Genomic DNA, 55,423 nt, shown 5'->3' with positions numbered 1-55,423 from the left:
CGGACCTGCGCCGCCTCGGTGTTGAGGACACGCCCGCCACAGGTGCCGACGAGTTCGACGCCGACGCCGTACGCGCCGACCTCCTGGACGATGCCTTGCTCGATCAGGCCGTCGAGGACCTGTGGCCCCGGCTCACGCCCGGCGACGTGGTCTGCGCCCTGCTGACGGATGCTGACGCGCTGGCGGCGTACCTGCGGCAGTTCACCGACGACCAGCGGGCTCTGCTGTGGCGAACGCCCGGTGCGCCCTGGACGGACGCTGACGTGCCGCTTCTCGACGAGGCGGCGAGCCTGGTCGACGGCCCGCCTGAGCAGGCCTTCGGGCACGTCGTCGTCGACGAGGCACAAGAGCTGACCGTCATGCAGTGGCGGATGATCGTGCGCCGTTGCCCGGGCAGGTCGATGACGCTGGTAGGAGATTTCGCCCAGGCAGGCCCGGCGACGGTGGCCCGGGACTGGAGGGAGGCTCTCGGCCCGGACCTCGGAAGGCGCTTCGACCTGCGAACGCTGACCGTCAGCTACCGGACCACCCAGGAGATCCTCGCCGCCACAGGGGACTTGCTCACCCGGATCGCCCCGGGCCGGCCGGCAATCCGGTCGATCCGACGCGGCGAGGTGCCTCGAACCCTCGCCGCGGCCCCGGAGTCGCTCGTCGCCGCCCTTGTGCGGGAGCTGCGGGAGCAGGGCGCCGCGTACCCGGGCGAGTTGATCGGGGTGATCTGCGCCGATGGCAGGACGGAGCAGCTCACGGCTGCGGGAATCGAGCAGCATGCCCGACTGGTGCCGGCCTCACAGGCGCGCGGCTTGGAGTTCGATGCCGCCGTCGTGGTCGACCCTGAGGGGATCACCGCCGCCCGCCCTGGAGGTGAGCGCGATCTGTACGTCGCCCTGACCCGGGCCACCAAGCGACTGTGCACCTTCTCCGTCCAGCCGACCTTGAAGACCACGAGGTGAGGATTTCGACCCAGGTGGGGCAGGCACCCCGGGAGTTCCCGGGGTGCCTGCCCGTCGGCGGCCGCGTACCGCGGTGCAGCAGCCTGACACCCCGGAGGGGAACATCCGAACGTGTCACGAGGAGCGCGGCAGTGCGAGCCAGTCCTGCCAGGTAATGTCGCGGCCCAGACAACGGGGCTGCTGGAAGGGCCAGTCGGCGGCGATCCACTGCGGCACCAGCGCGTCGAGCGCGCGCTCCGCCTCGCCGTCGACAAGGTCGTCCACCACCCACCAGGAGACCTCTGCGTCGGAGCCGATGCGCTCGGGCGGATCGATGTAGACGCAGCCGAGGATCGCCGTCTCCTCCTCGTCCAGCAGCGCGTAGTTGAACGACTGGTGCGCGGCTATCTCCTTCTCGTGCCGCAGCAAGTCGATGCGGTCCTCTTCATACGTCATCGTCTCCTTGGGCCAGCCCCAGGCCGGGCCGAAGATCTCCCACAAGCGCTCTCGGGAGCCCATCACGGCGGGGTAGTCGATCGCGGTGTCCGCCTCCCGGATCGGCCGCAGGTGAAGCGCAGTGTTGGGCACGGGCACGTACACGGGGTGGACGAAGTCGTCAGGCAGCCAACTCATAAGGGCTGAGGTTATAAGACCGAAGAGACGTGTCACGGCGCTGACCGCAGCACCGGGATCCACCCGGAGAGCGACCGCCGAACAGCCAATCAGCGGCCCGGAGTTGAGGTTCACTGGTACAAGGGGGGGCGCGGGGGCGCCCCGGGACGGAGCCCCGGGATGTCGGACGGCACGGCCGAGCAGGAACGCGTGGACGGGGACCTCGGCGGTGTATCCGACGAGGAACTGCGGGAGTGGATCACCGAGACCCGTGCCGAACTGGCACGGCAGCCGCTGGACGGAGATCTCGACGCGTCGGCGACGCGGGTCGCCCTGGGCCTGTCGCTCGCGGAGCTGGGCCAACGGCAGGGCGACCCGCGCGATCTCGACGCCGCGATCGCCGCCGTCGATCAGGCGCTCGCCGACGACCCCGGCCACCACGACGCGCCGGAATGGCAAGGAATCCTCGGCCAGCTGCACTGGGCCCGGTACGAGGCGACCTACGAATCCAGCACGCCCCCGGACCAACTCGCCGCTCTCCTGGTGGAGCCCATCCGGCAGCTGGAGGCCGCCGCGGCCGTCCTCGCCCCGGGCGAGGAGATCACCCGGCAGGTCCGAGCCCGGCTGGGGATCGCCTACGGGACTCGCTTCCCCAGCACCGACGACCCGGCCGACGTCGAAGCGGCGATCACGCAGCTCGGCGAGGCACTCGACGGCGCGCCCGAACCCATGGAGCAGCCGGCCTTCTTCCGCTTCCACTACGGACAGCAGTACGCCCGTCGCTTCGATCTGACCGGCGCCGACGCCGACTTCGACCGGGCCCTCGCCGAAACTCGGCGTGCCGTCGAGGACGGCGAGAACTCCGCCGAGTGCGAGGGCGGCTGGTTCCCGATCGCCCGCGCCCAGCTCGCACGGATTCTGCTCCTGCGGCTGCCGGAGGCCCGGCAGCACCGCAACGCGCGCGATGCCGCCCTCGCCCTGGTGCAACTGGACCACCTGCCGCTCGACAGTCCCCTCCTGGCGGAGCTTCCGCTGCCGGTGCTGAGGAGCTACGGCCGACTGCTGCGTGAGCGGGCCGGCGAAGAGACTCGGGCGGCGGACGCGGAACGGGCCCTCGCCGTGCTGCGCCAGGTGGCCGACCAATGGCCCGCGGACGCTCCCGACCGCTGGAGCGGGCTCATGGACCTGGCCGCCGCATGGCAGTTGGTCGCGCTCGGGACGCTCGACGCGGAGGCGCTGCGCGCCACGGAGGACGCGTACGCCGAGGCCCTCTCCGTGCCCACGTGCCCGCCCGGCGTCCGGAACTTCCTGGTAGTCACCCGCGGATACATCAGGGGGGTCCGGGTCCGTGCCGGGCACCTGCCGGACGTGGCCGACGATCCCGTCATCGGCGCGGGCCAGCAGGCGGCGACCGCACTCCAGCAGGCCATGGCCGTGCCGGGCGCGAGCGGGGCACAGGCCGGCGGTGACGCGGCCGGCGATCTCCAGTGGCTGGGCCTGACGACTTCCGGGCCCCTGGGCGAGGACCTGCAGAGGGTGATCGAGCGCTGCCAGAACGCCGATCCGGCCACCGGACTGCGCCGACTGTCCATGTCGCTGATGGCCTTCTTCTCGCCCGCCCTCAGCGGGCTGGGGATCAGCCCCACCGCCGAGGAGGTCACGGAACAGCTCCGTGCTGCCATGGCGGCCCTGCCGCAGGAGGACCCCATGCGGACGAGCCTTCACACGGTGGCCGGCCAGACAGCCTTGACCGCCGGCGGGCAGTCCTACGACCCGGAGCAGCTCCGGGTCGCGCTGGAACACTTCGACATCGCCCTCTCCAGGCCGGACGCCGCGGTGGAGGGCGATGCGCTGCGCGGCAGCCGGGAGGTCTGGCGCATGGCCGCCCTCTGCTTCCGGGCGCAGGTGCTCGGCACGCAGGACGCCCTCGCGCAGGCCGCCGCCGAGTTGGCCGTCCTGCGTGCCGAGCCGTCGGTGACGGCCTACACGCGCGTGTGCGCGGCGGTGCAGCATGCCCTGATCCAGGCCCGTCAGGCGTTCGCCGTGAACGACGGCGCCGGGCTGGCCGCGGCGGCGGCAGACCTGCGCGACGCCCGGGACCGACTCCCCGCGGACGACGCCATGCGGCCCAAAGTGGTCATGGTGCTCGACGCGCTGACCTCCGCTCAGCAGTTCCTCGCCCCCGGCGCCACGTCCCAGGCCGCATCGCGGCCCGAGGACATCGACCCCGACCGGCTGCGACAGGAGTCGGCGCCGCTGCCGCCGCGCGATCGCGCCGAGGCCCTGGGCACGGCCGGGCTCGCACTCGGCTTGCGGGTCATGCGGGACCCGGACTCCCGCCGACTCGACGACGCCATCGCGCTGCTGCGGGAGGCTCTCGCGTCGGATTCCGCAGGCGCCAGCGGGAACCGGTTCCGGTTCGCCCTCACCCTGGCAACGCTCCAGCTGCGCAAATACCATGCGGGCCACGACGGGTGCGACCTGGACGAGGCCGTCCACCGGGCCGAGGAGGCGGTGCGCCTCGCGGCACACCCCGGGCACTTCGGATGGGCGCCGGCAGCGATGCAGCTCGCCGACGCATACCGCAGCGCCGGCACGGCCAGGCACGGCGCCCGAGCCGAACACCTGGCCCGCAGCCGTGAGGTCGGGCTCCGCGCCTTGCGCGGCCACGCCTGGCAGGTCCTGCTGCAGTCCCGCGCGGAGTACACGGCCGAGGCCCTCGCCCTCTCCGCCGAACACGCCCTGAGAGTGGCCCGCTGGTGCATAGACGACGGATGCCCGGACGAAGCGGTGCAGGCGCTGGACGCCGGGCGCGGGCTGGTGCTGCACGCGGCCTCGGCCGCCGGTACGGTACCGGAACGGCTCGTGGCCGCCGGCCGCGCCGACCTCGCGGCCGAGTGGCGTGCGGCGGCTGCCGCAGACGACCCCGGAACGGCCGAGGGCATCCCCGGGGACCTCCGTCACCGAGTGCTCCAGGTCCTGGCCGGCACCGACGATCTCATGACCGGCGCGGCGGCCGACGGCGCCGGCACGACGGCGCCACTAACCCACCACGGCCACCTGCTCACCCCGCCTCCCCTCCCCGACATCGCCGCCGCGCTGTGCCATGCCGGGGCGGACGCCTTGGTGTACCTGGTGCCCGGCGAGGGCGCGGGATCCTGGCGCAGCGGCGGCGCCGTCGCCGTTCACGCCGACGGCCGTACGAGCCTGGTGCGCCTGTCGGGACTGGCAGCGGACGCCCCTGCGCTCGCCGCTTACCTCAGTCCGCGGACGGGGCCCGGCAACCGGGACATGGGGCCGGTCGACGGTGCGCCGGCTGCGTCCGCCGACGGCCGGGAGATCGAGCGCCGCGCGCTGGACGATGTCTGCGACTGGGCCTCGGAAGCCGTGACGGAGCCGCTGCTCGCCCATCTCCGCGCGCAGGGCGCCACCCGGCCCCCCAAGGTGGTGCTGGTCCCCATGGGACACCTCGCCGCCGTACCCTGGCACGCGGCCCGCAGCCGTGAGCGGGACGGCCGGTACCGGTACGCCGTCCAGGACGCCGTCGTCTCGTACGCCGCCTCGGCTCGCCTGTTCTGTGAGGTCATGGCCCGCGAGCCGGTTCCGTACGACGCTCCCGGCCTGGTCGTCGGGAACCCGACCGGAGACCTGCCCCACGCGGGCCGGGAGGCCAGCGCCCTGCATGCCGCCTTCTACCGCACCACCCCCTACCTGGGGCGACACGCGCCCGGCAGGGCCACCGGCGTCGGCACCCCGGCGGAAGTCCTCGGCTGGCTGAGGCTGCGCAGCCTGTCTCCCGGCGGAGTGCTGCATCTGGCCTGCCACGCCGAGGTGCTCCAGCACTCGGCCGCCCGCACGTCGCACCTCCGCCTCGCGGGCGGCGCGCTCGCCGCCGAGCAGCTCACCGAGGACGCCCAGCGCCGCGACCGGCCCGGCCGACTGGGCCTGGTGTCCCTGGCCGCCTGCACCACCCACGTCTCCGGGCGCGGCTACGACGAGGCGTTCACGCTGTCCACGGCGTTCCTCGTGGACGGAGCCAGGTCGGTGCTGGGCTCGCTGTGGCCGGTGCCGGACGAGGCGACCTCGTATCTGATGTTCATGGTTCACCACTACCTGAACGCCGAGCGTGCGCGCCCCGCCACGGCGTTGCGCCTGGCCCAGTTGTGGATGCTCGACCCCGAGCGGCGGCCGCCCGCGACCATGCCGCCCGAACTGGCGGCCCAGGTCGGCTCCGTGGACCCGAACGACCTGCGCGGCTGGGCGGGCTTCACCCACCTCGGCCAGTGACGCGGCAACCGGAAGTCGCCCCGCAAATAGCCTGGTTGTGCACGAAGGAGCGGGCCGCGCCCTGCAAGACTTCCTCCATGGGGACTGTGTACGCGCTGTTCGCGGGGATCGACGACTACCCGGTTCCACAGCGGAAGTTGAGGGGCGCCGTCAACGATGTCGAAGCGGCCGCGCGGCTGCTCGCCGGTCTGGGGGGCGGCGCCTTCGAGCCCCTTTTCCTGAGGAACGACGAGGCGACGACCGATGCCCTCGTGGCCGCCATCCGCGACCATCTCGGGGCCGCCGGGCGCGGCGACACGGCGCTCTTCTGGTTCTCCGGGCACGGCACCGACTACGAGGCCGTCCTGCCCCTGCACCGGCGGACCGAGGCCACCGGCCGCTACCAGGCGCTGGTCTGCGTCGACAGTCCACGGGAGGGCGGCCGCCCGCTCGTCGACAAGGAGCTGGGCTCGCTGCTGGACACGGTCGCCGCGCAGGGCGCGCATGTCGCCGCCGTCCTCGACTGCTGCTTCTCGGGCGGAGCCACCCGCAGGCCCGCTGCGGCGGACCTGACCACCCGCTATGCGCCGCCCGCCGCTTGGTGGGGCGAGGCCCGTGGGGAACGGCGGCTGGCTGAGGCCTCGGGCGTGCCGCCCGGCCGCCACGTGCTGCTCGCCGCCAGCCGGCTCAACCAGTTGTCCCACGAGAGGGACTTCGACGGAGTGCCGTACGGGGTGTTCACCCACGCCCTGCTGGAGGCACTGCGGGCGGCGGGACCGGGCGCGACCTACCGTGATCTGCTGGCCGCCGCGCACTGCCGGGTCCAGACCGAGCGCGCCGATCAGCACCCGGTCCTGTTCCCGCCGGAGCCCGGAGGCATCGCCGACCAGCCCTTCCTCGGCGGGGTGGTGACCCGTAGCCTCGCCCCCCACCTGCTGCGGAACGGCCCGCACGGCTGGGAGATCGACTGCGGCCGCGTCCACGGGCTGCACGGTGACGGCCCGGGTGTCACCGAGTTCACCGTCACCGCGCCCGGTGCCGCATCCCGCGTCGTACGAGCCCGGACCGTACACGCCGACCGCACCGAGGTCGAACCCAGAGGGTGGGAGCCGGATCGCCGGCGGGTCTATCCAGTGGCGCTGTCGGCGCTCGCACTGCCGCCCACCTGTGTCCGCGTCGAGACACCGGACGGTTCCACCGCAGCCCGCCGAGCTGCCGAGCTGGCACGGGAGGCCATCGCCTCGGCGGGCCCCGACGGCGGACCCACGCCGCTGCTGCGGCTGGTCGACGGCCAGGGCTCCGCCCCCGGCCACCTGCTGCGCGTCGTCGTGTCCCCGGAGCACTGCACCGGCGGCCTCGGGGCCGACGTCCTGCGGCGCGACGGCTCGGCCGCCGTGCCGCCGCTGCGGCTCGACCGGCCGGAGGACGCCCGGCGGGTCGCCGACTGCCTGCACCATCTGACGCGCTGGCACCAGCTGCTCACCCTGGACAACCCGTCCTCACCGCTGAGGGATCTGGTCCGCGTCGAGATCCTCACCTGGACGTACGACGGGCCCTGGAGCTCCGACGGCCCGAGCCCCATCCTCCCGGACGGCAGCGGCGAGATCGTCTGCCGCTACCGTCACTCGCCGTCCGGCCGTCCGCAGGAGCCCTGGCTGTCCATCCGCCTCCACAACCGCTCGGCGACCCAGACGCTGTGGTGCGTTCTGCTGAATCTCACCGACAGCTACGCCGGCCACACGGACCTGTACCCGGGCCACTTCATCGGGCCCGGCCATTCGGGCTTCGCGCTCGACGACCGGCCGGTGGCGATGTCCGTCCCGGCGCGGCGCGCACGCCCCGGGGCGGAGGTGCGGGACTGGCTGAAACTCATCGTGACCGAGGGCGAGTTGAACACCGTCCCCTTCCATCTGCCGGCCTGGGACCCCGACAGCCCCGACGACCGCGGCGCCCGGCGGGCCGGCGCGGACGGGATGCTGCGTCTCACTCCGCCCGGCCACGGCGACCGCGACTTGGGGGTGCCCCGTTCGCAGGGGCCGGGCCAGTGGACGACACGGACGATCCCGGTGCGCACGGTCATCCCGGCCGACCGCCCCGCCCGCGGCTGACCGGCGCGCCGGGCGAGTCGGTCGCGGACGCCGCTCAGGGCGCCACGCGCGCGTGATACGGCGCGAGCACGGAGTTCAGCCAGTCCTCGCCCTCCGGGGTGCCGAAGTCGACGGCCGGCTCCGCGGACTCGGCCACCGTGTCCGTCGCGCACCGGTCGGCGAAGAGGATCACGGCCCGGTCGGCGGGTTCCCGCTTGGACGGCCAGACGAAGCCCTGCGCCCACGGCTCGGTCCGGTCGCGGATCCAGTGCCCCCAGTTCCGCGTCCAGGGATACTCGGCGGCCTCGGCCTGCACCAGCCAGGAGTCCTGTCCCACCGCCGCGAGGTCGGCGCCGGACATCAGCGACACCACCGTGACGTCGGCTGCCAGCCGCAGGAACGTGAACCGTTTGCGGACGACGCCCGCGCGCGGCAGTACACGGGGCCCGCCGTCCGGAGCGAACGGCACCGATCGCAGCAGCGACTCGCACACCGCCGCCGTGGGCTCCAGCCCCGCGTACAGGTAGGCGTAGGGCCGGTTCTCCGTCGCGTCGAAGCGCCCGCCGCCGTAGAGGCGGTCGGCCGGGGCCGGGTTGAACGCGGTTCCGGCACGGGACGAGAGGTGCACCCGGAACAGTGCGGTGCCCGCGGAGAGCGTCACCTTCGTGGGCGTGCCGGGAAGTGCGGCCGGCGGAGGCACGTTCGGCACCGTTACTCCCCCTCCAGCAGCGACTGGGCCGCGCCGACCAGTTCCTCGTCCCGGGCCGTACCCAGCAGCGACGCGGGCGCGGTGCGCAGCCAGGCGTTGTCCGACAGCCACCAGTCGGCCGCCCCCCACGGGTCCCGGCCCGCGTCGAGGATCGCGTTCACCTCCAGCACCACCCGCCACGGCAGCGCGTCCTCGCGGAACTGGAAGCCCGGCAGCAACCCGCGCCCCCCGGCGCCGGGCAGCCGGATCAGGCCCGGGGCCAGCGGATCGCCGCCCCGGCTCCGTACGTCCGCGTCGTCCAGCGCCGGCTGCGCGAGCAGGCGCGTGCGGACGGGCCCGAGCACGGGACCCACCATGGGGCTGCCGTCGATCAGGAGCACGGCGAGGTCGTCGGCGCGGAACCCGTGGACGGTGGTCTCCCCGGCGGTTGCGGTGTAACGGGCGTCGTCCCCGGCATCCAGCCGCCGGGCCTCCTCCGGCGGAAGGCAGTCGAGGACAAGCCGTGCGGCGGCCTCGGCGTGGCCGCGCCGCTCGCCTCCAGCGTCCGCCGCGCGCAGCGCCTCCAGAGCCGATGCCAACCGCTCCCGGGACTCTCCCGACAGGCGGGTCAGATACGGCCCCAGCCGTTCCCACGCGGCCGCCACCGCGGCCAGCACCTGTAACGGATTCACCTGCTGCCCCTCCCCCGGCTTCACGGGCGCGGCCACGGGCATGCGGCGCGCCGTGGTCGACCGTACCGCCGTCCGAGCCGTCGCACAGGTCAATGCCCGGGTGATGCAGGGGCGTTGTCCGGAGCAGGAGGTCTACGCCCGCCGTCTCCCGACGAAGGACCGAGCCAGGTCCGTCGCCGTCTCAGGTTGTTTCCCTGATGCGCCCTTGTTCAAGGGTGACTCCGCCGCCTGCTCTGACGGCCGCGACCACGGCCTGGTGCAGATTCCGGCTCTCCTGCTCCGAATGGCAGGGCACCGGGCTTCCCGTCAGGGTGAACCATTCGGAGGTGCCGGTGTACTGGACGGTCACGTCGGCTTCGTTGCCGTCCCAGGTGGTGTGGACGGTGAGGTCGCCGTTCACGACCCCCGCCTCGTCGGTACATGCGCCGCCCCGGCCGGTGAACACCCCGGGGGTGGTCCATGATGCCCAGACCATGACGTCAGCCTTCCTCTCTGGTTCCAGCGACCGGGCCGCTCGTCCCTCCTACGGAATGACGATCCCGTGCTCCCTCACTGCGCGGCGAGGTGGCAGCCCGGGCAGGGTCGCCCGTGCGGGGCCCTCGCTGACAGGCTTGGCCCGGCCGTGCAGACCTGCGGCCGAGGCCACGTAGTCCCGAGCCGTGAGCAGCCCGGTCAGTCGTCCGTGCGCGTCGGTGACCGGTAGCGCGTCCATGTCCTCCTCCGCCATCACAGCCGCCGCGTGGAGCGTCGATTCCTCCGGATGGACCGTGACCGTGCGGCGCCCGTGCACAAGGTCGCGGACCTTCCTGCGGGACAGTGTCACCGCGGGGTCCGCGCACGCGACGGCCAGCTCGGCGCGGTCCAGCACACCGGCGCAGCTGCCGTCCTGGCGAACCACCGGCAGGTGGCGCTGCCCGGACCGCTCGACCACCTCCCAGGCCATCAGAAGGGTCTCGTCCTCACTGATCGAGTATGGCGCCTCGCCCATCAGGGCGCCCACGGAGAGCCTCTCGTCCACGGCTGCCTCCTCCCAGGGCGGTCAGGCGACGGTGGTACGAAGTGTGTGTTCCTCACGCTCGCCCGGCCCGCGGAGCACGTCTTGGGCCGGTGAGGCCAATGCGAGGGGCCGATGGACCCTCGTCGACCGGAGGGCGACACCTGAGGGCGACGACAGAGGCGCACGGGCGCGAACAGCGTCCGTACGGCCCTGGCGGAAGAGCCGTTCGTCCCCTGCCACGGGCCCAGCGCGCCGAGGTGTGATGGACGGGGACCGGATCACGGGCAACGACGCCGAACGGACGGAGGTGGCCATGAACCGCTCCGCCTTCGCCACCCGGCTGCGCTCTCTGACCAGGGCGGTCGCCTCGCCACGGCTGGAGCCGACCCTCCTGGTCATCACGGCGGCGGCCCTGACCGCAGGGGGTGCCGCCTGGCTCGCCGGTGACGAGGCGCTCGCCGACCTCCTGTGGGGTCTGGGCACCGTGTCCGCGGTGGCACCGGCGGTGGGCTGGGTGCTCGCCGCTCTCCGCCACGGCCGCGCGGGGGTCGACCTGATCGCGGTTCTCGCGCTCGGTGGCACCCTTGCCGTCCACGAGTACCTGGCCGGTGCGCTCATCGCGCTGATGCTCGCGACCGGCCGCACGCTGGAGGCGGCAGCCCGGCGGCGGGCCTCGCACGATCTGCGTGCGCTGCTGGAGCGTGCGCCCCGCTCGGCGCGTCGCCGGACGGCCGACGGAGTCGCCACGGTTCCGCTGGCCGCAGTCGCCGTAGGTGACCTGCTTGTCGTGGGTCCGGGCGAGGTCGTCCCGGTGGACGGGCGGGTGGAGGGTGCCCTGGCCAACCTCGACGAGTCCGTGCTGAGCGGCGAGTCCCTCACCGTCGAACGGGCGGCGGGCGACTCCGTCCGCAGCGGGGTGGTCAACGCCGGCGGCGCCTTCGAGCTGCGGGCCACGGCGACCGAGCAGGACAGCACGTACGCCGGAATCGTGCGACTGGCCAGGCAGGCCGGGGCCGAGTCCGCACCCGTGGTGCGGCTGGCCGACCGATACGCGGCCTGGTTCCTTCCGCTCACCCTGGCGGTTGCGGGGCTGGCCTGGCTGCTCAGTGGTTCGGCGGTACGAGCGGTCGCGGTGCTGGTGGTCGCCACCCCCTGTCCGCTGCTGCTGGCCGCGCCGGTGGCCATCGTCTCCGGGATCTCCCGCGCCTCACGCCTGGGAGTCGTCATGCGTGACGGTGGCGCCCTGGAGAACCTGGGCCGGGCCCGCACCCTGCTGCTCGACAAGACCGGCACCCTCACCCGCGGCCGCCCTCACGTCCTCGACGTGGTCGCCGCACCGGGGTGGCAGCCGGCGGAGGTGCTGAGGCTGGCCGCGTCACTGGACCAGTACTCGCCCCACGTCCTGGCCGAGGCGATCGTCGACACCGCACACGAACGGAAGCTGGCCCTGTCGGTCCCGTCCGATGTCGCCGAGAAGCCCGGCCGGGGTGCTGCGGGCATCGTGGACGGGCACCGGGTGTCCGTCGGCCGCATCGACGCGTCCGGCGCCCGGCCGTCCTGGGCGAGGGCGGTGGACAACCGGGCGCTGCTCGACGGTGCTGCCGTGGCCTGGCTGGCCGTCGACGGGTGTCCGGCGGGTGCGGTGCTCCTGAGGGATCCCCTGCGCCACGACGCCCCGCGCACCCTGCGCCACCTGCGGGCAGCGGGCATCGAGCGGCTGCTGATGCTGACGGGCGACCGCGCGGAGCCGGCCCGTGAGGTGGGCGCCGTCCTCGGTCTGGACGACGTCCGCTCCGGGCTCGACCCGGCCGGCAAGGTCGCCGTCGTACGGGCGGAACGGGAACGCGCGATCACCGTCATGGTGGGCGACGGCGTGAACGACGCCCCCGCCCTGGCCGCCGCGGACATCGGTGTGGCGATGGGTGCCCGCGGCTCGACCGCCTCCTCGGAGGCCGCCGACATCGTGCTGACCACCGATCGTGTGGACCGGCTCGCCGACGCCGTGTTCATCGCCGTACGGGCGCGGCGGATCGCCGTGCAGAGTGCTCTGGGCGGGATGGCGCTGTCCCTGGCCGCGATGGCCGCGGCCGCGTTCGGCCTGCTGGCGCCCGCCGCCGGTGCCCTGCTGCAGGAGGCCATCGATGTCGCCGTCATCCTCAACGCCCTGCGGGCCCTGCGCGTCGGCCAGGCCACGCGACCGGCGCTGACGCCCGCAGCCGAGGCACTCATCCACCGGTTCGCGTCGGAACACGACGACCTCCAGGACGTGCTCGAAGCGGTGCGCGGTGCCGCCGATCACCTCTCCGACGGTCCCGGGCCGCAGGCGCTGGCCGCCGTCGAGGAGGCGCACCGGCTGCTCACCGAACGGCTGCTGCCCCACGAGTACGCCGAGGAGCACGAGCTGTACCCCGCCCTCGCCCCCGCTCTCGGCGGCCCGGAGGCCACGGTCACCATGAGCCGGGCCCACACCGAGATCGAACGCCTCTCCCGGCGCATCGCCACCCACCTGCGGCTGGCCCGCGCCGAGGGTGGCCTGTCCTCCGGCCAGCTCGACGACCTGCGCTCCTGCCTGTACGGACTGCACACCGTCCTCCGCCTGCACTTCACGCAGGAGGAGGAGAGCTACTTCTCACTGGCTCAGTGAGATCCGTCGTCCGGAGGTTGAGTTCGTGATGACCGGCATCCAGGAAGTCCCGGTGCATGCCCCTGCTGACCGACGGAACCACCGTTCGCATACGGCAGGCGGGGCCGGCTGATCGTGCGGCGGTCCAGGGGCTGTACGAGGAGATGTCACCGCAGAACCTGCGGTTGCGGTTCTTCTCCGCCAACCCGGTCTCCGCCCGGCGGGCCGCCGAGCGGGTGGCCAGAGGCGAACGCCCCGGTTAGCGCGCGCTGGCCGCCGAACACGACGGGCGAATCGTGGGGCTGGCCGAGTACGAGCTTCTGCCGGGCGGCAGCACGGCCGAGATCGCGGTGACGGTGGCGCGTCACCCGCCACTTCGAGGGACCCGAAGTGCACTGCACCGTCGAACTCGCCGAGGACGAGACCTATTTGAGCGCCGTGGAGTCCCGCGGCCGGCTGGCCGACGTCGCCAGTCTGCGGCCGTTGCTGCGCCCCGGCACCGTCACGGTGAACGGCGCGGGCCGCAAGCCGGGGTCGGTCGGGCGCGCGATCCTGCGGAACATCCACGACGGTTCCTACACCGGGCGGTTGTACGCCGTGCATCCCGAGGCCGCCGCGATCGCCGGGGTGCACGCCTGCCGGTCCGTCGCCGACCTGCCGCACGTGCCTGACCTGGCCGTGATCGCCGTACCGGCCGCGGCAGTTGCCGAGGTCGCCGAGGAGTGCGGGAGGGCCGACGTGCACGACCTGCTCACCTCGCCCCGGTGCTCCCCGCTGCTGTTCGGCCACGCTGGCAGCCCCGCACCGACCTCGGCGCCCTGGAACAGCTGCTGCACCGGCTCTCCCGTATGGCCTCCGACCTGCCCGAACTCGCGGAAGCCGACCTCAACCCGGTCCTGGCCGGGCAGCGCGGCGTCACGACGCTCGACGTCCGCGTCCGGCTCGTACCGCGCCACCCCCACGACCCCTGTCTGCGCAGGCTGCGCTGACGGGGCCTGAGAGGTAACTGAGAGGTTGCTGTGCCAGGCTGACGCGCCCCACCCCTCAGGAGCGCCTCGATGAATCTGCTCAACGGTCTGCCCACCCACGTCCTGCTGGTCCACGTGGTCGTCGTGTTGATACCCCTGACCGCGCTGGCCCTGGTCACAGCCGCGCTGTGGCCGCGCGCCGCCCGGCGGTTGGGTCCGCTGCTGCCGCTGCTGGCTCTGATCGCTCTGATCAGTGTGCCGCTGACCACCCACGCCGGCGAGTGGCTCGAACAGCACGTGGACGACGACGCGCTGGTACGCCGGCACACCGAGCTGGGCGACGGGCTGCTGCCCTGGGCCTTGGGCCTGTTCGCGCTGGCAGCGGTCGTCTGGTGGGCGGGGCGGCGCGCTCCTGCGGAGCCCGGGCAGGGCGACGGCAGGCGCTGGTCCGCCCTCCCGGTACGCATCGTCGTGGGCGTGCTCTCGCTCGCCGTTGCTGCGGGGGCGGTCGTGGACGTCTACCGGATCGGCGACTCCGGCGCGAAGGCCGCCTGGCACGACGCCTACTCGAAGACGGCGACGGGCGAGAAGGGCGGCTCCTGATTCTGCGCGGGCCGCTCGTCCCGGCCCGCCCCGCGTTCGGCAGGGCCTTTGCGGCCGTGTTCATGCGTCTTCGTTCAGCGGACGAGCACATGCTCCCCGGAGCGCGGTACCACGGCCGTCCAGCCCAGTTGGCGGTCGATGCGGTCGCGCAGCGCTGCGGCCGCGTCGGGCTCTCCGTGCACGAGGTACGTCGTGTGCGGGGCGGGTGCCGCGCGGAGCCACTCGACGATCTGGCCGGCGTCGGCGTGTGCCGAGAAGAGCGGCAGGTCGGCGACGGTGGCCCGGACGGGGACGTACTCGCCGAACATCTTCAGCACGCGGGCTCCGTCGACGAGGTCGCGGGCACGGGAGCCCTGCGCGGCGAAGCCGACCACGACAACCGCGTTGCGTGGATCGGGCAGCAGTCGGCGCAGGTGGTGCAGGACGCGTCCGCCGGTGGCCATTCCGGACGCGGAGACGATGATCGCCGGGCCGCCGGACCGGCTGAGTTCGACAGACTCCTGGACGGACCGTACGGCGAGAAACGGCTCGGGGCTGAGCGCGGCCATGCCTTCCGCGGTGATCTCGGGGCGGAGTTGCGGGGCCCGGCTGAGGACTGCGTCCCGGTAGACGTCCAGGGCAGCCAGTGCCATCGGGCTGTCGACGTAGACGGGAACATCGGCCGGGAGTCGGCCCGCGCGGCGCAGCTCGGCGAGTTCGTGCAAGACGACCTCGGTGCGGTCGAGGGCGAAGGCGGGGATGACGACGGTGCCGCCCCGGGCCAACGTCCGGTTCAGTACGCCGACGAAGCGGGCTCGCCCGGCCTCCTGCTCGTGTTCCCGGTTGCCGTACGTGGACTCCATGAGCAGCACGTCCGCGCCGGAGAACGGTTCCGGCGGCAGGAGCAGCGGGTGACCGGGACGGCCGAGGTCGCCGCTGACGGCGAGGGTGTGGCCGTCCTCCAGGGTGAGGCGTGCCCAGGCCGAACCGAGGATGTGGCCGGCGGAGTGCAGCGTGAGCCGGGTGCCGGCGGCGAGATCGGTCTCCGTCCCGGTGGGGACCGGAGCGAGGAGCTTGAGGGTGCTGTCTACGTCGGAGTCGTCGTACAGGGGCAGCGCGGGCCGGTGCCTGGACCAGCCGTGCTCGTTCGCGTGCTGAGCGGCCTCGATCTGCAGCTTCGCGCTGTCGCGGAGCACGATCTCCATGAGGCGGGCGGTGAAGTAGGTGGTCACCACCGGGCCCCGGAAGCCCTGGCGGACCAGACGCGGAAGGTAGCCGCAGTGGTCCAGGTGGGCGTGGGTGATCACGACGGCCTCGATGTCCTCGGCGTCGCAGGGCAGGCCACGCCAGTTGCGCCGACGCAGGTCGGCGAGGCCCTGGAAGAGGCCGCAGTCGACGAGGACGCGGGCGTGGTCGCTTTCGACCAGGAACTTGCTGCCGGTGACCGTGCCCACGGCGCCGAGGAACGTGAGCAGCGCGGGCCGTTGCCCGCCCAGTGGCCGGGCCGCGGGCCCGGGAGTCGCGGTGGTCATAAGTCTCGACTCCTCGCGTATGTCGCCGGTTTGGGGCCGAACGGCCCTGGTGGAACGGTGGTTCCCGTGGTGCGCTGGTAGTGACGGGAAGGACCCTTTGGAGACGCGGGGAAGCGGCCGGCAGCCGCGCACCGCGCAATCCGGATCCGCGAGAAGTGGGTGGCCCTTCCCGTCCAGTCATGCCGCGGCCTGGTCGGTGGATCCGCGAGCAGCGGCGATCCATCCCCCACAGCGGATGCTTCCAGCCTGCGTGGCGACGGATACCGGGGCCCATGGGCCGAAGGGCCCTGGTCGGATCCGAGCGGCCCGTGGCGGCGGGGCACGGATGCGCCCACGCTGGAAGCAGAGACCATGAAGGGAGCCGGTGCGATGACCTCCGCCACGACCATGACCACGGCCCTTGAGCCCAAGCACCGCGAACGGCTGATGAGCCTCGCCCGCGAGGTCTCCTTCGAGCCCGGGACCCACCTGTTCGAGGAGGGCCGGCACGCCGACCGCTTCTGGATCGTCCGTACCGGGACCGTCGCCCTGGACCTGCGGGTGCCCGGCCGCCGTCCCGCCGTCATCGAGTCGCTCGGGCACGGCGAACTGGTCGGCTGGTCCTGGCACTTCCCGCCGTACATCTGGCACCTGGGCGCGGAAGCGACGAGCCCGGTGCGGGCCTGGGAGTTCGACGCCGAGACGGTCCGGGAGATGTGCGCCGCCGATCCCGAGTTCGGGCGGGCGGTCGCGGTCTGGATCGGACGGGTGGTGGCCCAGCGGCTGCACGCCTCCCGGGTCCGGCTGCTCGACCTCTACGCCCCCTACGGCAGCGGTGGCCTGACGTGACCGCCCGGTCCCGCGAGGAGGACAGCATGCACAGCAGCCCGCATCGAGTGAGTGACGTGATGACGCATGCCGTCGTCGCCGTGGGCCGCGAGGCTCTGTTCAAGGAGATCGTCGAGCGCATGGATCAGTGGAAGGTCAGTGCCCTTCCCGTGCTGGAGGGCGACGGCCGGGTGATCGGGGTCGTGTCCGAGGCCGACCTGCTGCCCAAGGAGGAGTTCCGGGACAGCGATCCGGACCGCTTCACCCAGCTGCGTCGGCTGTCCGACATGGCCAAGGCCGGCGGGGTCCGGGCCGAGGAGCTGATGAGCGCCCCGGCCGTCACCGTCCACGCCGACGCCACGCTCGCCGAAGCAGCCCGCATCATGGCCCTGCGCAACGTCAAGCGGCTTCCCGTGGTGAACGCGGAAGGCCTGCTCGAAGGCGTTGTCAGCCGCAGCGACCTGCTCAAGGTGTTCCTGCGCCCCGACAACGACCTCGCCGACGACATCCGGCGCGACGTGGTCGACGTCCTGTTCCCGGATCCGGTCGAGCCCGTGCACATCATGGTCACCGAGGGCGTCGCCACGCTGACCGGACGAGTGCCGGACGCCAGCCGGATTCCTCTCGCCGTGCGTCTGGTGCGAGGCGTCGAGGGCGTGGTGGGCGTGGACTGCCGGCTCACCGCGTCCGACGAGTAGTGGTCTGCGTGGCGGTTTCTCTGTCAGTGGCGGGGGCCATGCCGGGCAGTCCTGCGGGTGAGGGGGCCGATCGGCCCACCCCAGGGGTCTGAGAGCACCTCCCTCAGCAGCCCGGTCCCGTCCGACCCTGGAGACGTACGAGACCGCAGAGCCGAGGAGAGGCGTCATGGTCCGCTACGTCTACGACTTCCAGGACGGCGGCCGCGACCTGGCCGGCCTGCTCGGCGGCAAGGGCGCGAACCTCGCCGAGATGGCCCTGCTGGGTCTGCCGGTGCCGCCGGGGTTCATCGTCACCACGGAGGCCTGCCGCGCCTTCCTGGCCACCGGCGAGGAGCCGGAGGGCATGTCGGCTGAGGTCTCCCGACACCTTTCGGCGCTGGAGACGGCCACCGGGCGGCTGCTCGGGCAGGCGGACGACCCCCTGCTGGTGTCCGTCCGCTCCGGGGCGCGTTTCTCCATGCCCGGCATGATGGAGACGGTCCTCGACATCGGCCTGAACGACGCCTCCGTGCTCGGCCTGGCCAAGGTGTCCGGCAGCGAGCGCTTCGCCTGGGACTCCTACCGCCGGCTCGTCCAGATGTACGGCAGCACGGTGATGGGGGTCGATCCGGCCCTGTTCGACGAGGCCATGACCCTGCTGAAGGAGGCGCGCGAAGCCCCCGACGATCTCCATCTCGACGCGAGCGACCTCGCCTGGCTGGTGGGGACGTACAAGAGCCTGATCCGGGACGAGACGGGCCACGACTTCCCGCAGTCCCCCACCCAGCAGCTCCGACAGGCGGTCCTCGCCGTGTTCCGGTCCTGGAACGCCGAGCGCGCCCGTCTGTACCGGCGGCGCGAGCACATCCCGGACGACCTGGGGACCGCGGTCACCGTGCAGCGCATGGTGTTCGGCAACCTCGGCCCCGACTCCGGCAGCGGCGTCGCCTTCACCCGCGATCCGGCGACCGGTCGCCCCGGCCTGTACGGCGACTACCTGCCGAATGCGCAGGGTGAGGATGTCGTGTCGGGCGTACGGGACGCCGTACCGCTTGCCGAGCTGGAACGGCTGGACCCGCGCTCGTACCGGCAACTGCGTGATCACGCCCAGACCTTGGAGCGCCACTACCGGGACCTGTGCGACATCGAGTTCACCATCGAGCGCGGCACCCTGTGGATGCTGCAGACCCGGGTGGGCAAGCGCACCGCCGAGGCCGCCTTCGCCATCGCCGCCGAGCTGGCCGAGGAGGGGTTGATCACCGCCGACGAGGCCCTGGCCCGGGTCGGCGGCGACGGACTCGCGAGGCTGATGTTCCCCCGCTTCGACACCGCCGCGACCGGTGACGCGCTGGCCCATGGTGTACCGGCCTCGCCGGGTGCCGCGGTGGGCGCGGCCGTGTTCGACTCCGCGGAGGCCGTACGCAGGGCCGCGGCCGGAGAACAGGTTGTGCTCGTGCGCGAGGAGACCACCCCCGACGACCTGCCCGGCATGGTCGCCGCGCAGGCGGTACTGACCGGGCGGGGCGGCAAGACCAGCCATGCGGCGGTGGTCGCCCGTGGCATGGGCAAGGTCTGTGTGTGTGGTGCGCAGGACATCACCGTCAACGCGGAGGCGCGCCGCTTCACCGCCCAGGCCGGCGCAGTCGTCGAGGAGGGCACTGTCATCTCGGTCGACGGCTCGACGGGGGACGTGTACGCGGGTGCGATTCCGCTGGTCGCCTCCGCGACGATGCGCTATCTGGAGACCGGCGAGCACCTGGACACCACGGTGGCCGCCGTCGCCCGCGCCCTGGACCACGCCGACTCGGTGCGGCGCTTGGAGGTGCGGGCCAACGCCGACACCCCCGAAGACGCCGCCCGCGCCCGGCGGTTCGGGGCACAGGGCATCGGACTGTGCCGTACCGAGCACATGTTCCTCGGCGAGCGGCGCAAGTTGGTCGAACGGATGATCCTGGCCCGCACGGACGCCGCGCGCGATCATGCTCTAGCGGCTCTTCTCCCGCTCCAGCGGCGGGACTTCACGGCCATCCTGGAGGCGATGGACGGCCTGCCGGTCACCATCCGGCTCCTGGATCCGCCGCTGCACGAGTTCCTGCCCGACCGCACGGACCTCGCCGTGCGGATCGCCGCCACCAAGGCCGGTGGCGGACAACCGGACGCACACGACGTGGAGTTGCTCGACGCCGTGAACCGGATGCACGAGGAGAACCCGATGCTCGGCCTGCGCGGCGTGCGGCTCGGGCTGGTGGTACCGGGACTGGTGACGATGCAGGTGCGTGCGATCGCCGAGGCGGTCGTCGAGCGCACTCGCGCCGGCGGATCCCCGCGGGCGGAGATCATGGTGCCGCTCGTCGGCGCGGCAGAGGAACTCCGGCTCACCCGTGAGGACGTGAGGCGGGTACTGGCCGAGGTCAGCGAGGAGACCGGCATGCCCGTCCACTGCCCCGTCGGCACGATGATCGAGCTGCCCAGGGCCGCGCTCACGGCCGGCCGGATCGCCGAGGAGGCCGAGTTCTTCTCCTTCGGCACCAACGACCTCACCCAGACCACCTGGGGCTTCTCCCGCGACGACGTGGAAGCCGCGTTCTTCTCGGCCTACCTCGACAAGGGCGTGTTCACCGCCTCGCCGTTCGAGACGCTCGACCGTGAGGGTGTGGGCCGGCTGGTCCGGATCGCCGTCGAGGAGGGCCGTGCCGCCCGCCCGGACCTGCAGACCGGCGTCTGCGGAGAACACGGCGGCGACCCCGAGTCCATCCACTTCTTCCACACAGCCGGACTGGACTACGTCTCCTGCTCGCCGTTCCGGGTCCCGGTCGCCCGTCTGGAGGCGGGCCGGGCCGCCCTGCGGAGCACGGACTCGAGCGACACCAGGTGACGACGGCATCCAGGCCGACACACCCGCGAAGAAGCCAGCCATGAAACGTCATGACCGCCCGGCACAGCGCATCGACCTCGATCGCGCCGAGGCACTGCGACTACTCGGCACCGTGTCCATGGGCAGGATCGTCTTCACCCGGCAGGCCCTGCCCACGGCCCGTCCGGTCAACCACGTCCTGGACGGCGGCGACATCGTCATCCGCACCCATGAGGGATCGGCCCTCACCTCCCAGGCCCAACCGGCCGACGACAACGGCGTCGTCGTCGCCTACGAGGCCGACGCCATCGACCCGGACACACGTCTTGGCTGGAGTGTGGTGGTCACGGGCTATGCCCGGCTGGTGACAGACCCCGGCGAACTGGTGCGCATTCGGGCGCTGTTGGAGCCCTGGGCAGCCGAGCCGGGCATGGACCATACGGTACGCATCCATCCCGACCTGATCACGGGGATCCTCCTCATCGCGCGGGGCGAGGCGCCGGAGGACGGCTGATTCAGGGTCAGCAGCGTGCGGCACTCGCCGGGACGCAGCCAGGTGAACTGCGGTGCGTGCCCGGCCCGCGCCGCCACCTGCCGCCATGTACGGCCGAGTTGCACCCGCCGGGCGGCGAGCCGACCCTCTTCTCGTCAGGCCGCGGGCACGACCACTTCCGCGTGCTGCTCCCCGCCGAGCACCACCTTGAGCGCGCCGGTCTCGCCGGCCCTGGAGAAGACCTCGTACGCCTCCTCCATCTGCTCCAGCGGGAAGGTGTGGGTGACCAGCTGCCCGGTCGGCAGCCGGCCGGCGGCGGCCATCCGAAGCAGCGTGGGGGTGGAGTAGGTGTCCACCAACCCGGTCGTGATCGTCACGTTCTTGATCCACAGGTCTTCGAGGTGCAGCGTGGCCGGCCTGCCGTGTACACCCACGTTGGCCACGTGCCCGCCGGGGCGGACCATGCGGGTGCACAGCTCGAAGCTCTCCGGTACGCCGACCGCCTCGATGACCACGTCCGCGCCGAGTCCGTCGGTCAGGTCGGCGACCAGCTGGGCGGGAGCCTCGTGGACGTCGGCCACGGCGTCGGCGCCCAGCCGGTGGGCGGCCTCCAGCCGGGCCGGGGTCAGGTCCACGGCGATGATCCGCTGGGGCGAGAACAGCCGGGCCGTGGCGATCGCCGCGAGCCCGATGGGGCCGGCGCCGACGATGGCGACGGTGTCACCGGGGCGTACGTGCCCGTTCAGGACGCCGACCTCGTAGGAGGTCGGGAAGATGTCCGCGAGCAGTACGGCGTCCTCGCTGCGCAGCCCGCCGGGCAGCGGGTGGACGGACAGGTCGGCGAAGGGCACGCGTACGTACTCGGCCTGGGTGCCGTCGATCAGATGGCCGAGGATCCAGCCTCCGCCGCCCCGGCACTGGCCGTAGCTGCCGTCACGGCAGAAGCGGCACCGGCCGCAGGAGGTGATGCAGGACATGAGCACCCGGTCTCCGGGCCGGACGGTGCGTACGTCGCTGCCGACCTCGACGATCTCACCGACGGCTTCGTGCCCGAGCACCGTACCGGGACGCACCTCGGGCACGTCGCCCTTGAGGATGTGCAGGTCCGTCCCGCAGATGGTCACGACACCGACCTTCACGATGGCGTCGGTGGGTTCCTTGACGGCCGGGTCCGGGACGTCCTGCCAGGAAGCCTGGCCGGGACCGTGGAAGACGAAGCCTTTCATGACGCTCCTCACCCTCGTCGGTCTGCCGCGGGACACTGGTTCCGGCGCCTACGGCGAACGGCACAAACCGTTTCCGGCGCGGTGCCGGACTGCCCCGCACCTTCCAGCCTGGCAGCGCGCATGGGGCGGCGCTTGGGCCGTCCGGCCCTCACCGTCGGCCGAACAGTGCCGATCCCGGCCGGAGACGGTGCGGCAGCGCCCGGGCCGGTCGTCCCTCCTGCGAGCCGATCGGCCCCTCCCCGCTGCGCGACCGCCGCCGGACGATGAAGGTGCCGCGGACCTGCTCCCGGCGGGGAGATCGGCGCCGTCCGCCCGAACGACGCACGAGGCACCAGCCGGAGGGTGAGGAGAGATGTCATGAACGAGACGCTGTCCCTCGGCCGGATCGCCGGCGTGCGGGTCGGCCTGCACTGGAGTGTCCTGGTCATCGTCGCCCTGGTGGGGGTCGCGCTGGCGCGCGGCCGGTTTCCCGCCGCGCACCCGGGCCACTCCGCCGTCGTGTACTGGGGACTCGCCCTGGTGACCGCCGTCGTCTTCCTCGGTTCCCTGCTGGTGCACGAACTGGCGCATGCCGTGGTCGCCCGCCGCAACGGCGTCCAGGTGGACGGGATCACTCTGTGGATGCTGGGCGGCGCCGCCCGGCTGCACGACGAGGCGCCGACGCCGGCCGCGGAGCTGCGCATCGCCGGCGTGGGTCCGCTCACGAGCCTGCTGGCCGGGGGCCTGCTCGCGGGCGTCGCCGCAGGGCTTGAGGCACTCCACACGTCCGGACTGGTGGTCGAGGCGTTCGCATGGCTGGCCGCGATCAACATTCTGCTGGCCGTCTTCAACGCGCTGCCCGCCGCGCCGCTCGACGGAGGACGGCTGCTGCGCGCGTACTTGTGGCACCGCACCGGCGACCGGCTGCGAGCCACGCGAGGTGCCTCGTCGGCGGGCCGGGCACTGGGCTGGTTCATGGTGGTGACCAGTTTTCTGGCCGTGCTGTACGGACGTGACCTGTCCGCTCTGTGGCCCGCGCTGATCGGCTGGTTCCTCATAGCCGCGGCCACCGCCGAGGCCCGCCAGGCCGAGATGCGCAGCCTTCTGCGCGGTGTCCCGGTCAGCCGGGCCATGACGCCGGACCCGGTCACCGTGCCGGCCACGGCGACCCTCACCGACTTCCTTGCCGAGGGACCCTTCGGCCACTACCGCCACTCCGCGTTTCCGGTGCTGGCAGCCGACGGCTCGGTGGCTGGTGTGCTGACGCTTCGGCGCGTCGACGCGACGCCGCCCCAGGCCCGCGCGCGCACGACGGTCCACGAAGTGATGCGCCCCCTCGACGAGGTCATCACGGCCGCCCCCGAGGAACCCGTGCTCGACCTGCTCCCCCGTCTGGAGGCGAGCCCCGTGCGCCGTGCGCTGATCCTCGACGAGGGCCGCCTCGTCGGCATCCTCACCATCGCCGACATCACCCGTGCCCTGGCCTGGCCGGCCACAGCCACCGCTCGTGGCTCCGCAGGGCCGCGCCACGAGCGCCCCGAACATCCGAAGGAGACGTGATGACCATCCCCCCGCCCGCCACCTCGGTGCCTGCGCACCAGGTGCAGGTGAGTCACCTCAAGAGTCACGCTTTCGCGGTCACGGTACGCGGGCACACCCTCGTCACGGATCAGCCCGTCGAGGCGGGCGGTGACGACCGTGGCCCGACGCCCGTCGAAGTGCTCGTCGTGTCGCTCGCCTCATGCGTCGCCTACTACGCGGGACGCTTCTTCGAACGCCACCACCTCGACCGCGAACAGCTCAGCGTGCTGGCGGACTTCACCATGGCCGACGACCGGCCTGCCCGTATCGCCTCCGTGCGCCTGCGGGTCCTGGTGCCACACGAGCTGAGCGGGGCCAGGCTCGAGGCGCTGCGTGCGGTGGTCGATCACTGCACGGTGCACAACACGTTGCGGCAACCGCCCGAGATACAGATCGAGTTCGGCTGATCCGTGGCCGTGCGCGTGGCCACGTGGCCGTGGAACCTGGTTCGACGTCAGTCACGCTCCGGCACGACGGCCACCGGGCATGCGGCGTGATGCAGCACCCCGTGGGCGACGCGGCCGAGCTGGAGGCCGAAGTGGCCGTGGCGGCGCCGGGCACCGACGACCAACAGGTCGGCCTCGCGGGAGGCGGCCAGCAGGGCGTCGCGGGCGCGAGCCTCGACCGTACGGCGTTGTACCTGTAGGTCGGCCGGCACATCGCGCAGCGCCTCCGCCAGCGCTTCCACGGCTTCCTGCTCGTGCTGGTGCGCCGGTTCGCCGACGATCAGCGGATGTTCCGTGGTCGCGTGCGCGGGCCGGCGCCAGGCCCGTACCGCCTCCAGCGGCACACGGCGCAGCAGAGCCTCCTCGGCGGCGAACCGCACAGCGGCCGAGCCCGTCGGCTCCTCACCGACGCCCAGGACGATGCGACCGCGCGCCCCCGAGCGGGCCTGGTTGTCGTGGCTGCCGCGCAGCACGATCACCGGGCAGTGGGCGTGACCCGCGACCATGACGCCGACGGAGCCCAGGAGTGCTTCGGCCATGCTGCTGCGGCCACGGCAGCCCATGACCACCGCCAGGGCGCTTCGGCTCTCGCGCACGAGCACGTACTCCGGCTCCTCGGGGAGCACGTCGGTGGTCACCTTGATGCCCGGCTGCCGGTGGCGGGCGCGCCGCTCGGCGGCGTCGACGATCTCTTCCGCCATCACCTCCTCCGACGGCTTGCCGAGGTCATGCGCGAGAGAGGCGCCCTCGTAGTGCTCCCACAGCGATGCGTACACCAGTCTGAGAGCCGTGCCGCGCAGGGCGGCTTCGTCCGCCGCCCAGTCCACGGCCCGCAGGCTCGACTCGGAACCGTCGACGCCGACGACGATCGGAAGGTCCATCCTGTTCACCGTCCTGGTGCCTTCATGGGTGCTCGTCCCTTCATGGGTTGTGGTCCGTGAAGTGCCGGATCAGCTGTGCGCCACGACGGCGACGGGGGCGGTGATGTGGTGCAGGGCGGCATGGGTGACGTGCCCGATGTGTGCGCCGAGGTGGCTGGTGCGGATGCGTCGGCCGACGACAGCCAGCGACGCGTCGCGCGAGGAGTTGACGAGGATCTGCGCGGCGTTGCCGCACCGGCTCGCCTCGATCACCTCGACACCCGGGAACTTCTGCCGCCAGGGACGCAGGGCCTCGGTGAGAGCGGCCGCATGCCGGCGTTCGAGAGTGTCGTAGAGTTCGGCGTCGCCGGGGAAGCGGTAGAAGGAAGTGGGCGGCTCGGGCCAGCCGTGGACGACTCGCAGGGACGCTTCCCGGCGTGCGGCGGCGTCGAAGGCGAACTCCAGCAGCGTGTCGTCCGGTTCGTCGGTGTCGAGGCCGAGCACCACGGGTCGGAAGGGTGCCTCGGCGGAGGGCACGCCCGCCTGGTCCGTCTTGTGTTCGTCCGCGGCCTGCTCACCCGCCCGCACAAGAACCACCGGTCGTTCGGCGCGTGCGACGACGGACAGACTCACCGAGCCGACCACGAACCCTCCGATCGCGCCGAAGCCCCGCGAGCCGAGCACCAACAGGTCGGCGGAGCCCGCCGCCTCGCACAGCAAGTCGACCACGCTCCCCCTCAACTGCTCGCTGGTCACCTCGAGACCGGGGTGGCTCTGCCGGATGCCCTCGGCGGCCTCGTGCGGAATCCGCTCGATCCAGTGCTGGTCGGTCTCCGGGCCGAGCAGCTGCGCCTCAGCCCCGTGCGCGGGCACCTGCTCCCAGACGTGGACGATCTTCAACGGCAGGGCACGGAGCGTCGCTTCACGTGCCGCCCACTCGGCGGCGGCCCGGCTCTCGGGTGATCCGTCGAGGCCTATGGTGACGGTTCGGAGCATGGTCTCCACCTCCCGCGTGAGGGTCCGATTCCAGCGTGGTGGCACGGTCGGGCTGAGGTCAAAGGCCAGAGGTCCCTGAGCGGGGCCGACCGACCCACCGGAGCCGCGGTGGCGGGGACGGGAGGCCGAACGGCCCGTCCGGGGGCCTACGGGCCCATTTCCCAATCCTTCCGTACCGACACACCCTGGAAGCAGCAGGACCACCCGCCGAGGACCTTAGGGGGTCACCATGTACGGCACCCCGCACATCGTCAGCGATGTCATGACCCAGACGGTCGCCTCCGTCGGCCGGTGGGCCTCGTTCAAGGTGATCGTGGGGATGATGCAGGAATGGGGGGTCAGCGCCCTGCCCGTGCTGGAGGGCGAGGGCCGGGTCGTCGGCGTGGTCTCGGAAGCCGACCTGCTGCCCACGGAGGAACTCCGGGACAGCCCCGAGGAGGGCTACGCACTGCTGCGCCGGCCCGCCGACGTGGCGAAGGCCGGTGCGGTCACCGCGGGAGACCTGATGTCCTCGCCCGCGATCACCGTCCGCGCGAACGCGACCCTGTCCGAGGCCGCGCGGATCATGGCTCGCGAGAAGGTCAAGCGGCTGCCTGTGGTCGACGAAGCCGGTCTGCTGGCGGGCATAGTCAGCCGCGCCGACCTGCTCAAGGTCTTCCTGCGCGACGACCAGGACATCGCCGAGGAGATCCGGCACGAGATCATGTCGTACCTCTTCCCGCTGACGACCTCGGCCATCCAGGTGGATGTGCACGACGGAGTCGCCACACTGACGGGCCAGGTCCAGGACACCGCCCTGGTCCCCGTGGCCGCGCGTCTGGTGCGCGCCGTCGAGGGAGTGGTGGACGTCGAGTTCGACCTCACCCGAGGGGCGAATGTGCGCTAGCCGGTGCGCGCCGGCTCGCGATCGGCGCGCCCCGGGTCAGACGGCGGTGAGAAGGTTCTTCACCTCGACGACATCGGCGATGGCTTCCACCTCCGCCACCAGCCGGGCCGTAGTGGCCGGCGGCATCCGTCCCGTCAGCTCCACGATGCCGTCCTGGACGGCCACTTCCACCGTGGTGCGGTCTTCCGGCGGGCAGCAGGCCTCGATCCTGGCCTCGACCTCTGCCCGTATCCCTGCGTCGTCCCTGATGAGGGCCTGGAGCAGCGCGTTGCGGCGCACGACGCCGACCAGGCGGCCCACGCCGTCGGCGACCGGGAGCCGCTTGAGCCGGGAGAGTGTGGCCAGCCAGGCGGCCTCGGCGACGGTCGCGCCCGGGAGCACCGTGATCGCGGGGCTCGTCATCAGGTCGGCGGCCGTCTCACCGCGGGTCTTGCTGTGCATCCGACGCTCGCGCAGCCTTCCGACGCGTCCGGGCCGGTGACCGGAGGCCTCGAAGGCCACTTTCGCCAGCAGGTCGGACTCCGACACGACACCGATCACGTGGTCGTCGGCGTCGACGACCGGGACGGCGCCGACCTGCTCGCGCGCGAGCAGACGGGCGATGTCGCGGTACGGCAGGTCGTCGCGCAGGGAGACGGCGGGTACGTCCATGACGTCCCGCACGAGCGGGACCCAGGCTTCGGGCGGCGAAGGTCGTTGCTCGGCCGGGGCGGCCGCCGGCGCCGGGCCGGTGGTGTCGCGTACGGGGGCCTGCTCTGCGAAACGTGCGCGTTCGGCCGCAGCCGTGGCCACGGCTCCCAGGTAGCGAATCAGCCTGTCCTGCCGGTCCGTCTCGCCGGGGCTCCAGGGTCGGGAGGGCAGGCCCTGCCGAGCCTGGGCCTCCGCGGAGTAGTTCTCGTGCTCATTCACGGCGGCCTCCGGACTTCGTCGGGTTGCCTACCGTCCCAGTCTCGCGCTCCGTCCGCCGTCGCCAAGAGCCGAACGGCCCTGGTCGAACGACGTGACGGCCCTATCCGGTGCGGGGCGGGAGGGGAACGGTGAGACTGAAAGGGCAGCCGACCCGGCAGGAGGCCGCCGATGAGCCTGCGGGACTTCCTGGAGCGGTTCCGTCCGGTGGGGACGCCGGGAGCGTCCGCCACCGGGGTGCCCGCCGATCGTACGGCGGAACGCGCCGCGGAACTGGAGCCCACGCTCGCGCAGTTGACGGGCGTGCAGCAGGAGGCGGCGGGCATCCGGGCCGCCGCGGACGAGGCGGCCGAAGCCGTCCGGCGCGACGCCGCGCGGGAGGCGGAACGCCTCGTGGCGGCCGCCCGGGAGCGGGGCCCCGAGATGCGCCGGCAGGCTGCGGAGCCCCTCCTGCGGGAGGCGCGGCAGGAGGCTGAGGCCGTTCGGGCGGCCGGAGACCGCGCCGCCTCGGCGGTCCGGGAGCGGGCCGCGGAGCGCATGCCGGATCTGGTGGAGCGTGCGGTGGCCGACGCGCTGCGCCTGGCAGTCAGGGTGGGCGGAGCGCCATGAGCGCCGGCTGGGTGGCCGGGGCGGTGCGGGCCAAGGCCCTCGTGACCCGGTACCCGGGCGCCGACGGTGCGCGGGAGATCGCGGCCTGTGCCTCGCTCGACGACGCCCTGCAGCGTCTGGCGGCGACACCGTACTCACGCTACGTGCGGACGGCGGTCGGCCTGCCCGAGGCGCAGCGGGCGGTGACCGCCGCGCTGCTGTGGCATCTGCGGGTGCTGGCCGGCTGGCTGCCCCGGGGCGGTGCCCGTCTGCTCGTTCCGCTCGCCGCGGGGTTCGAGATCGCCAACGTGGCCTCCCGGCTGCTCGCGCAGGACGGTCGTCCTGCGGAGGCCCCGGCGCCGTACCGGCTCGGGGCGCTCGAGACGGCCTGGCGGAGCCTGGAGCATGCCGGGACACCCACGGAGCTGCGGGCGGCGCTCACCACCTCGCCCTGGGGCGATCCCGGCGGCGACACGCCCTGGGCGCTGATCACCGGCATGAGGATGGCCGCCGCTCGGCGCACCGCCGTCGCCGTGCCGCCCGCGCGCCGCTGGGCCGAGGGGCGCGCCGCCCTGCTGATCGCCCGTGAACTGTTCGTCCACCAGCGCGCTCTGCCGAGGCCCGTAGGGCGGGACGCGGCCCGGCTGCTCGGGGCGCGGGCGCCGTCCGCCGCCTCGTACCAGGAGTTCCGCGAGGGCCTCCCCTCGACGGCACGCTGGGTCGTGGCGGACGTGGCGGAGCCGGGAGGGCTGTGGCGGGCCGAGGCGGGCTGGTGGCGGAAGGTGCAGTACGACGGCGCGATGCTGTTGCGGGACGGCCGGTACGGCCCGCGCGTGGTCGTGGGCGCGGTCGCGGTGCTGTCCGTGGACGCGTGGCGGGTGCGGGCAGCGCTGGAGTCGGCGGCGCGCGGCGGGCGGCCCGGGGAGGTGTTCGATGCCCTGGCCTGAGGCGATGACGCCGGTCCGGATGCGCCGTGTGGCGGTGATCGTGCCGCAGGCGGCTCTGCGGGACGCGCTGGTGCGGATCGCCGAGCAAGGATGCGTGGAGCTGGACCGCGCCGAGGAAGCGGCTCCGGGAGCGGCGGCGGTGCGGCTGCAGCGGTTGCGGGGACGTGCCACGACGGACGGTCCCGAGGACACCGTCTCCGCCGCCCTGGCCGCCGACGTGCCCGACCTCGACCTCCTCGAAGCTCGCCGCAGTGTCGAACTGCTGGCCGGCGAGGCCCAGTTGGAGGAGCGCGCGGAAGGGGCGGTACGACGCGGGGAGGTGGCCGCGCTGGCCGGATGGTGCCCGGCCGCCGAGGTGCCCCGGGTGGCGGGCCGGCTGTCCGCCGCGGGCGGCGCACTGGTGCTGCTGCCGTCCCCTCGCGGCACCGATCCGCCGACACTGCTGCGGCCGGGCAGGCCCGTTTCCTTCACGCCGCTGGTGACGACGTACGGGACTCCGGCCTATGCGGACCTCGACCCGTCATGGCCGGCGGGCCTCGCCTATGTCGCGATGTTCGGGATCATGTTCGGGGACGTGGGGCACGGGGCGTTGCTGTTGTGCGGCGCGCTCGCGCTGCGACTCGGGCGGCCCCGTCGGCTCGCCCGGCTCAGCAGGCTGTGGCCGTTCCTGGCGGGCGCCGGGGTCGCCGCCATGCTCGCGGGCGCCGCCTACGGAGAGTTCTTCGGTCCGACCGGGCTGCTGCCGGTGCTGTGGCTGAGCCCGCTGGACAGTCCTTCCCGCCTGCTGGCCGCCGCCGTGCTCTTCGGGGCGGGACTGCTTGCCGCCACGCATGCCGCCGGAGCGGTCAACCGCGTGCGTGAGAGCGGCTGGGGCACGGCGCTGTACGCGGCGTCCGGCTGTGCCGGGCTGCTGTTCTACGTGGGGCTCGCGCTCGGCGCGGCGGGCCTGCTCCTGCACCGGCCGCCTGCGGCCGTCGCCGGGGCCACGCTCACCGTCATCGGGCTGGCACTGGTGGCCCTCGGCCTGTTCCGGGCCACAGCGGGCGGCGGCGCCGGATACGCCGAGACGGCGGTGCGGCTGTTCGACGTCGTCGTGCGTACGGCCACCAACACCCTGTCGTTCGCCCGGCTCGCGGCCTTCGGCCTCACGCACGCCGCGCTCGCCGACCTGGTGTGGCGTGGCACGACGGGCCTGGCCGGGCGCGGCGCCGCCGGAGTCGCGGGGGCGGTGGTGCTGTTCACCGTGGGCACGGCCCTCTCCTTCGGTCTGGAGGCCCTGGTGGCCGGTGTGCAGGCCCTGCGGCTGGAGTTCTACGAACTCTTCTCCCGGCTCTTCGAGGCGGAGGGCCGCCCGTTCCGTCCGTGGCACGTTCCCCCGGCGGAACCTGCCGACAGCTCTACGAAGGTGATCCCATGCTCACCTGGCTGATCGTCCTGCCGGTCCTGGCCGCGGTGCTCGGCGCCGTCCGGCTGCTGCGGCGGCGCCGGGCCAGACACGCCTTCCGCTGGCTGCTGGCCACGAACCTCGCCCTGCTGGGCGGCGCGTGTGCCGTCCTCGGCACGGCGCTCGCGGGTCCCGCTCAGGCGTCGGCTCAGGCCGCCACGTCCGGCGGCGTCAACGGATCTGCTCTGATCGGGGCCGCCATCGCGGTGGCCGGAGCCTCGATCGGGGCCGCGATCGCGGTCGCCTACACGGGAGCGGCGGCTCTGGCCGCGCTGAGCGAGCGACCGGAGATGTTCGGCCGGGCGATGGTGATCGTCGGTCTGGCGGAGGGCATCGCCGTGTACGGGCTGGTGGTCGCGATCCTGCTGATCGGAAAGGCATGACGATGGGCACCGTGGCCGCCATCGGCACATGGACCGGCGTGTGCGGACTGGCCCTGGCAGGGGTCGACGTGCTGGTGGCGGAGGATCCGGACGCCGTCCGCCGTACCTGGCAGACGCTCCCGAGCACGGTCGGCCTCGTGATTCTCACGGCCGAGGCCGCCCAGGCGCTGGGGGCCGAGGCGATGGCCCCCGCCCCTTCCCGGCCGTTGACCGTGGTGATGCCCTGATGACCGCGTCCGTGGATGCACTGGACCCCGTGCGCGCCGAGTTGCTGCGCGCGGCACGGGCCTCGGCCGACGCCGTCCGGGAACGAGCGCAGGGCGACGCGCAGGCAACCCTGCGCGCAGCACGCCGGACCGCTGATGAGGTACTCGCGCGGGCCCGGGACCTCGGCGAGGCCGACGGCGCCGCCGCGGCGGCCCGGGAGCGGGTACGAGCGGTGCAGGACGCCTGGGCGGTGGAACTCGCGGCTCGCTGCAAGGTGTACGCCGAACTCAGGGAAGCGGTCCGTGCGGGCGTGCGCCGAGCGCTGGCGGAGGGGGCCGTATCGGAGGCCCGACTCGCCGAGGCGGCGCGGGCGCTGCTGGGAACGCAGGCGCGGGTCACGGTTGTCGCAGGGGGTGGAGTGACGGCCGAGGTGCCCGGCCGACGGGTCGACCTGTCGGCGGACGCTCTCGCCGACCGTGCCCTGGAGCGGCTGGGTGCGCAGGCCGAGACGCTGTGGAGGGCGCCGTGACCGCCGCTGCGGCAACCCTCCCCGCAGACGACTCGTCCCGCCCGGTGATCCTCAGGGTCGCCGGCTCCCTGGTGGACATCTCCTGCCCGCCCACCGTCGCCATGCACGACCTGGTCGTGCTCGGCTCCGCCCGGCTGCCGGGCGAGGTGGTCGCCATCCACGGGGACACAGCCACCGTCCAGGCGTACGAGTACACGGGTGGACTGGCCCCTGGGCATCCTGCGGAGCCCCAGGGCCGCCCGCTGTCGGTGCGTCTGGCCCCGGATCTGCTCGGGGGCGTGTACGACGGTCTGCTGCGCCCCCTGGCCGGAGCCGGTGACCTCCTCATGACGGGCGGACCCAGCTCACCACCGGAACCGCGCAGTTGGTCGTTCACACCACGGGTGACCGAGGGAGCGAGGGTGGCTGCCGGGGACGTCCTCGGGGAGATCGGGGCGAGCGTGGCGCTGCGGCTCCTGGCGCCTCCGGACTGCTCGGGCGAGGTGACCCGGGTCGCGGCGCCGGGCGAGCACTCCGTCGACGCCGTACTCGCCGTGGTGGGCGGGCACGAGGTGCGGATGGCGCAGTCCTGGCCCGTGCGCAGGCCACGGCCGGTCGCCCGACGCCTGCCGGCGGACGTGCCGTTGAACACCGGGCAGCGGGCCGTCGATCTCCTGTTCCCGGTGGCCCGCGGCAGCACGGTCGCCGTGCCGGGCGGCTTCGGCACCGGCAAGACCATGCTGTTGCAGCAGATCGCCAAGTGGTGCGACGCCGACGTGATCGTCTACGTCGGCTGCGGTGAGCGCGGCAACGAGATGGCGGACGTCATCGAGGAACTGACCGAGCTGACCGATCCCCGTACCGGGGGCCGTCTGGCGGACCGGACCGTGACGGTCGCGAACACCTCGAACATGCCGATGATGGCCCGTGAGGCGAGCGTGCACACGGGTGCGACGGTCGCCGAGTACTTCCGCGACATGGGCCTGGATGTCGTGCTGATCGCCGACTCGACCTCCCGCTGGGCGGAGGCGCTGCGCGAGTTCGCCTCCCGCATGGGCGAACTTCCCGCCGAGGAAGGCTATCCGGCGGGGCTCGCCTCCCAACTGGCCGCGTTCTACGAGCGGGCCGCCGCGGTGCGCACCCTCGGCGGTGCGACCGGCTCCGTCACGGTGATCGGCGCCGTGTCCCCGCCGGGCGGTGACCGCACCGAGCCGGTCACCGCGCACACCGAACGCTTCGTACGGTGCCTGTGGAGCCTGGACCGCGAACTCGCCTACGCACGGCACTATCCGGCCGTGTCCTGGGCGGACTCCTTCTCACGGGACGCCGCCGCGCTGGCCACCGCCCACGCGCGGGCCGGTGACGCCGAGTGGGCCGCGCGACGTGGACGGGTGGCGCTGCTGCTCGCCGAGGCGGACAGGCTGGCCGACCTCGTCGACCTGGTGGGTATCACGGCTCTGCCGCCCCGGGAGCGGATCAGCGTGCTCGCGGGGCGGCTGCTGCGCGAGGCTCTGGTCCAGCAGAGCGCCCTGTCGCCGGCCGATGCCTACAGCGCTCCCGAGAAGACCGCCGCCCTCGTGGAGGCCGTGCTGACGGTGATCAACCGCTGCCTGGAACTGGTGGACTCCGGCGCCCAGGCGGACGCCGTCGAGGCGGTCGACTTCACGCCGCTGCTGCGAGCGCGCGAAACGGCCGGCCCGGCACAGACCGCTCCTGTGGCAGCGGCTCGCGACACCGTACTGGCCCGGCTCGAGGAGGCGGCATGAGCGGCCTCGCCGACGTCGAGTACACGGGTGTGCGGGAACTGCGCGGCCCGCTCGTGGTCGTCGAAGGCGTCAGCGGTGTCGGCTGGGACGAGTTCGCCACGATCGTCCTCGACTCCGGTGAACGACGGCACGGGCTGGTCCTGGAGGTGGACCGGGATCTCGCGGTGGTGCAGGTTCTGGAGGACACGGCCGGCATGGACCGGACCGGCACCCGCGTCGCCTTCTCGGGCACGCCGCTGCGGATCCCGGTCGGCACCGGATGGCTGGGGCGGGTGTGCAACGGGCGGGGCGAACCGGCCGACGGGGGCCCGCCGGTGCTCGGCGGATCGCACGCGGCGGTCGGCGGCGCGCCGATCAACCCGGTGCGCCGGGAACCGCCGAACGAGCCGGTGCTCACCGGTGTGGGCGCCGTGGACGTGCTCACCACGCTGGTGCGGGGGCAGAAGCTGCCGGTGTTCTCGGCGGCCGGGCTGCCGCATCTGGAGCTGGCGGTACAGATCGCGGCCCAGGCGACCTGCGGCGGTGAGGCGTTCGCCGTCGTGTTCGCCGGCATGGGACTCACACACGCCGACGCCGCGTTCGTCCGTGACGGGCTGGCCGCCCGCTCCGCCGCACGGGAACTGGCCCTCCTCGTCAACACGGCCGACGACCCGGTGATCGAACGGTTGCTCACCCCGCGTCTCGCGCTGACGGTCGCCGAACACCTGGCGTTCACCGAGGGCCGTCACGTCCTCGTGGTGATGACGGACATGACGGCCTATGCGGAGGCGCTGCGCGAGGTGTCCGCTGCGCGGGGCGAGATTCCGGCCCGCCGGGCGTACCCGGGCTACCTCTACAGCGACCTCGCGTCCCTCTACGAACGGTGCGGGAGGATCCGGGGCCGCCCGGGGTCGGTGACCGTGCTGCCGGTGCTCACCATGCCGGCGGGCGACATCACCCACCCCGTTCCGGACCTCACCGGGTACATCACGGAGGGGCAGATCGTGCTGTCCGCCGAGGTGCACGCGGTCGGCACGTATCCACCCGTCGACCCGCTGGCCTCGCTGTCGCGTCTGATGCGCAAGGGAACGGGAGCAGGACGGACCCGGGCGGACCATCCGGCCGTCGCCGCGCAGTTGATCGCCGCGCTGGCCCGGTCCCGGCAGGTGCGGGAACTCGCCGACCTGATCGGGCGATCGGCACTCAGCCCGACCGACCTCGGCCACCTGGACCTGGAGGACGCCTTCCGGAACCGGTTCCTGGCCCAGGGCACGGACGAGAACCGGTCACTGGAAGAGTCCGTGGACCGGGCCTGGGAAGTGCTGCTGACCCTGCCACGCAGCCAGCTCGGCATGATCCCGGCGGACCTGCTCGACAGCCACGCCGCACGGCAGGACGAGGAGCCGACGTGAGCACGCACGGGCGCCGGGTGGCAACGTGAGCGCGCACGGGCGCCGGGTGCCGCCGGGACGGGCCGGGCGGCTGCGGCTTCGCCGTAACCTCGCCACCGCGCTGCGCGGAGCTGACCTGCTGGAACGCAAACTCCGCCTACTGCTTGACCGGGAGCGCGCGGAACGACGGGCGGCAGAGGACGCGGGCTCGGCGTGGCGGGAAGAGCTGGCCCGGGCCGACACCTGGCTGGTGCGCGGGGTGCTCCTCGGCGGCGAACAGGCGCTGGCCCAGGCGTTGCCCGCAGGCCGGGCGCGCGTCGACGTCGAGTGGGCCGCGCTGATGGGCGTACGCCACCCCGCGGCCGTGGCCTGGACGGCCCCCGTTCGCTCCCCGGCGGAGCCGACACCGCCCAACACCGCGCTCGCGCAGGCCGAGACCGCCTACCGGGCCGCGGTGCGCGCCGCCGCGGAGTACGCCGCTCACCGGGCAGCCGCCGAACTGCTCGCCGCCGAAGCCGGACGGACCCGGCAGCGGGCGCGCGCCCTGCGCCGACACTGGATCCCCCGGCTGCGGCGCGAACTGGCGGCCCTGGAGCTGGCGTTGGAGGAGACCGAACACGAGGAAGCGGTGCGACGGCGCTGGGCCGCCTCCCACGGGGCCCGGTGACGGCGGCACGAGAAGCGCACGACGGTGGCGGGCCCGCACCGGAGCCCGCCACATGCCATCAACTGTCGTCAGTTGCCGTGCTTGATCTCGACGTGCTTGGCCTCCGCCTTCTCGGCGCCCAGGCCGACGCTGACGGTGAGCATGCCGTCGGTGTAGTCCGCCTTGACGTCGTCCTCGTCGGCGCCCGGCGGCAGCGTCACGCTGCGGCTCATCGCGCCGTACCGGATCTCGCTGTGGTCCTTCGCGACGTCCTTCTCCGTGCGTTCGGCCTGGACCGTCAGCACACCCTCGCTGATGAAGACGTCGATGTTCTCGGGGGTCATGCCCGGAAGCTCCGCTCGCATGACGTAGCGGTCATCCTCCGTGAAGTCCTCGATCCGGACCGTGTACAGGTCGCCCATCCCGGGCATCGCGAACCGGGCCGGAAGGTTCTCGAACCAGTCCGGCATCTCCGGGAACGTGAACCTCTGCCTACGTGCCAGTGTGGCCATCGCCGTACCTCCTCGGCTGTTGTCCGGCCGGCCGACACCTCCAGTCCAGCGCGCACGGGCCCGGACTGCTGAGGCCGAACAGCCCATGCCAGGGGTCCCTGAAGTCCCCTTCTCAGCGTATGCGGTCAGACTGGTGGATATCAGACTGGTGGACAAAGGGACTACCACACTCGGCGGCGATCACCATGTCCGACGTCACGACCACCGATCTCTACGAAGTGACCATGGCCATGTCCTACCTGCGGGAGCACATGCGGGCCCCGGCCACCTTCAGCCTCTTCGTCCGCGACCTTCCGCCCGGCCGGGGCTTCCTGGTCGCCGCAGGGCTGGAGCCCGCCCTGGACTTCCTGGCCGGCCTCCGCGTGGAGCGGGAGGACGTCGAGGTGTTCGCGGACGCGCTGCACCGCCCTGTCCGGGACCTCGAACCACTGCTCGGCCTCGCTTTCGAGGGCGAGGTGCGCGCCGTTCCGGAGGGTCGTGCGGTGTTCTCCGGTGAGCCGCTGCTGGAGGTGACCGCGCCGCTGCCGCAGGCCCAGCTCGTCGAGACGTACCTGCTGAACCAGGTCTGCCACCAGACGGTCGTCGCCTCCAAGGCGGCCCGCTGTGTCCTGGCCGCGGCCGGACGCCCCGTGGTGGACTTCTCGCTGCGCCGCACCCACGGCCCCTGGGCCGGTTACCACGCGGCCCGGCTCGGCGCCCTGGTCGGCTTCGCCGGCACCAGCAACGTCGCCGCCGCCACCGCTCTGGGCATCCCGGCCTCGGGCACCATGGCGCATTCGTACATCGAGGCGTTCCCCGGCGAGGAAGAAGCCTTCCGGGCCTTCGCGCGCTGTCATCCGGGCCCGGTCACCTTCCTCGTCGACACCTACGACACCGAGGAGGGCGTGCGGATCGCGGCGCGGGTGCTGAGCGACCTGGGGCGCGGTCCCGGCTGCGCGATCCGGTTGGACAGCGGAGACCTCGACGTGCTCTCGCGCCGGGCACGCGCCCTTCTGGACACCGCGGGGCTGCCCGACGTACGGATCGTGGCCAGCGGCGGACTGGACGAGTACGGCGTCGCCAGGCTGGTGCGCGCCGGTGCCCCGATCGACGTGTACGCCGTGGGAACGCGCGTCGGTGTGGCCGCGGACGCCCCGTACCTGGACGTCGCGTACAAGCTCGTCGAGTACGACGGCCGCCCGGTGATGAAGTTGTCCTCGGCGAAGGTCACGGCCCCGGGCCGCAAGCAGGTCTTCCGCCGGGCCGGGCAGCCCGACGTCATCGGCCTGTGGCGGGAGGAACCCCCTGGCTCGGCACGGCCGCTGCTGCGCACGGTGATGCGCGACGGCCGCCGGACAGGGCCGCCGGACCGCTGGCAGGACGCCCGCAACCGGTTCCGTGAGGACCTTGCCGGCCTGCCCGGCACGGCGCGGCGGATCTACGACCCCGAACCGGTCGGACCGGTCACGTCCCGCGCTCTGCAGGAGCTGACGGCCACGGTACGTGCGGACATCGAGGCACGGTTCCGTCCGGACCACCGCACCGCTGCCACGCGCCCCTGGACACTGCCGGCCGGCGCACCATGAACGGCCGTGCGGTGGGGCCGACAGGGACGCGGCGAGGACCAATGGCCCCTGGATCCCGGACCGCGTCAGGTCTTCCATGAGATCGGCGGTGCCGCTCCGAGGCACCGCCGGGAGGAGGCGAGCGAGATGTCCGTTCCCGCACCGACAAGGACGAACGAGATGGCTGGAGGCCGTCATGTCACGGCCCGGTGATCGCCTCCCGATCGTGGTGGGCGTCGATCCCGATCCCAGCCGGCGGACGGCGCTGGCCTGGGCGGCGGACGAGGCCGCCCGCCGTCGACTGCCGCTGCGGCCCGTCCACGTCGAGGGCGTGCCGACCAGGGGCTACCGGGGGCGGGAGGTCCCGCCGTCCTGGGAGGGATGGAACGAGTCGCTGCACGAGGCCGGGAAGCAGGTGCTCGAAGACGCCGCGAACTTCGTCGCGGCACGGCACCCGCAGGTCGAGGTGGACACCTTGCTCGCGGAGGGCGACCCCGTGTGGGTGCTGCGTGAGCAGAGCCGTGACGCCACGGCCGTCGTGCTGGGCTCGCGACATCTGAGCCGGGCCCAGGAGGTGTTCGGCTCCGCCTCGGTCGCCGTCCCGGTCATGGCCCACGCGCGCTGCCCCGTGATCGTCGTCCCCGAGCCCGAGCACACCACGCAGGAGCCCGCGTACTACGTCGTCGGCGTCGACGGCAGCGAACACTCGGCCGCCGCGGTCGACGTGGCCTTCGAGGAGGCGGCTCTGCACGGCGCCCAGCTGCGGGCCCTCTACGTCTGGGAGCCCGGTCGGCTCCGGATCTTCGACGAGTACGCCCCGCAGCAGGAGGCCCGCCGGCTGCTCTCCGAGACCGTAGCCGGCCGCCACGACCGCTACCCGGAGGTGGACCTGCACCACGAGCTGGTCGTCGGCCATCCCGTTCAGGTGCTCACCGACGCCTCCGCCCATGCGCTGGGCCTGGTGGTCGGAACCCGGGGTCACGGAGGTTTCACCGGCATGCTGCTGGGCTCGGTCAGCCAGGGCGTGCTGCACCACGCCCGCTGCCCCGTCATCGCCGTTCCGTCGAGGCCGACGTGAGGCCCAGGTCGCCATCCCCCTGCGGAGAAGGGAAGCCACCGTGACTGCACAACCCATGGACGTGAACGTCGTCTCCGAGCTGGTGGCGGAGGCCGCGGCGGCACCCTCGCAGCACAACGCGCAGCCGTGGAGGTTCCGCTTTCTGCGCGACAGCGCCGTCCTGCGCGTGTACGCCGACCTGGAGCGAACCCTGCCGCACATCGATCCGGACAGGCGGGGCCTGCACCTCGGCTGCGGCGCGGCGCTCCTCAACCTGCGCGTGGCCGCCGCCGCGAAGGGGCTGACACCGGCCGTGCGGTTGCTGCCCGACCCGGACGATGCGGAGCTGCTCGCCGAGGTGGGTCTGCGCGGCTCCGCGTCACCCGACGAGGCACTCGCCCGGCTGTACCCGGCGATCTCCCGCCGTCATTCCAGCCGTTTCCCCTTCCGTGACGAGCAGATCCCGGCCGCCGTGGTGGAGCGGCTGTGCGACGCGGCTCATGCCGAGGGCGCCCAGCTGGTGTTCCCCGGCGCCTGGCACGTGCGGGAGATTCTGGAACTGGTACAGGATGCCGAAGGCCGGCAGGCCACGGACCCCGGCATCCTCAGTGAAACGGCGCAGTGGACGCGTACGGAACCATCGGACGTCGTAGGCGCACCCGACGGCATCCCCGCGGAGGCGTTCGGCCCTCGCCAGCACGGCACCACAGCCCCCGTGCGCGACTTCGCCCTCGGCCGTCCGATGCCAGGGCGTAGCTGGGCGCCCTTCGAGAAGCACCCGCACATCGCCCTGCTGGGCACGGGCCACGACGGGCCCGGCGACTGGCTGCTGGCGGGCCAGGCACTGGAGCGTGTCCTGCTCCAGGCCACAGCGGACGGGCTGGTCGCCTCGATGACCTCCCAGCCCCTGGAGTGGCCGGAATTCCGGTGGGTGGCTCGCGACCCGTTCTCGGCCATGGCCCACGTGCAGATGGTGCTCCGGCTCGGCTACGGCCCCGAAGGCCCCGCGAGCCCGCGGCGACCGGTGGCCGACGTACTCGACATCGCCTGAGGCAGGTCTGGTCGCATGAAGGTTTCCGAGGTCATGACCGCGCCGCCGGTGTCCGTCGCGCCTCATGCACCGCTGCTCGAGGTGACCCGGCGGATGACCGAGTCCGCCGTCGGCTCCGTCCTCGTCGTCGAGGGCGAAGTACTGCGCGGCATCGTCACCGACCGCGACCTCGCCGTACGTGGCCTGGGTGGTGGCCTGGGGTGCGAGGCACCGGTGGACATGGTGATGTCGGCTGAGGTGGCCACGGTCGACGCGGACGACGACCTCCAGGTGGCCTACCGGACGTTCCGCCGCACCGGCGTGCGCCGCCTTCCGGTCCTCGACGCGGGCAGCGTGGTGGGGGTACTGACGGTCGACGATCTGTTCCTGGACCTCTTCCGGCGGCTGGCCGACCTGCTCGGACCGGTCGCCTGGAGCGTGCTCCAGGAGCCGCCGGGGCCGCCCTCGGCGGTGGCAGACCGGAATGCCCCCTGAACCGGCCGAGCGGGGAGCGATCTGACTGAAACCCGGCGGCCGGCTTGGCATCACCTACCGGCGCCTGCGTAAACGCCCTCACATAATGGCAACCACCGTGCACGTCTCCCCGCACACCGCCGCCCTCCCGGTCCACGCCCTCTGTAGCGGCGGCCGGGCTGGTCGGTGGTGTCGGGTTCGGCATCTGGAAGTCACTGTCGAGGGCGGTGGCGGACACCGCGATGATCACGCCCCATCCCAGGTCACGACGGATCGGGGCGCACGATCACGACCGGGCAGTTCGCGTGCTGCGACACGTGCTGGCCGACGGAACCGAGCAGCGCGCGGGCGAATCCGCCCCTCCCCCGGCTGCCCACCACCAGGACCTCTGCTCCCTCGGCAGCCCGCAGCAGGACGTCGGCGGGGTTGCCGTGCACCACGTGTGTCCTGACCACCCCGGCCGCGTCCGCGCCCAGCACATCGGTCAGTTCTTGCCGCATGCGCTGCCGGGCATCGTCCTCGTCGACATCCAGGTCCACAGCGGGCGCCGACCAGCCGTACAGGCCCGCCAGCTCCCACACCGCGACCGCGTCCACGGTGCCGCCCACCAGGCCTGCGTAGCGAACAGCCCACCGAAGGGCCGCGTACGAGGACGTCGATCCGTCGACGCCGACGACGACCCTCGGCCCGGAGACATCCGTGTCCATCTGTCCCACCTCTCCTACGGCCCGCACGCCGTTCTAACGGTCGTCCCTTCGCCTCTACGCTGCGCGAGGCATCGCCGCCCCGCGAGAGATACGGATCCGGGCGTATGACACGGCTGTGCTCCACCGGACATGTGCAGGTGATCGGATGGAGCCGTGCCACCTGAGCGATGCTGGGCGTATCAGGACCGCGACCCGGCAGATGGAAGCGACGAATGAGCAAGCGCAGGCGAGCCAAGCGGGTGGCTGAACACGGCTGCGGCAGCACCCGGCTGCCGTCGCGGGGCGCAGCCGCGCGGGCGACGGGCGGCTCGGGCCGTCGCAGTGGCCGCGGCAAGGACGGCGACTGGCTGCTGCTCCCTGGCGGTACATGGCGGCGTGTCGAGACGATCCGGGTGCAGAGTCTGTTCGGCTGAATTCGACGGACGCGCCCCGCGAAACGCGCGTCCAACGGCGGGACACCCGGACCCGATCCCCAAGCGAAATGCCGCGCGGGTCCCGGGCGCGCCGGAGGCCCGAAGCTCGAGATGCCGGGCGGCCCGGTCGCCTGCCACCCTGAAGGAAGGGCACCGGCCCGGACCGGTCCTCGGTGGGGCGGTGCCTACCGAGCGGACGCCGCAGACCTCCGGGGGCGGGAGGGTTGCCATGACCACTTCTGACAAGGGCCCGGGCGGTGAGGCGTCGGCGGCATCGCAGGCCAGGGTCCTCCTGGACGCCGACGGTGTGATCACCGACTGGAGCACAGAGGCCGAAGCACTGCTCGGCCACCGGTCCGGAGAGATGGTGGGCCGACCGCTGTCGTCGCTCCTCGTCCGGCCGGAGCCGGGCGGCGAGGGAGGCGCTCCCCAGGCGCCGCCCGTCAACGGCGGCTGCCGGGTGCGGCTGCGGGACCGGTCCGGCCTGCCGGTCGACACCGAGTGGTGGATGTGCCCGCACATCGGCCCCGAAGGCCCGGTGAGCTGGGCGGTGTTCCTCACCGCCACGCGCGGCTCGGATCCGGGCGACTTCGACCGGGCGGTGCTGGACGCGTTGCTGACCGAGTCACCGATCGGACTGCACGTCCTCGACACCGACCTGCGTCTGGTGCGGTTCAACACCGCCTCGCCCGGCATGCGCGGCGTGCGCGCCGAGGACGTCGTCGGCAGACCGGCGCGCGAGGTCTCGCCCACCCTGGTGACCGACACCGTCGAGCACCTGCTGCGGCACATCCTGAGTTCGGGGGAGCCGGCCATCGACTTCGTCCAGCCGGGGTATCCACCCGCCGATCCGCGCAGAGAACACATCTTCTCCCTGTCGGCCTTCCGGCTGCGCAATCGCGCCGGAGAACCCCTGGGGGTGGCGAGCCTGGCCATCGACGTCACGGAGCGCTACCGGTACCGGGCGCGCCTGGAACTCCTCAACGACGCCAGCATGCGCATCGGCACGACCCTGGACCTCGCCCGTACCGCGGAGGAACTGGCCGAGACCGTGGTGGGTCGTGTGGCCGACGCCGTCAGCGTGGACGTGCTCGACTCCGTCTACCGGGGCGAGGCGCCCGAGCCCGGACCGGTGCCCGCCGAGGTCACGTTCCGGCGCACCGCGTTCCGTGCGACCGAGGCCTCCGGTCTTCAGCCCGCATACGCCACCGGCGAGAAGGCCTCCTACGGCTTCCCGACACCGCTCACCCAATGCCTGGCCGACCTGCGCCCCCGTCTGATCCGGAAGGTCAGCGACGACGACACTTGGCTGGCGCACGATCCGCTCCGGGCGGACCGCATGCGCGCCGCGCGAGTGCACTCGATGATGGTCGTGCCGCTGGCCGCCCGCGGCGTCGTGCTCGGGGTGGCCAGCTTCTACCGTTCCGTGACGTCCGAGCCCTTCGACGAGGACGACCTGACCATCGTCGGCGAACTCGCCGCGCACACCGCCCTGGGCCTGGACAACGCCCGCCGCTACACACGCGAGCGCACCGCCGCCCTCGTCCTGCAGAACAGTCTGCTGCCGGGTCGGCTCCCCGCCCAGAACGCCGTCGAGGCGGCGTTCAGCTATGTGCCGGGGCACGCCGGCGGCCCGTGGCACGACGTCCCGTGGTACGACGTCATCCCACTGTCCGGCGCACGGACCGCACTGGTGGTCGGGGACGTGGCGGGACACGGCATGCGTGCCGTGGCCACCATGGGCCGACTGCGCGCCTCGACCCACAGCCTGGCCGCCCTGGACCTGACCCCCGACGAGGTGCTGGCGCACCTGGACGACCTCATGGTCCGGCTCGCCGAGGAGGGCCGTCCGGCCGCCGCCAACGACCCACTGGACGGTCAGCCCACCACCGCCACCTGTGCCTACGCGGTCTACGACCCGGTGAGCCGGCGTCTCGTCGTTGCCCGCGCCGGGCATCCGGCACCGCTCCTCGCCCACCCCGACGGGCACGTGGCGCCGGCCGACGCGCCCGCCGGACCGCCGCTGGGCGGCGGCGGGCTGCCTTTCGAGACCTGGGAAACACTCCTGCCGGAAGGGACCCTGATCGCTCTCTACACCGAGGGGCTCGTCCGCCGGTCGCCGGACGAGGACGCAGGCGTCGCGCGAGTACAGCACGTCCTGGCCCAGCAGCATGCGTGCGTGCGCGAGGCGTGCGACGCGGTGATCTACGCACAGCTGTCCGGACGAACCGTGCAGGACGTCGTGCTCCTTCTCGCCAGGACCGGAGTCCTGCGCGACGACCAGGTCGCCTCCTGGACCTTCCCCAGCGATCCCGCGATCGTGGCCACCGCCCGCACCCTGGCCGACCGCCAGCTCACCAGCTGGGGGCTGTCCGAGCTGGCGTTCACGACGGAGCTGATCGTCAGCGAGCTGGTCACCAACGCCATCCGGTACGCCCCGGGCACGATCCAGGTACGTCTCATCCGGGACCGCACCCTGATCTGCGAGGTCACCGACGGCAGCAGCGCCGCACCCCATCTGCGCCATCCGCGGACGACCGACGAGGGCGGCCGCGGACTCCTGCTCATCGCCCAGCTCACCGACCGCTGGGGCACCCGCCACACCCGCCGCGGCAAGACCATCTGGGCCGAGCAGCAGCTGCCCGGGCATCCGGGAGACGCCGTGCCCGTCACGCCGGACGGCTGACCACGGTCCGGCCGACCCCCGCTCGCCTCTCTCCCGGGGATCCTCACCACCTCACAGCCTCTGCGGCACGACCGCGACCGGGCACAGGGCATGGTGCAGAAGGGTGTGGCTGACGCGGCCGAGCTGGAGCCCGACATGGCCCGTCCTGGGCCGGGACCCGACGACCACGAGGTCGGCGGCTGCCGACCGGTTCATGAGGACCTTGCCGGCCGGCCCCTCGAGCGTCGTACGGTGCACACGTACCTGCGGATGCTCGGCGATCGCTGCTGCGAGCAGCCCGTCAAGCAGTGCGGAGGCCTCTTCCTCGGGAGTGTTCGCCGCTTCCTCGGCGTGGCGGCTCAGGCGGGCGGGGCTGCGCCAGGCCCGGACCACGTCCAGGACGCAACCGCGCACCTCGGCCTCGCGGAAGGCGAACCGAACGGCCTCGACGGCCGTGTCGGCGTCCCCCAGCCCCAACAGAATCCGCTCATGTGTGCCGGTGATGCCCGCCTGGTCGCCTCGGACGACGATCACCGGGCCACGGGCCCGGCCCGCCACGGCCAGCCCGACCGAACCAAGCAGCAGTCCTTTGAGCTCACCCCTACCACGCGACCCCGTCACCAGTGCGAACGCACCATCCCCCTCGCGCACGAGGGCGGAGACAGCATCGTCCGGGATCACGTCGGTGGTGACCTTCACATCAGGGTTGCGCCGCGCGGCGCGCTCAGCGCCGGAAGCCACGATGTGCTCCGCCAGCACCTGCTCGGAGGGACGCCCCAGGCCGGTGAACGGCAGGGCACCGTCGTATCGCTCCCAGAGGGAGCCGTAGACCAGCCTGAGGGGAACACCATGGCGGCCTGCTTCGTCCACGGCCCAGTCGATGGCGAGCAGACTCGAGTCCGATCCGTCGATGCCTGCGACCAGAGGAAGTGTCATCGTCCCCACCGCCTTTCACGGGGCTTGGAGCGCATGGGACGACTTCACCGTCGCACCCTCCCTCACCGGGGCACGAGGGGCCCTTCGGCCCCTTCCGGGGGCCATAGGACCATCGCTCGTCCATCCACGCCGCAGCCGGTCACGGTGGAGCCGCACCGCCCGGCGTCCGATGCCGGTGGTCGCCTTCGCGGGCCTGTCGTACGGAGACGCGGGTGCGCTCGATCAGTTCGGGGAGGGCCGACCGCACCGGTTCGCTCAGCCCCGCGCCGAGTTCGACGTGGGCCACCTCCACGGCATGTACGACGACCTGCCGCGGAAGCAGGTCGAGGGCTTCCGCCAGGGCGAGGCACTCCCCCAGGCCCAGGGCGTGCGTACTCGCCGTACCCCGCGCCCGGCCGGCCGCCTCCGTCGCTGTCAGGGTGTGCAGCTCACCCGGCCTGGGCTCATGCAGGCGCAGGGCTTCCACCACGACCGCGGTGTCCGCGCCGCGCCACAGTTCGAGCATCCGGCCGGGTTCGCCGTCACTGACCGCCAGCACGGTGTCGTCGGGAACACGGCCTCGCAGGGCCTCCACCACCGCCGGCCCCGCTCCGTCGTCACCGCGCAGGGGGTTGCCCACTCCGATCACCACGATCCGGCCGGTCATGCGCGTTCCACGGTCAGGTCGAGGAAGTGGGCGGCGCAGGAGATGCAGGGGTCGTGGTTGCGGATGGTCCGCTCGCACAAGCGGGTGAGTTCCTCGTCGTCGGCGGCGGGTCCGTGCCGGTCCAGGCGTGCCTGGACGGCCCGGCGGACGTCCTCCTCGATGGCCGTCTGGTTCTGGGCCGTGGGCGGAATGATGCGGGCCGCGGTGAGCGTGCCGCTCTCGGCGAGGGCGTAGCGGTGGTACAGCAGTCCGCGCGGTGCTTCGGTCGCTCCGGTGCCCACTGCCTTGCGCGGGACGACGTCCAGTGCCGGCCGTGGCGGTCGTTCGTAGTCCTGGATGATGCTCAGCGCTTCCTCGACAGCCTGCACCACTTCCACGGCGCGGACGACGATGCTTCGGAACGGGTTGTCGCAGATGTCCCCGGCCACCGGATCGCCCAGCCCGGCGTCCCTGGCGGCCTCGGCCGCCGCCGGGTGCAGCCACCGGCCGCTCACCGCGTAGCGGGCCAGTGGGCCGGTCAGGTAGCGGCGGCCGTCGAGCGCGGCGGTCAGAGCGGTGCTGTGCGGCACCTGCTCCTCGTGCACGTGCTGTTCGAGGTCGGACACCGGGAACTCGTGGGGCTCCGGCGTCCCGCCGACGGTGGCGACGACCGCCGGTGTGCCGGAGTCGATGGCGTAGCGGCCCGGGTCTCGCAGCGCGAGCAGGTCATGCTCGCTTACCGCGTCGGGGAAGTCGAACGCCGCCACCCAGCGGACGGTCTCCAGTGCGTCGTCCCGGGCCTGCCGCAGCCGTTCGGCCAAGGGCCGCAGCTCTTCGGGCGCCGGTGTGCGGTAGAAGCCGCCGACGCGGACGTTGACCGGGTGGATGGGGCGTCCGCCGAGCTGTTCGAGGATGGCGTTGCCGGTCTGTTTGATCCGCAGACCGCGCTCGACGGCGGCTCGTTGGTCGCGGGCGAGTTCGATTGCATCGGCCCGGCCCAGGAAGTCGGGGGCGTGCAGCAGGTAGATGTGCAGGGTGTGGCTCTCGATCCACTCACCGCAGTACAACAGGCGGCGCAACTCCGCGAGAGGCCCGTCCACGGTGACACCGCAGGCGTTCTCGATCGCCCGGCAGGCGCTCATCTGGTAGGCGACCGGGCAGATGCCGCAGATGCGGGCGGTGATGTCCGGCGGCTCGGTGTGAGCGCGCCCGATCAGGAAGGCCTCGAAGAACCGGGGCGGTTCGTAGATGCGCAGCCGTGCCTCGGTGACCGTCTCCTCCTGCACGCGCAGGCGCAGGGCGGCTTCGCCTTCCACCCGGGCCAGTGCGTCCAGCCGCAGGACGCGCGTTCCGCGATGGCTCATGCGGGCCTTTCCGGGTTGTCCTCTGTTTCTGCCCGAGGGGCTTCCTTCTCCTCGGCCGCGAGATCCGCTACGGGGGCATACTCCGGCGAGGCGGCGTTGAAAGTGCGGAAGACACGCAGGATGTCCACCTCGCTCATTCCGTCGCGCCGCAGCTGCGCGATCATGGACCGCAGGTTGGGCCGCTCCGTCGGCCCGAAACAGCCGTAGCAGCCGCGGCCGTAGGCGGGGCAGATGGCACCGCACCCGGCGTGGGTGACGGGGCCCAGGCAGGGGGTGCCGTGGGCGACCGTGACGCAGGTGGTGCCACGCCTCTTGCACTCGAAGCAGACGCTGTGGGCGGGGACCTGGGGTTTGCGTCCGGCCAGGTGGGCGGTGATGACCTCCAGGAGCTGACGGCGGTCGATGGGGCAGCCCCGGAGTTCGAAGTCGACCGGTACGTGTGCCGAGATCGGAGTCGAGGTCTCCAGGGTGGCGATGTAGTCCGGACGGGCGTAGACCGCGGCGCGGAACTCGTCGACGTCCCCGAAGTTGCGCAGCGCCTGGATGCCGCCCGCGGTGGCGCAGGCGCCGATCGTCACCAGGTGCCGGGAGATGCGCCGGATGTGCTGGATGCGCTCGGCGTCCTCGGCCGTGGTGATCGAGCCCTCGACGAGGGAGAGGTCGTACGGTCCCCGGCCGGCCAGCTCCGCCCGCGCCCCGCCAGGGCCCTCGGCGCCGGACATCTCCAGGAAGTGCTCGATCCGTACCTGCTCGGTGAGGCCGAGCAGTTCGTCCTCGCAGTCGAGGAGGGTCAGCTGGCAGCCGTCGCAGGAGGCGAACTTCCAGACGGCGAGCGTGGGCAGGAGGTGGGCGTCGGCCGGCCCTCGGTCGGTTTCCATCTCACAGCTCCCGTACGGCCAGCAGGGGTTCCACGCGGTCGTAGCGCACGACCGGTCCGTCCCGGCACAGCAGCAGCGGGCCGAGCTGGCAGTGGCCGCAATGGCCGGTGGCGCACCGCATGTTGCGTTCCAGCGACACCTGAACGCGGTGCGCGGCGAGGCCTCGGCCCATCAGGGCACGTGCGGTGTGGCGCATCATCACCTCGGGCCCGCACACCAGCGCGTGGGTCCGGTCCGGCCTGAGGGCGAACGCGTCGAGGAGGGCGGTGACGACCCCGACCGAGCCGTGCCAGCCCGGGCCGGGGCGGTCGACGGTCACCCCCACCTCGGCCCCGCCGCGCCAACGCTCGATGTCCTCTCGGTAGATCAGGTCGCCAGGGGTACGGGTGCCCACCAGGACCCCGAGCCGGCCGTAGGCGGCCGGCTGGTCCAGGACCGCGTGGACCGCCGGTCGCAGCGGCGCGAGCCCGATACCCCCGGCGACCACCAGCACGTCCTGGCCGGCTGCCGCGTGCAGATCCCAGCCGGTGCCGAACGGCCCGCGCAACCCGACGGTGTCTCCCGGGCGCAGCCCGTACAGGGCGGCGGAGACCGCGCCCACCGCACGGACGGTGTGCACGACTCCCCCGCGGGGGCCGCGCAGGGCACTGACCGAGATCGGCACCTCACCGACCCCGAACGCGTAGATCATCGCGAACTGGCCGGGTGAGAAGGGCGGGAGTTCCCTGCCGACGGGAACCAATTCCAGCGAACGGACGTCGGAGGTCTCCGCCAGGATCCCGGCCACCCGGTAGGGCAGGGGCGGCGTCACGGTGCTCACGGCGTACCACTCCCGTGGGGTGCGTAGAGGTCCAGCAGCCTGATGCGGGTGGCTTGCAGCCGCTCGGCGACCACCTCGGTGAAGCGGCGCATCAGGGCGTATCCGAGTTCCGGGTCGGCAGCGCAGAGGGCGAGGACGTCGGCGGCAGGGAACTCCGTGGCCTCCACCGCGGTCACCGTCCGTGCACCGAGGTGCCAGCGGTACGGCGGACAGGTCCACGACCAGCCCAGCAGCTGACCTGCCCCGAGCGTCTCCACGAGAGCCTCCGGCTGCCTGCCGGGAACGCAGATGTCGAGGGCGACCTCGCCACTGCGCAGCAGCCAGAAGCGGTCGGCATGCCCTCCTTCGTCGAACAGGCGGGTGCCGGCCGGGAACGCCACGTCGAACCCGACGGCCAGCAACCGCTCGCGCTGAGCGGGCGAGAGGAGGTCCAGAGGTGGTGGCAGCCCGGTCATGGTGCCTCTCCTGATGGTCGGGACCGCGTCCAGTCGTGCAGGGCGGCGGCCTCCTCGGTGATGTCGATGCCGACCGGGCACCACACGATGCAGCGGCCGCAGCCCACGCAGCCCGAGGAGCCGAACTGGTCGTACCAGGTGCCGAGCTTGTGGGTCATCCACTGCCGGTAGCGACTGCGCGGGGAGGTACGGACGGGGCCGCCTTGCAGGTGGGAGAAGTCGAGGTCGAAGCAGGAGTCCCACAGCCGCCACCGCTCCGCGTGGTCACCGGTGAGATCGGTGACGTCCTCGGTCGTGGTGCAGAAACAGGTGGGACACACCATGGTGCAGTTGCCGCACGACAGGCAGCGCCCGGCGACGTCGTCCCAACGGGGGGCGTCGAGCGTGCCGGCCATCAGCTCCCGCAGGTCCGCCTCGGGCATGGTCCGTCCCATCCGGTCCGCAGCGGCGGCGACGCCTGCGCGAGCCGCCGCACAGGTGGCGGGGTCGGCCGGGCGGACGGGCAGTTCGGCCAGGATCTCGTCGCCTTCCTGACTGCCGCCGCGGATCCAGAAGCGGTGACCGTCGTCATCGACCACCTCGGTGATCACCAGGTCGCAGCCGGGAGGGGCAGCGGGTCCCGTGCCCATCGAGACACAGAAACAGGTGCCGCCGGGCTCCGTGCACTCGACCGCGATGAGCAGCGCTCCCGCACGCCGCCCCCGGTATTCGGGGTCGCGGTGGGCACCTCCGGTGAGCACCCGGTCCTGGACGGCGATGGCCCGCGCATCACAGGGACGCACCCCGAGGAAGGCGTACCGCGGCGGCGAGGTCTCCTCTGCCGTGAACACCATGTCCTCGCCCACGCGGTCGGCACGCCACTGCCGCACCTTCGCCGGGTGCAGGAACTGCTTCCACGACTGGGGGCCCGCCGCGTTCGCGAAGGCGGCGCCGTCGGCCCGCTCCCGCAGCCGATACGTCCCGGCTTCGAGTTCCACGCCCCACCCGTACGGCAGCTCGTCGGCCGACTCCAGCTCCGCCAGCACGATCGCGCCGTCCCGCACGGTGGGGCCGACCACGGTGAAACCGCGCCGGGACAACACTTCCACCAGCGCGAGCATGCCGTCCTTGCCCATCACCAGCCCGCTGGACGCGGGAGGAGACGCGGCGTTCACGTCAGGGTCCGCAGTCATGGCCGTTCTCCTTCAAGCACCGCCTCGGGCAGATGGGACATCGGCGGTGCCTCATGCAGTCCACGAACGCAGGATTTCCGGTCCGGCACCACACCAGTAGGGCCATGCGGGCCACAGCCTCGGGTTCTTTCGTCTCCTGCCACTCGGCCCACTCGGGTCGGCGCCCCCGGCTGTCCGGGGCCTCATAGGCCTCGACGGCCACACGCGGGGGCCGTTCGGCCCAGTGCATGCGAAGCATTCCCGACAGATCGTCGAAGAAAGCCGGGAGGAAGGTGGCCGCCATGCGATCGGAAACGGTCCGGAAGGACGTTCCGCCTCGCGTCGAGCCGAATCTGGGCGACTACGAGAAGGTCTGTGCGGGCTTCGCCTGGTCTCAGGCACGCGCCCACCTGCAGGGGCTGCCCGACGGGCGGGGCCTGAACATCGCGCACGAGGCCGTGAACCGGCACGCGGCTTCGGACCGCGCCGCGGCCGTCGCGCTGCGCTGTGTCGGGCGGGACGACTCCGTGACCTGTGTGACGTACGGGGAGCTGGCCCGATCCACCGCAAGGTTCGCCAACGTGCTCCGGGCCCTCGGCATCGGCCACGGCGACCGGGTGGCGACACTGCTCGGCCGCTGCCCCGAGCTGTACACCGTGGTTCTCGGCACGCTCAAGAACACCAGCGTGCTGTGCCCACTGTTCTCCGCGTTCGGACCGGAACCGGTCGCCATGCGCCTGACGCTGAGCGACACGCAGGTACTGGTCACCACGGCGGAGCTGTACCGCACGAAGGTCGCCGGGCAACGCGAGAGACTCGCCGCCCTGCGGCACGTGCTGATCGTCGGCGAGGGCGCGGACGAGCTGCCCGGCACCGTCTCCCTCGGCGCGCTGATGGACGACGCGGCCGACACCTTCACCATTCCGCCGACCTCACCCCACGACATGGCTCTGCTGCACTTCACCAGCGGCACGACGGGCACCCCCAAAGGCGCCGTGCACGTGCACGAGGCTGCCGTCGCCCATTACACGACCGCGCTCTACGCGCTCGATCTCCACGCGGACGACGTGTTCTGGTGCACCGCGGATCCGGGCTGGGACATCGGCATGTCCTACGGGATCGTCGCGCCGCTCATGCACGGGGTCACGGTCGTGGTCGACGAGGGCGACTTCGACGCCCGCCGGTGGTACCGGATCCTCGCCGACCAGCGGGTCAGTGTCTGGTACACGGCGCCGACGGCGCTGCGGATGCTGATGCGGACGACGCCGCGCTCAGGGCCGTACGATCTGCCCCGCTCGTTCGACCTGAGCGCACTGCGGTTCATCGCATCCGTCGGTGAGCCGCTCGATCCGGAGGCCGTGCTCTGGGGCAGGGACGTCCTCGGACTGCCGGTGCACGACAACTGGTGGCAGACCGAGACCGGCGCCATCATGATCGCGAACTTCGCCGCCGGTGAAATCCGCCCCGGGTCGATGGGGCGTCCGCTCCCCGGCGTGGAGGCTGCGGTGTTGCGATGCGGGGAGGACGGCCGGGCGAAGCGGGCCGAGGGGCGCGTCACCGTCGTGGAGGAGCCCGGCGTGGAGGGCGAACTGGCGCTCCGGATCGGCTGGCCGTCCATGTTCCGCGGCTATCTGCACGACGAACCTCGCACCGCTGCGGCTTTCGCGTACGACTGGTACCTCACGGGCGACCTGGTACGACGCGACACGGACGGCTGGTACTGGTTCGTCGGGCGCGCCGACGACGTGTTCAAGTCGGCGGGACAACTCGTCGGGCCGTTCGAGGTCGAGAGCGCCCTGATGGAGCACCCGGCGGTGGCCGAGGCCGGGGTGATCGGCCGGCCCGACCCCGTCGCCGGGAGCATCGTGAAGGCGTTCGTCACGCTGCGGCCGGGCTTCGAGGCGACCACGCAGACCCGGCAGGAGCTGCTGGCCTTCGCCAGGCGCCGACTCGGTCCGGCCGTGGCACCACGTGAGATCGCCTTCGACCAGCACCTGCCCCACACCCGCAGTGGAAGGGTCATGCGCCGCCTGCTGCGAGCGCGTGAACTCGGCCTGCCCGAGGGCGACATCTCCACCCTGGAACGGGTCGGCTCCGCCCAGGACACATCGGAGGCGTCGGCATGAGGCGGTCGACTTCAGCCTGCCGGCCCTGGACCGGATTGCTGGTCACGCTCGGCCCCGGTCGGTGTGGAGGGCCAGGCGGGGGCAGGCGGCGACGGCTCGGCGGGCGTGGGTGCGCAGCTGGTCGGGTACCGCTCGGTCTTTCAGGATGGGGTAGCCCCATTCGTCGAGGTCGATCAGTTCGGGGAGGAGTTCGGCGCACAGGCCCTGGCCGGTGCAGGTGATGCGGTTGATGCGCAGGCTTCGGGCGCTGGTCATCGCCATGTCTCCGGGGGCGTTGCGGGTGGTACGGGGACGGGTGCCTGGTGGGTGGCGGGGCAGGGGCCGTGGGTGAGGTGGTGATCGACGTCGTCGGCGAAGACGTGCAGGGCGGAGGCGGCGAGGCGGGCGGCACCGTCCGGGTGGCGGCAGGCACCGCGGTCGGGCAGTAGACCGGTGCGACGGCGCAGGCGGGACAGCAGGCCGGGGTCGGCACGTCCAGCGGCCAGCACAGCGAAGTCCTCGGCCACGGCCGGCATCCCAAGACGGCAGGGCCCGCACTGCCGGGCACTGTGGGCGGCCAGGTAGGCGAGCATCCGGGCTGTCTCGCTCAGCCCACAGGCTGCTCGGGGCAGCGCGATGAGGACCCCGGCGCCGGGGACGGCGCCCAGCGGGGCGAGGTCGCGTCGGGCGAGGGGCGTGTCCAGATGTGCCGTCGGGAGCCAGGTGCCGGCGAAGCCGCCGAGCAGGATCGCCCGCAGGGGTTCGGTAGGGCCTCCGGCACGGCCGAGGATCGTGGTGATCGGTGTGCCGAGCGCTGCCTCCAGGACACCCGGAGCGGCGACGGCGCCGGAGACGGTGGCGAGCGTGGTGCCGGGCTCGTTCGGGGTGCCCGCCTGCCGGTACCAGTCGGGTCCGTGGCGGGCGATGAGGGCGAGGTGGGCGAGGGTCTCGGCGTTGTTGACGAGCGTGGGGCGCCGGTCGACGCCGCGCTCGTGGGTGCGCGGCGGGCTGCCCTGCGGGCGGGCCGGGCCTCCGCCCAGCCAGCGCACCAAAGAGGTCGACTCGCTGGAGACGTAGATGTGGGGAAGAGCGTGCAGATGCAGGTGGACCTGGTCGAGGCGGGTGCGTCGGCGCTCGTGCAGGGCCGCGCTCAATTGGCGGTACTGAGTGGTGCGGTCGCGGGGCAGGCACACGTGGACGGTGTCCGCGCCGACCGTGGCTGCGGCCAGTACGGCGCCGTCGAGCACGAGGTGGGGTGCGACGGCGATGAGGAACTGGTCCTTGCGACTGGCCGGTTCGCTCTCCATGGCGTTGACGACGACCACGGCGCGGCCACGGCGTTCCGCGACGGCGCGCAGCTTGCGGGCGGTGGGAAAGCCCGCGCCGCCGCGCCCGGTGAGTCCGGCCGCCTCGACGGCCTCCACCAGTGGCATTGACCTACGGCTGCCGAGCGCGGCGGTGACAGGGGGTGGCCCGTAGCGCGTCAGGTGGTCGTTCAGGGTGGCCGACCGTCCTGTGGCGTACCAGTCCGCGAGCAGCCGGGCTTCGCCGGGAGCCGCTGAGCGGTGGAGGGGCGTGCGGGGTGCTGTGGCTGAGGAGTTCACCGTCCGCCTCCCAGGAGGATCGTCGTGGCGGCGGCGCGCTGGGCCCAGCCGGGCTGCAGGGGGCCGGTGGCGAGGAACGCGCCGAGTACGACCGGTACGGCGGTCGCGGCTGTGGCGGCCAGCAGGCGCCCGGTGAGGCGACCTGGGCCGGCCTTGGCCGACCGCCACCACACGGCGGCCACCACGGTGCCGAGGCATCCGGCGTAGAGCCACAGTTGGAGAGGGAGCCGGGTGTCGGTGCCGGTGCCCACGCCGTGGAAGAGAGCGAGCGGCCAGGCCGCGTACGCCAGCCAGTGCACGGCCTTCCAGCGGCGCACACCCAGGCGCTGTCGCAGGGCGCTGGTGACGATCACCGCGAGCAGCAGGTCGAGCGCGGCGGTGCCCAGCCCGAGCCAGAGCGGTCGGTACGACGCCCCGAACGGCACGACGGACACCGCCCACCCCAGGTGGACGAACGGGTCGAGCACCGCGGTCACGATGTGCACGGCGAGGAACACCAGCGTGAGCAGGGACAGGTTGCGGTGCAGGAGGCCGATCTCGAAGCGGCCGATGCGGCGGGGCGCGGCGCGTCCGCCGGAGGCGATGCCGAATGCCACGGTGGCGGTGAGCAGGACCAGGGCGAGGGTGCCGCCCGCGCGGCTGGCGTACCACAGGGGGCTGCCGGTGAGGGTCAGGGTTGTCATCGCGAACCCCCTGGGGCGGGAGCGTCGGCGTCGGGCGGCCAGCCGCCGAGCCGTACGACGTGGCCGTCGAGGCCGACCAGCCGGGCGGGCAACGCGGTGCCGCGCAGCCAGCCCAGGGCCCTCTCGCCCAGCACGATCGCCGCCGTGCTCGTGGTGTTGGCGTCCACGCAGGTGGCGGCGGCGATGGTGACGGTGCGCCAGACGGGGGCGGCCGGTTCGCCGGTGGCCGGGTCGATGATGTGGTGCAGGGTGCGGCCGGCGCGTCGCCAGGTGCGCACACGGATGCCGGAGGTGGCCAGTGCGCCGCCGGTGAGGGCGACGGCGGGGCCGTGGCCTGCGGCGGGTCGGGCGTGGTCGTCGGCCAGGGCGATGCGCCAGCCGTGTTCGGGTGCCGGTCCGGCGGTCGCGAGGTCGCCGCCGAGGCTGACCAGGACGCCGCAGCCGGTGGCCGCGGCGGCGTTGCGGGCGGCGCGGTCGGCGGCGAGGGCCTTGGCCGTCGCGCCCAGGTCGAGGTGGGTGTGCGGGGGCAGGTGCAGCCGTCGGGTGCGGGGGTCGAAGGCGATCCGGCGCCATCCGGGGATGGGCCGGGGTGGTGGCAGTGGCCGGACGTCGTCGGGGCGCACGGAGACGAATGTGCGGTCGTAGCCGAGTCCGGCCATCGCGCGGCCGACGGTCGGGTCCACGGCGCCATCGGTGAGTTCTGCGGCCCGCAGAGCGGCCAGGAGGGCCTCGGCGAAGCCTTCGCTGACCGTCGTCGCAGTGCCCGCGCCGAGGTTGATCCGGGTCAGTTCGGAGTCGGAGCGGAAGCGGCTGCACGTGCGGTCGATGGCGGCCAGTTCGGCGCGCAGAAT

Annotated in this window: 51 protein-coding genes and 1 pseudogene (2 of these 52 running past the window's edge); 29 read left to right on the top strand and 23 right to left on the bottom strand. The window is 72.8% G+C overall.

Features of this window, described 5'->3' with window-relative positions; all coding sequences use genetic code 11:
* Positions 1-953 carry the end of a HelD family protein gene (locus ACFY3C_RS09255; protein WP_390770365.1) on the top strand. The gene continues 1,093 nt to the left of window position 1, outside the view, so the window shows 953 of its 2,046 coding nt (coding positions 1,094-2,046); its start codon lies off the left edge, out of view; the stop codon is at positions 951-953.
* 114 nt (positions 954-1,067) lie between these two features.
* Here ACFY3C_RS09255 and ACFY3C_RS09250 read toward each other — a convergent pair whose 3' ends face one another.
* The gene (locus ACFY3C_RS09250; protein WP_386577260.1) at positions 1,068-1,565 is read right to left on the bottom strand and encodes a GNAT family N-acetyltransferase; all 498 of its coding nucleotides are present in this window, start codon (positions 1,563-1,565) and stop codon (positions 1,068-1,070) included.
* 159 nt (positions 1,566-1,724) lie between these two features.
* Between ACFY3C_RS09250 and ACFY3C_RS09245 the strand changes: the two genes are divergently transcribed.
* Positions 1,725-5,831: a CHAT domain-containing protein gene (locus ACFY3C_RS09245; RefSeq protein ID WP_390770327.1), complete on the top strand. Its 4,107-nt coding sequence runs from the start codon at positions 1,725-1,727 to the stop codon at positions 5,829-5,831.
* 77 nt (positions 5,832-5,908) lie between these two features.
* The gene (locus ACFY3C_RS09240) at positions 5,909-7,918 is read left to right on the top strand and encodes a caspase domain-containing protein (RefSeq protein WP_390770326.1); all 2,010 of its coding nucleotides are present in this window, start codon (positions 5,909-5,911) and stop codon (positions 7,916-7,918) included.
* Between the two features lie 34 nt (positions 7,919-7,952).
* On the opposite strand, the gene ACFY3C_RS09235 is transcribed toward ACFY3C_RS09240, so the two are convergent.
* The 4 genes from ACFY3C_RS09235 to ACFY3C_RS09220 all read right to left on the bottom strand — a co-directional run bounded on the left by ACFY3C_RS09235 (position 7,953) and on the right by ACFY3C_RS09220 (position 10,295).
* Positions 7,953-8,606, bottom strand: coding sequence for an RES family NAD+ phosphorylase (locus tag ACFY3C_RS09235; RefSeq protein ID WP_386577263.1), 654 nt, complete (start codon positions 8,604-8,606; stop codon positions 7,953-7,955).
* A 2-nt stretch (positions 8,607-8,608) separates the two neighbouring features.
* Positions 8,609-9,277, bottom strand: a complete 669-nt coding sequence (locus tag ACFY3C_RS09230; RefSeq protein ID WP_390770325.1) for a hypothetical protein — start codon at positions 9,275-9,277, stop codon at positions 8,609-8,611.
* A 181-nt stretch (positions 9,278-9,458) separates the two neighbouring features.
* A complete protein-coding gene (locus ACFY3C_RS09225; RefSeq protein ID WP_386577265.1) occupies positions 9,459-9,752 on the bottom strand; it encodes a hypothetical protein in 294 nt (97 codons plus the stop codon).
* 48 nt (positions 9,753-9,800) lie between these two features.
* Positions 9,801-10,295, bottom strand: coding sequence for an HPP family protein (locus tag ACFY3C_RS09220; RefSeq protein WP_386577267.1), 495 nt, complete (start codon positions 10,293-10,295; stop codon positions 9,801-9,803).
* A gap of 292 nt (positions 10,296-10,587) precedes the next feature.
* Between ACFY3C_RS09220 and ACFY3C_RS09215 the strand changes: the two genes are divergently transcribed.
* The 3 genes and pseudogenes from ACFY3C_RS09215 to ACFY3C_RS09205 all read left to right on the top strand — a co-directional run bounded on the left by ACFY3C_RS09215 (position 10,588) and on the right by ACFY3C_RS09205 (position 14,468).
* On the top strand, positions 10,588-12,918 hold the full coding sequence (locus tag ACFY3C_RS09215) for a heavy metal translocating P-type ATPase (protein WP_390770364.1): 2,331 nt from the start codon (positions 10,588-10,590) through the stop codon (positions 12,916-12,918).
* Between the two features lie 28 nt (positions 12,919-12,946).
* Positions 12,947-13,886 (top strand): annotated as a pseudogene (locus ACFY3C_RS09210) (acetate--CoA ligase family protein).
* Between the two features lie 69 nt (positions 13,887-13,955).
* Positions 13,956-14,468 (top strand): DUF2231 domain-containing protein, encoded by a 513-nt coding sequence (locus tag ACFY3C_RS09205; RefSeq protein ID WP_386577269.1) that lies wholly within the window; start codon positions 13,956-13,958, stop codon positions 14,466-14,468.
* Positions 14,469-14,542: 74 nt separating this feature from the next.
* Here ACFY3C_RS09205 and ACFY3C_RS09200 read toward each other — a convergent pair whose 3' ends face one another.
* Entirely contained in the window at positions 14,543-15,979 is a 1,437-nt protein-coding gene (locus ACFY3C_RS09200; RefSeq protein WP_390770324.1) for an MBL fold metallo-hydrolase RNA specificity domain-containing protein, read from the bottom strand.
* Between the two features lie 369 nt (positions 15,980-16,348).
* On the opposite strand from ACFY3C_RS09200, the gene ACFY3C_RS09195 reads away from it, so the two are divergent.
* The 4 genes from ACFY3C_RS09195 to ACFY3C_RS09180 all read left to right on the top strand — a co-directional run bounded on the left by ACFY3C_RS09195 (position 16,349) and on the right by ACFY3C_RS09180 (position 20,831).
* Positions 16,349-16,807 (top strand): cyclic nucleotide-binding domain-containing protein, encoded by a 459-nt coding sequence (locus ACFY3C_RS09195; protein WP_386577271.1) that lies wholly within the window; start codon positions 16,349-16,351, stop codon positions 16,805-16,807.
* Positions 16,808-16,833: 26 nt separating this feature from the next.
* Positions 16,834-17,484 carry a CBS domain-containing protein gene (locus ACFY3C_RS09190; RefSeq protein WP_386577272.1) on the top strand — a complete coding sequence of 217 codons (651 nt, stop codon included), beginning with the start codon at positions 16,834-16,836 and terminating at the stop codon, positions 17,482-17,484.
* A gap of 166 nt (positions 17,485-17,650) precedes the next feature.
* The gene (gene ppdK, locus ACFY3C_RS09185) at positions 17,651-20,338 is read left to right on the top strand and encodes a pyruvate, phosphate dikinase (RefSeq protein ID WP_390770323.1); all 2,688 of its coding nucleotides are present in this window, start codon (positions 17,651-17,653) and stop codon (positions 20,336-20,338) included.
* Between the two features lie 40 nt (positions 20,339-20,378).
* Entirely contained in the window at positions 20,379-20,831 is a 453-nt protein-coding gene (locus ACFY3C_RS09180; protein ID WP_390770322.1) for a pyridoxamine 5'-phosphate oxidase family protein, read from the top strand.
* A gap of 134 nt (positions 20,832-20,965) precedes the next feature.
* Here the strand turns inward: ACFY3C_RS09180 and ACFY3C_RS09175 are convergent, their stop codons facing one another.
* Positions 20,966-22,036: a zinc-dependent alcohol dehydrogenase family protein gene (locus ACFY3C_RS09175; protein WP_386577275.1), complete on the bottom strand. Its 1,071-nt coding sequence runs from the start codon at positions 22,034-22,036 to the stop codon at positions 20,966-20,968.
* A 357-nt stretch (positions 22,037-22,393) separates the two neighbouring features.
* Here ACFY3C_RS09175 and ACFY3C_RS09170 point away from each other — a divergent pair, with 357 nt between their 5' ends.
* Both ACFY3C_RS09170 and ACFY3C_RS09165 read left to right on the top strand, forming a co-directional pair.
* Positions 22,394-23,575: a site-2 protease family protein gene (locus ACFY3C_RS09170; protein ID WP_386577276.1), complete on the top strand. Its 1,182-nt coding sequence runs from the start codon at positions 22,394-22,396 to the stop codon at positions 23,573-23,575.
* Positions 23,575-24,003, top strand: a complete 429-nt coding sequence (locus tag ACFY3C_RS09165; RefSeq protein WP_390770321.1) for an OsmC family protein — start codon at positions 23,575-23,577, stop codon at positions 24,001-24,003. The genes ACFY3C_RS09170 and ACFY3C_RS09165 overlap by 1 nt, the downstream gene beginning before the upstream one ends.
* A gap of 47 nt (positions 24,004-24,050) precedes the next feature.
* Here the strand turns inward: ACFY3C_RS09165 and ACFY3C_RS09160 are convergent, their stop codons facing one another.
* Together ACFY3C_RS09160 and ACFY3C_RS09155 are read right to left on the bottom strand one after the other, a co-directional pair.
* A complete protein-coding gene (locus tag ACFY3C_RS09160) occupies positions 24,051-24,923 on the bottom strand; it encodes a universal stress protein (RefSeq protein ID WP_390770320.1) in 873 nt (290 codons plus the stop codon).
* Positions 24,924-24,992: 69 nt separating this feature from the next.
* Complete coding sequence (locus tag ACFY3C_RS09155; RefSeq protein WP_390770319.1) at positions 24,993-25,898, bottom strand: universal stress protein; 906 nt, start codon at positions 25,896-25,898, stop codon at positions 24,993-24,995.
* 229 nt (positions 25,899-26,127) lie between these two features.
* Here ACFY3C_RS09155 and ACFY3C_RS09150 point away from each other — a divergent pair, with 229 nt between their 5' ends.
* The gene (locus ACFY3C_RS09150; protein ID WP_386577280.1) at positions 26,128-26,784 is read left to right on the top strand and encodes a CBS domain-containing protein; all 657 of its coding nucleotides are present in this window, start codon (positions 26,128-26,130) and stop codon (positions 26,782-26,784) included.
* Positions 26,785-26,820: 36 nt separating this feature from the next.
* Here the strand turns inward: ACFY3C_RS09150 and ACFY3C_RS09145 are convergent, their stop codons facing one another.
* Complete coding sequence (locus tag ACFY3C_RS09145; RefSeq protein ID WP_390770318.1) at positions 26,821-27,693, bottom strand: CBS domain-containing protein; 873 nt, start codon at positions 27,691-27,693, stop codon at positions 26,821-26,823.
* Positions 27,694-27,861: 168 nt separating this feature from the next.
* On the opposite strand from ACFY3C_RS09145, the gene ACFY3C_RS09140 reads away from it, so the two are divergent.
* From ACFY3C_RS09140 to ACFY3C_RS09100, 9 genes are read left to right on the top strand one after another with little or no spacing between them, the layout of a single operon-like run.
* A complete protein-coding gene (locus ACFY3C_RS09140) occupies positions 27,862-28,299 on the top strand; it encodes a hypothetical protein (protein WP_390770317.1) in 438 nt (145 codons plus the stop codon).
* Complete coding sequence (locus ACFY3C_RS09135; RefSeq protein WP_390770316.1) at positions 28,296-29,225, top strand: hypothetical protein; 930 nt, start codon at positions 28,296-28,298, stop codon at positions 29,223-29,225. Before ACFY3C_RS09140 ends, ACFY3C_RS09135 begins: the two co-directional genes overlap by 4 nt.
* The gene (locus ACFY3C_RS09130; RefSeq protein WP_390770315.1) at positions 29,212-30,654 is read left to right on the top strand and encodes a V-type ATPase 116kDa subunit family protein; all 1,443 of its coding nucleotides are present in this window, start codon (positions 29,212-29,214) and stop codon (positions 30,652-30,654) included. The genes ACFY3C_RS09135 and ACFY3C_RS09130 overlap by 14 nt, the downstream gene beginning before the upstream one ends.
* Positions 30,639-31,052 (top strand): ATP synthase subunit C, encoded by a 414-nt coding sequence (locus ACFY3C_RS09125; RefSeq protein WP_386577285.1) that lies wholly within the window; start codon positions 30,639-30,641, stop codon positions 31,050-31,052. Before ACFY3C_RS09130 ends, ACFY3C_RS09125 begins: the two co-directional genes overlap by 16 nt.
* Positions 31,049-31,279 (top strand): hypothetical protein, encoded by a 231-nt coding sequence (locus tag ACFY3C_RS09120; RefSeq protein WP_390770314.1) that lies wholly within the window; start codon positions 31,049-31,051, stop codon positions 31,277-31,279. Before ACFY3C_RS09125 ends, ACFY3C_RS09120 begins: the two co-directional genes overlap by 4 nt.
* Positions 31,279-31,788, top strand: coding sequence for a hypothetical protein (locus ACFY3C_RS09115; protein WP_386577287.1), 510 nt, complete (start codon positions 31,279-31,281; stop codon positions 31,786-31,788). The genes ACFY3C_RS09120 and ACFY3C_RS09115 overlap by 1 nt, the downstream gene beginning before the upstream one ends.
* The gene (locus tag ACFY3C_RS09110; protein WP_390770313.1) at positions 31,785-33,533 is read left to right on the top strand and encodes a V-type ATP synthase subunit A; all 1,749 of its coding nucleotides are present in this window, start codon (positions 31,785-31,787) and stop codon (positions 33,531-33,533) included. The genes ACFY3C_RS09115 and ACFY3C_RS09110 overlap by 4 nt, the downstream gene beginning before the upstream one ends.
* Positions 33,530-34,924: a V-type ATP synthase subunit B gene (locus ACFY3C_RS09105; protein WP_386577289.1), complete on the top strand. Its 1,395-nt coding sequence runs from the start codon at positions 33,530-33,532 to the stop codon at positions 34,922-34,924. The genes ACFY3C_RS09110 and ACFY3C_RS09105 overlap by 4 nt, the downstream gene beginning before the upstream one ends.
* A gap of 25 nt (positions 34,925-34,949) precedes the next feature.
* On the top strand, positions 34,950-35,570 hold the full coding sequence (locus ACFY3C_RS09100; protein ID WP_386577290.1) for a V-type ATP synthase subunit D: 621 nt from the start codon (positions 34,950-34,952) through the stop codon (positions 35,568-35,570).
* 68 nt (positions 35,571-35,638) lie between these two features.
* Here the strand turns inward: ACFY3C_RS09100 and ACFY3C_RS09095 are convergent, their stop codons facing one another.
* Positions 35,639-36,061 carry an Hsp20/alpha crystallin family protein gene (locus tag ACFY3C_RS09095; protein WP_390770312.1) on the bottom strand — a complete coding sequence of 141 codons (423 nt, stop codon included), beginning with the start codon at positions 36,059-36,061 and terminating at the stop codon, positions 35,639-35,641.
* 185 nt (positions 36,062-36,246) lie between these two features.
* On the opposite strand from ACFY3C_RS09095, the gene ACFY3C_RS09090 reads away from it, so the two are divergent.
* From ACFY3C_RS09090 to ACFY3C_RS09075, 4 genes are all read left to right on the top strand, one after another.
* Positions 36,247-37,626 (top strand): nicotinate phosphoribosyltransferase, encoded by a 1,380-nt coding sequence (locus ACFY3C_RS09090; RefSeq protein WP_390770311.1) that lies wholly within the window; start codon positions 36,247-36,249, stop codon positions 37,624-37,626.
* 175 nt (positions 37,627-37,801) lie between these two features.
* Positions 37,802-38,683, top strand: a complete 882-nt coding sequence (locus ACFY3C_RS09085; RefSeq protein WP_390770310.1) for a universal stress protein — start codon at positions 37,802-37,804, stop codon at positions 38,681-38,683.
* Between the two features lie 40 nt (positions 38,684-38,723).
* Positions 38,724-39,713: an Acg family FMN-binding oxidoreductase gene (locus ACFY3C_RS09080; RefSeq protein WP_390770309.1), complete on the top strand. Its 990-nt coding sequence runs from the start codon at positions 38,724-38,726 to the stop codon at positions 39,711-39,713.
* 15 nt (positions 39,714-39,728) lie between these two features.
* Positions 39,729-40,187 carry a cyclic nucleotide-binding/CBS domain-containing protein gene (locus tag ACFY3C_RS09075; protein WP_390770308.1) on the top strand — a complete coding sequence of 153 codons (459 nt, stop codon included), beginning with the start codon at positions 39,729-39,731 and terminating at the stop codon, positions 40,185-40,187.
* A gap of 242 nt (positions 40,188-40,429) precedes the next feature.
* Here ACFY3C_RS09075 and ACFY3C_RS09070 read toward each other — a convergent pair whose 3' ends face one another.
* Positions 40,430-40,873, bottom strand: a complete 444-nt coding sequence (locus ACFY3C_RS09070; protein ID WP_386577297.1) for a universal stress protein — start codon at positions 40,871-40,873, stop codon at positions 40,430-40,432.
* A gap of 212 nt (positions 40,874-41,085) precedes the next feature.
* Here ACFY3C_RS09070 and ACFY3C_RS09065 point away from each other — a divergent pair, with 212 nt between their 5' ends.
* Entirely contained in the window at positions 41,086-41,286 is a 201-nt protein-coding gene (locus ACFY3C_RS09065) for a hypothetical protein (protein WP_389173305.1), read from the top strand.
* A 229-nt stretch (positions 41,287-41,515) separates the two neighbouring features.
* Positions 41,516-43,972, top strand: a complete 2,457-nt coding sequence (locus tag ACFY3C_RS09060; protein ID WP_390770307.1) for a SpoIIE family protein phosphatase — start codon at positions 41,516-41,518, stop codon at positions 43,970-43,972.
* 51 nt (positions 43,973-44,023) lie between these two features.
* Here the strand turns inward: ACFY3C_RS09060 and ACFY3C_RS09055 are convergent, their stop codons facing one another.
* The 7 genes from ACFY3C_RS09055 to ACFY3C_RS09025 all read right to left on the bottom strand — a co-directional run bounded on the left by ACFY3C_RS09055 (position 44,024) and on the right by ACFY3C_RS09025 (position 50,201).
* Positions 44,024-44,887, bottom strand: a complete 864-nt coding sequence (locus ACFY3C_RS09055) for a universal stress protein (RefSeq protein ID WP_390770306.1) — start codon at positions 44,885-44,887, stop codon at positions 44,024-44,026.
* A gap of 139 nt (positions 44,888-45,026) precedes the next feature.
* On the bottom strand, positions 45,027-45,533 hold the full coding sequence (locus ACFY3C_RS09050) for a hydrogenase maturation protease (protein WP_390770305.1): 507 nt from the start codon (positions 45,531-45,533) through the stop codon (positions 45,027-45,029).
* On the bottom strand, positions 45,530-46,876 hold the full coding sequence (locus ACFY3C_RS09045) for a Ni/Fe hydrogenase subunit alpha (protein ID WP_390770304.1): 1,347 nt from the start codon (positions 46,874-46,876) through the stop codon (positions 45,530-45,532). Before ACFY3C_RS09045 ends, ACFY3C_RS09050 begins: the two co-directional genes overlap by 4 nt.
* Positions 46,873-47,754: an oxidoreductase gene (locus tag ACFY3C_RS09040; RefSeq protein ID WP_390770303.1), complete on the bottom strand. Its 882-nt coding sequence runs from the start codon at positions 47,752-47,754 to the stop codon at positions 46,873-46,875. Before ACFY3C_RS09040 ends, ACFY3C_RS09045 begins: the two co-directional genes overlap by 4 nt.
* Position 47,755: 1 nt before the next feature.
* Entirely contained in the window at positions 47,756-48,574 is an 819-nt protein-coding gene (locus ACFY3C_RS09035; RefSeq protein WP_390770302.1) for an FAD/NAD(P)-binding protein, read from the bottom strand.
* The gene (locus ACFY3C_RS09030) at positions 48,571-49,029 is read right to left on the bottom strand and encodes a Crp/Fnr family transcriptional regulator (protein ID WP_386577305.1); all 459 of its coding nucleotides are present in this window, start codon (positions 49,027-49,029) and stop codon (positions 48,571-48,573) included. Before ACFY3C_RS09030 ends, ACFY3C_RS09035 begins: the two co-directional genes overlap by 4 nt.
* A complete protein-coding gene (locus ACFY3C_RS09025) occupies positions 49,026-50,201 on the bottom strand; it encodes a 4Fe-4S dicluster domain-containing protein (RefSeq protein WP_386577306.1) in 1,176 nt (391 codons plus the stop codon). The genes ACFY3C_RS09030 and ACFY3C_RS09025 overlap by 4 nt, the downstream gene beginning before the upstream one ends.
* Before the next feature lie 281 nt (positions 50,202-50,482).
* Between ACFY3C_RS09025 and acsA the strand changes: the two genes are divergently transcribed.
* Positions 50,483-52,306 carry an acetate--CoA ligase gene (gene acsA / locus ACFY3C_RS09020; RefSeq protein ID WP_390770301.1) on the top strand — a complete coding sequence of 608 codons (1,824 nt, stop codon included), beginning with the start codon at positions 50,483-50,485 and terminating at the stop codon, positions 52,304-52,306.
* Positions 52,307-52,348: 42 nt separating this feature from the next.
* On the opposite strand, the gene ACFY3C_RS09015 is transcribed toward acsA, so the two are convergent.
* The 4 genes in view from ACFY3C_RS09015 to ACFY3C_RS09000 are tightly spaced (each overlapping or abutting the next) and all read right to left on the bottom strand, a layout consistent with a single transcriptional unit that may run on beyond the window.
* Entirely contained in the window at positions 52,349-52,561 is a 213-nt protein-coding gene (locus ACFY3C_RS09015) for a ferredoxin (RefSeq protein ID WP_390770300.1), read from the bottom strand.
* The gene (locus tag ACFY3C_RS09010; RefSeq protein WP_390770299.1) at positions 52,558-53,889 is read right to left on the bottom strand and encodes an NADH-ubiquinone oxidoreductase-F iron-sulfur binding region domain-containing protein; all 1,332 of its coding nucleotides are present in this window, start codon (positions 53,887-53,889) and stop codon (positions 52,558-52,560) included. The genes ACFY3C_RS09015 and ACFY3C_RS09010 overlap by 4 nt, the downstream gene beginning before the upstream one ends.
* Positions 53,886-54,572 (bottom strand): ferric reductase-like transmembrane domain-containing protein, encoded by a 687-nt coding sequence (locus ACFY3C_RS09005; protein ID WP_390770298.1) that lies wholly within the window; start codon positions 54,570-54,572, stop codon positions 53,886-53,888. Before ACFY3C_RS09005 ends, ACFY3C_RS09010 begins: the two co-directional genes overlap by 4 nt.
* A protein-coding gene (locus ACFY3C_RS09000) for an FAD:protein FMN transferase (protein ID WP_390770297.1) crosses the window boundary here: on the bottom strand, positions 54,569-55,423 show its 3' portion. It continues 111 nt past the right edge of the window; only the last 855 of its 966 coding nucleotides appear in the window; the start codon falls outside the window, past its right edge; the stop codon is at positions 54,569-54,571. Before ACFY3C_RS09000 ends, ACFY3C_RS09005 begins: the two co-directional genes overlap by 4 nt.

The sequence above is a fragment of the Streptomyces sp. NPDC001410 genome, assembly GCF_042895235.1.
In the GTDB taxonomy this organism is placed as follows: domain Bacteria; phylum Actinomycetota; class Actinomycetes; order Streptomycetales; family Streptomycetaceae; genus Streptomyces.
This window is presented reverse-complemented; position numbering and strand designations above follow the sequence as displayed.

What these genes read in the sequence shown, in the direction of transcription:
- ACFY3C_RS09250 (WP_386577260.1), bottom strand. Translation starts at nt 1,565, where the DNA reads ATGAGTTGGCTGCCTGACGACTTCGTCCACCCCGTGTACGTGCCCGTG.
- ACFY3C_RS09245 (WP_390770327.1), top strand. Translation starts at nt 1,725, where the DNA reads ATGTCGGACGGCACGGCCGAGCAGGAACGCGTGGACGGGGACCTCGGC.
- ACFY3C_RS09240 (WP_390770326.1), top strand. Translation starts at nt 5,909, where the DNA reads ATGGGGACTGTGTACGCGCTGTTCGCGGGGATCGACGACTACCCGGTT.
- ACFY3C_RS09225 (WP_386577265.1), bottom strand. Translation starts at nt 9,752, where the DNA reads ATGGTCTGGGCATCATGGACCACCCCCGGGGTGTTCACCGGCCGGGGC.
- ACFY3C_RS09215 (WP_390770364.1), top strand. Translation starts at nt 10,588, where the DNA reads ATGAACCGCTCCGCCTTCGCCACCCGGCTGCGCTCTCTGACCAGGGCG.
- ACFY3C_RS09205 (WP_386577269.1), top strand. Translation starts at nt 13,956, where the DNA reads ATGAATCTGCTCAACGGTCTGCCCACCCACGTCCTGCTGGTCCACGTG.
- ACFY3C_RS09200 (WP_390770324.1), bottom strand. Translation starts at nt 15,979, where the DNA reads ATGACCACCGCGACTCCCGGGCCCGCGGCCCGGCCACTGGGCGGGCAA.
- ACFY3C_RS09195 (WP_386577271.1), top strand. Translation starts at nt 16,349, where the DNA reads ATGACCTCCGCCACGACCATGACCACGGCCCTTGAGCCCAAGCACCGC.
- ACFY3C_RS09190 (WP_386577272.1), top strand. Translation starts at nt 16,834, where the DNA reads ATGCACAGCAGCCCGCATCGAGTGAGTGACGTGATGACGCATGCCGTC.
- ppdK (WP_390770323.1), top strand. Translation starts at nt 17,651, where the DNA reads ATGGTCCGCTACGTCTACGACTTCCAGGACGGCGGCCGCGACCTGGCC.
- ACFY3C_RS09180 (WP_390770322.1), top strand. Translation starts at nt 20,379, where the DNA reads ATGAAACGTCATGACCGCCCGGCACAGCGCATCGACCTCGATCGCGCC.
- ACFY3C_RS09175 (WP_386577275.1), bottom strand. Translation starts at nt 22,036, where the DNA reads ATGAAAGGCTTCGTCTTCCACGGTCCCGGCCAGGCTTCCTGGCAGGAC.
- ACFY3C_RS09170 (WP_386577276.1), top strand. Translation starts at nt 22,394, where the DNA reads ATGAACGAGACGCTGTCCCTCGGCCGGATCGCCGGCGTGCGGGTCGGC.
- ACFY3C_RS09165 (WP_390770321.1), top strand. Translation starts at nt 23,575, where the DNA reads ATGACCATCCCCCCGCCCGCCACCTCGGTGCCTGCGCACCAGGTGCAG.
- ACFY3C_RS09160 (WP_390770320.1), bottom strand. Translation starts at nt 24,923, where the DNA reads ATGGACCTTCCGATCGTCGTCGGCGTCGACGGTTCCGAGTCGAGCCTG.
- ACFY3C_RS09155 (WP_390770319.1), bottom strand. Translation starts at nt 25,898, where the DNA reads ATGCTCCGAACCGTCACCATAGGCCTCGACGGATCACCCGAGAGCCGG.
- ACFY3C_RS09150 (WP_386577280.1), top strand. Translation starts at nt 26,128, where the DNA reads ATGTACGGCACCCCGCACATCGTCAGCGATGTCATGACCCAGACGGTC.
- ACFY3C_RS09140 (WP_390770317.1), top strand. Translation starts at nt 27,862, where the DNA reads ATGAGCCTGCGGGACTTCCTGGAGCGGTTCCGTCCGGTGGGGACGCCG.
- ACFY3C_RS09135 (WP_390770316.1), top strand. Translation starts at nt 28,296, where the DNA reads ATGAGCGCCGGCTGGGTGGCCGGGGCGGTGCGGGCCAAGGCCCTCGTG.
- ACFY3C_RS09130 (WP_390770315.1), top strand. Translation starts at nt 29,212, where the DNA reads ATGCCCTGGCCTGAGGCGATGACGCCGGTCCGGATGCGCCGTGTGGCG.
- ACFY3C_RS09125 (WP_386577285.1), top strand. Translation starts at nt 30,639, where the DNA reads ATGCTCACCTGGCTGATCGTCCTGCCGGTCCTGGCCGCGGTGCTCGGC.
- ACFY3C_RS09120 (WP_390770314.1), top strand. Translation starts at nt 31,049, where the DNA reads ATGACGATGGGCACCGTGGCCGCCATCGGCACATGGACCGGCGTGTGC.
- ACFY3C_RS09115 (WP_386577287.1), top strand. Translation starts at nt 31,279, where the DNA reads ATGACCGCGTCCGTGGATGCACTGGACCCCGTGCGCGCCGAGTTGCTG.
- ACFY3C_RS09105 (WP_386577289.1), top strand. Translation starts at nt 33,530, where the DNA reads ATGAGCGGCCTCGCCGACGTCGAGTACACGGGTGTGCGGGAACTGCGC.
- ACFY3C_RS09095 (WP_390770312.1), bottom strand. Translation starts at nt 36,061, where the DNA reads ATGGCCACACTGGCACGTAGGCAGAGGTTCACGTTCCCGGAGATGCCG.
- ACFY3C_RS09090 (WP_390770311.1), top strand. Translation starts at nt 36,247, where the DNA reads ATGTCCGACGTCACGACCACCGATCTCTACGAAGTGACCATGGCCATG.
- ACFY3C_RS09085 (WP_390770310.1), top strand. Translation starts at nt 37,802, where the DNA reads ATGTCACGGCCCGGTGATCGCCTCCCGATCGTGGTGGGCGTCGATCCC.
- ACFY3C_RS09075 (WP_390770308.1), top strand. Translation starts at nt 39,729, where the DNA reads ATGAAGGTTTCCGAGGTCATGACCGCGCCGCCGGTGTCCGTCGCGCCT.
- ACFY3C_RS09070 (WP_386577297.1), bottom strand. Translation starts at nt 40,873, where the DNA reads ATGGACACGGATGTCTCCGGGCCGAGGGTCGTCGTCGGCGTCGACGGA.
- ACFY3C_RS09065 (WP_389173305.1), top strand. Translation starts at nt 41,086, where the DNA reads ATGAGCAAGCGCAGGCGAGCCAAGCGGGTGGCTGAACACGGCTGCGGC.
- ACFY3C_RS09060 (WP_390770307.1), top strand. Translation starts at nt 41,516, where the DNA reads ATGACCACTTCTGACAAGGGCCCGGGCGGTGAGGCGTCGGCGGCATCG.
- ACFY3C_RS09055 (WP_390770306.1), bottom strand. Translation starts at nt 44,887, where the DNA reads ATGACACTTCCTCTGGTCGCAGGCATCGACGGATCGGACTCGAGTCTG.
- ACFY3C_RS09050 (WP_390770305.1), bottom strand. Translation starts at nt 45,533, where the DNA reads ATGACCGGCCGGATCGTGGTGATCGGAGTGGGCAACCCCCTGCGCGGT.
- ACFY3C_RS09045 (WP_390770304.1), bottom strand. Translation starts at nt 46,876, where the DNA reads ATGAGCCATCGCGGAACGCGCGTCCTGCGGCTGGACGCACTGGCCCGG.
- ACFY3C_RS09040 (WP_390770303.1), bottom strand. Translation starts at nt 47,754, where the DNA reads ATGGAAACCGACCGAGGGCCGGCCGACGCCCACCTCCTGCCCACGCTC.
- ACFY3C_RS09030 (WP_386577305.1), bottom strand. Translation starts at nt 49,029, where the DNA reads ATGACCGGGCTGCCACCACCTCTGGACCTCCTCTCGCCCGCTCAGCGC.
- ACFY3C_RS09025 (WP_386577306.1), bottom strand. Translation starts at nt 50,201, where the DNA reads ATGACTGCGGACCCTGACGTGAACGCCGCGTCTCCTCCCGCGTCCAGC.
- acsA (WP_390770301.1), top strand. Translation starts at nt 50,483, where the DNA reads ATGCGATCGGAAACGGTCCGGAAGGACGTTCCGCCTCGCGTCGAGCCG.
- ACFY3C_RS09015 (WP_390770300.1), bottom strand. Translation starts at nt 52,561, where the DNA reads ATGACCAGCGCCCGAAGCCTGCGCATCAACCGCATCACCTGCACCGGC.
- ACFY3C_RS09005 (WP_390770298.1), bottom strand. Translation starts at nt 54,572, where the DNA reads ATGACAACCCTGACCCTCACCGGCAGCCCCCTGTGGTACGCCAGCCGC.